Raw genomic sequence first — 54127 nt, 5'->3', positions numbered from 1 at the left:
GCCGACCGGATCGGATCCGCGGTGGTGATCTCCAGCGGTGCCGTGTACGAGGACGACGCGGGACGCAGTTTCGACACCCAGGGTGATCCGGACGGCTTCCCCCGGTACCCGGTGCCGATCCCGGAGGAACAGCCGACGGTTGCCCCGGGGCCCGCGACATACGGCACCCGCAAGATCGAGCTGGAGCACGGACTGCTGTCCGCGGCTGCGACGCTCCCGGTGACCCTGGTACGCGCAGGCGCGGTTCATGGTCCGCACTGCCGCACACCGCGCGAACTGTTCTTCGTCAAGCGGGCGCTCGACCGGCGGCCGGTCCGGGTTCTGGCGCACGGCGGCAGGAGCCGCTTCCATCCGGCCCATGTCTCCAATCTCGCGGAGATGATCCGGCTGGCCGCGCGCCGGCCCGGGTCACGCGTCCTCAACGGGGCGGATCCCCAGGCACCCACCGTCGCCGAGATCAGCGCGGCCATCGACGAGGCCATGGGCGTCCGGAGCGAACTCGTGCTGATCGAGGGCCCCGCGCCCGTCGGGAACACACCCTGGGGTGTCGACCACCCCGTGGTGTACGACATGTCGGCCGCCGAACGTGAGCTGGGCTACCGTCCGGTGACGGGCTACGCCGAATCACTCCCCGAGACCGTGGAGTGGCTCACCGCCCAACTGCACGGCCGGGACTGGCGGCAGGCATTCCCGGCGATGGCGAAGACCTACGACCCGCATCTCGACCTCTTCGACTACGCGGCCGAGGACGCATGGCTCAAGGGCGCGGGCCGGTCCGGCTCCAGGTGACCCGGCGGCGGGCGCAGCTGTCCGTGGACCGTCTGCTGCCCTGTCCCCGGCCCGCCCGGGCGGACCGCACCTCCCGGGTGGGGCTGCCGGATTTCCCGGCAGCCCCACCCGGGCTATGGCTTCACGGCTGCGGCGTCGCGTGCGGTGTGCATGTCACGTCGCTGCGGTCCGTGCCGCCGGTCAGCAGATAGGTGTCGACCCGGCTGTTGACGCATGGGTTGACCAGTCCGGTCACACCGTGCGAACCCGCGTCCTTCTCGATGATCAGACGCGAGCCCTTGAAGCGCTTGTGCAGTTCGACGGCGCCCTCGAACGGTGTGGCGGCGTCACGCTTCGACTGCACGATCAGTACCGGCGGCAGCCCCTTGCCCGTGTGGACGTCCACCGGGGTGTGCTGCTTCGCGGGCCAGGTGGCGCAGGGCAGGTTCATCCAGGCGTTGGACCACGTGAGGAACGGGTAGTCCTTGTTGAGCCGGGTGTTGTCCCGGTCCCATGTGCGCCAGCTGGTCGGCCACTTGGCGTCCGCGCACTCCACGGCCGTGTAGACCGCGGTGCTGTTCTCCGCGGAGATGTTGCCCGCGGTGTCGGACATGTCCGGCCCTGCTGCGTCCACCAGCGCCTTGGTGTCGCCCGCGAGATAGGCGCTCCAGGTCTTGGCGACTGGAACCCACGAGGAGTCGTAGTACGGGGCACTCTGGAAGAGACCGAGGAGCTCGGCGGGTCCGACGACCCCGCCGATCGGGCTCTTCTTCGCCGTTGCCCGCAGCTCGAGCCACCGCTTTTCGACCTTGGCGGGGGTGTCGCCGATGTGGAAGGTGGCGTCGTTCTTCGCGACCCACGCCTCCCAGTCGTTCCAGCGTCCCTGGAAGGCGACGTCCTGGCCGAGGTTGGCCTCGTACCAGATGTTCGACTGCGCGGGATTGACCACGCTGTCGACGACCATGCGGCGGACATGGCCCGGGAAGAGGGTCCCGTAGACCGCACCGAGGTAGGTGCCGTAGGAGACACCCAGGTAGTTCAGCTTCTTCTCACCGAGTGCCGCCCTGATGACATCCAGGTCTCGCGCGGTGTTCGGTGTGGTCATGTACGGCAGCATCGCGCCGCTGCGCGCCTGGCAGCCGTCCGCGTACTCCGCGGCGAGTTTGCGCTGGGCGCGCTTGTCCGCCTCACTGTCCGGCACCGGGTCGGCCTTCGGAGCCTTGACGGACTCCTGCGGGTCGATGCAGGAGATCGGGGCCGAGTGGCCCACCCCGCGCGGGTCGAAGCCCACGAAGTCGTACGCCTTCGCGGTGTTGACCCACACAGCGCTCTTACTGGTGGAGCGTACCGGGAAACGCATCCCGGAACCTCCGGGGCCGCCCGGGTTGTAGACCAGGGAGCCCTGTCGCTCGGATGCGCTCCCGGTGCTCACCGCACGGTCCACGGCCAGCTTGATATGCCGTCCGTCCGGCCGCGCGTAGTCGACGGGGACGCTGACCCAGCCGCACTGCACCGGTGTGGCGAGTGCCCAGTCCGCCGGACAGTCCCGCCAGTCGATGCCCTGCTTCGCCGCCCGTGCCGCGGCGATCGCGGCGCCGTACGCCTCGGAACTGCCGTGGTGGCCGTGGTGACGGTCACCGGCGACGGCCGATGGAGCGGCCATGGCGCCCGCTATGAGAGTCGCCGCGGCCAGAGCGCCGGCCGAGCCGAGCACTGCGGTACGTCTCACGTGGTACCTCCCCCTGTGTGAAGCGCCGCGCGCGGCGGCGCTGTCCAGTACGTACGGGGATCCTCGCTGCTGAACCATCCCTGACAACAGGCCGCATGGGCGTTTCTTTACCAACCCGAAATGCGGACGGCTGAGTACCGCTGAGCGGTACTCCGGCTGTGCGGGTGCTGTGCGGCTCACCAGCCCTCGCTGTTCACCGCCTCGTCCAGCAGGGCGCGCAACCCCATCGCATCGGCAGCGAGCGCCGTGACCAGCACTGCCGGACCGGCGAGCGGGGTCAGTGCCGCTGTCTCTCCGAGCAACCGCGGAAGTGGCTTCTTCTCCACGAAACCCGGCTCGGCGACCAGGAGTTGGCCAACCGCCCGGTATCCAGCAAGCACGGCTCCGCCGTCCCACCCGCCGGCGGCGCGGGGGCCGAATCCGAGTTCCTGGTCGAGCAGAGGGCGTCCGCCGTGGCGCACGGTGAGCCGTGTTCCGAGCGTGCCAGGAGCCTCGCCGTGGCGGCCCAGGACCTGTTCCTCGCGGAAGACCAGCCGGGCGCCCTCCGCCAGATCGATGCGGGTGGTCATCCGCAGACGGCTGCCTCTGACGCAGATCAACTGCTCAGGAAGCCAGCACAGTTCGGCATCCTCGCCGACGGTGATCCGGATGTCGTACCGGGCCGGTTCGTCGCCGTGTCCTGGAAGGGCGATCGTCGCGGCCGCCGAGCCGAGCCGGAGCCGTGCGCCGGGGCGCACCTCGGCCTCGACGGCGAGCCGGTCCCCGTTGAGCGGTGCGCTCATCGCGCCGACAACGGTGACACCGGCCGCAGTTCCGGAGCCGCGGGTACGCCTCAGCGCCAGCGGCCCGTCACTCTCGAGAACGGGCAGCGCCGTGCCGCCCCGGCCGTCGGGGGCCGCAACGACACGGGCAGTGGCTCTGATGCTCATGCGGTCCAGCCGGCGAGCTGTGCGCGTACCCAGTCGGCCACCGGGCGTACACCGTCCTCACCCTTCAACGAAGTGAGGACGAAGGGGCGTTCGGCGCGCTGGGCGGCCGCGTCGCGGGCCATCCGGTCGAGATCCGACCCCACATGGGGTGCGAGGTCGGTCTTGTTGATGACGAGCAGATCGGCCGTGGTGATTCCGGGGCCGCCCTTGCGCGGGATGTCGTCCCCTCCCGCCACATCGATGACGAAGATCTGCGCGTCGACAAGGCCTCTGGAGAAGGTCGCCGTGAGGTTGTCGCCGCCCGACTCGAGCAGAATCAGGTCGAGCGGTCCCACCGCGTCCTCCAAATCCTCCACCGCTTCGAGGTTGGCGGAGATGTCGTCGCGGATCGCGGTGTGCGGGCAGGCCCCCGTTTCCACGGCCCTGATCCGCTCGGGTGGCAGAACGGCGTTGCGCAGCAGGAACGCGGCGTCCTCACGGGTGTAGATGTCGTTGGTGACCACCGCGATGGAGAGTTCGGTGCGCAGGGAGCGGCAGAGCGCGGCGACCGTCGCGGTCTTGCCGGATCCGACGGGGCCTCCCAGGCCCACGCGCAGGGCCCGCTTCGTTCCGTCGGGGCGGGTGGCGTCGGCGCTGACCGCCATGGCGGGGCGGAGGTGGTCGAGATGCATACGGCGGCTCCAGTGGTGTGACAGGTGCTACGAGGCGAAGAGGCGTACGGGGCGGACGGCGTGCGCCTCCGCCGTGATGTCGAGCATCGGCGCGGATGCCGCGGGGAGTCCCTGGAGACCGTCGCGCAGGGCGTCCAGAGCGGCCACAGCCGCCCGGGCGGCGACCCGGTCGAGTTCGGGCGTCAGACGGGCCAGTACGGCGGAGGCCTCGAACGGGTCGAGGCTCAGCAGCCGGACGGCCGCCGTGGCCGGTCCGCTCACCGCCTCGTACAGCACGCAGTGCGCGGCGTCCAGCGGTCCGAGGCCGGCCGCTCTCGCGGTGACCCCGAGGACCACGGGCTGGTGCGCACCGCGGGGGCGGACCGCGGCCAGCGCGTCGAGTTCGGGGCACGGCCAGGTGGCGCGGGCCGCGCGCATCAGCTGCCGTCCGAGCCGGCGGGCAGCGGAGCGCAGCGCGGGTGACGGCGTCCGGGCGTCGGCGGCCTCGTCGACCTCAGCGGGATCGGCTCCGAGGGCGGCGGTGGCGGCGAGCGCCGCCGATGTGAGGCCGGTGGTGTTCAGCCGCCCGAGGCAGAAGCCCGCCAGGTCCTGTGCGTCGCGGATCCGTCCTGCGGTGACCGCCTGTTCCACCCCGCCGGAGTGGGCGTGGCCGCCTGCGGGGAACCGGCCGTCGGCGAGTACCAGGAGGGCCGACCGGCTCGGCGACAGCTGGTCCGGGGAATCGGCCATCAGAAGAGGAAGTACCGCTGGGCCATGGGAAGTTCGGCGGCGGGTGCGGGTTCGACCCGCTCGCCGTCGATCGCCACGGTGAAGGTGTCGGCATCGACCTCGACGTGCGGCATGGCGTCGTTCTGTCGCATGTCCGCCTTGCCGACGGAGCGGGTGTTACGGATCGCCACGAAATCCTTGCCGAGGGCAAGGCGTTCGGTCAGACCGTCGTCGAGCGCCGACTGTGTGACGAAGTTGACCGAATTGGCCGACGGCGCTCGCCCCTTGGCGCCGAACATGGGCCTGGGAAGCACCGGTTGGGGGGTGGGGATGGACGCGTTGGCGTCTCCCATCTGCGCGTATGCGATCTGGCCGCCTTTGAGCACCAGGTGTGGTTTGACACCGAAGAACGCCGGCTCCCAGAGCACCAGATCGGCCAGCTTCCCGCTTTCCACGGATCCGATCTCGCCGTCGAGTCCCTGCGCCACCGCCGGGTTGATGGTGTATTTGGCGACATAGCGACGTGCCCGGTGGTTGTCCGCCCTGCCGTCGCCGGGCAAGGCGCCCCTGCGCAGCTTCATGACGTGCGCGGTCTGCCAGGTACGCAGCGCGACCTCCCCGATGCGGCCCATCGCCTGGGAGTCGGATGAGACGATCGAGATGGCGCCGAGGTCGTGCAGAACATCCTCGGCCGCGATGGTGGACGGCCGGATCCTGGATTCGGCGAAGGCCAGGTCCTCCGGAACCGCCGGGTTGAGGTGGTGGCAGACCATCAGCATGTCGAGGTGTTCCTCGATGGTGTTGACGGTGTGCGGCCGGGTCGGATTGGTGGAGCTGGGCAGTACGTTCGGTTCGGATACGACCGTGATGATGTCCGGAGCGTGGCCGCCTCCCGCGCCCTCGGTGTGGTAGGCGTGAATGGAGCGTCCGGCGATGGCTGCCAGGGTGTCACCGACGAACCCTGCTTCGTTCAGCGTGTCGGTATGAATGGCGAGCTGGGCCCCTGTCTCCTCACAGACACCCAGACATGCGTCGATGACGGCCGGTGTCGCCCCCCAGTCCTCATGGATCTTGAATCCCAGTGCGCCCGCGCGCAGTTGGGAGTGCATGGCCTCGCGGGACATCGTGTTGCCCTTGCCGAGCAGCCCGACGTTCACCGGGTATCCCTCCAGAGCCTCGAACATCCGGGCAAGGTGCCAGGGCCCGGGCGTCACGGTGGTCGCCTTGGTGCCCTCCGCGGGGCCGGTGCCACCGCCGACGAGCGTCGTGATCCCGGAGGACAGCGCCTGGTCGACCAGGGTTGGTGAGATGAAGTGCACATGCGCGTCGATGGCGCCGGCCGTGAGGATCCTGCCGTTGCCGGCGATGACTTCGGTCTCCGGGCCGATGACCAGATCGGCATGGACGCCGTCCATGGTGTCCGGGTTCCCCGCCTTGCCGATCCCGCTGATACGTCCGTCCCGGATGCCGATGTCCGCCTTGACGACGCCCCAGTGGTCGAGGATCACGGCGCCGGTGATAACGGTGTCGGGGGCGCCCTCCGCGCGGGTGACCCGCGACTGGCCCATCGACTCACGGATCACCTTGCCGCCGCCGAACACCGCTTCGTCACCGGCCCGCCCGGGGCCTCCGCAGCGGTCCTCCTCGATCTCGATCAGGAGAGCGGTGTCGGCGAGGCGGATGCGGTCCCCCGTGGTGGGGCCGAAGAGGTCGGCGTACACGGCACGCGTGATGTCAGCCATCGAGAGCTCCCGCGGTCTCTCCCCGCAGGCCCGCGACGATGCGCAGCCCCGCGATGGGAACGAGTTCGACGGCGACCGGGACCCCGGGCTCGAAACGCACCGCGGTCCCGGCGGCGATGTTCAGCCGCTGCCCGTGCGCCGCGTCGCGGTCGAACCGCAGAGCCGGGTTCGCTTCCGCGAAATGGTAGTGGGAGCCGATCTGGACGGGCCGGTCCGCGGCGTTGAGCACGGTGAGGCGGGTGATCCGACGGCCCTCGTTGAGGGGCAGCGGGTCGTTCGCGTAAAGGATCTCTCCCGGAATCATCGGCTTCGCTCCCCGGTCAGACGATCGGCTCATGAACGGTGACGAGCTTGGTGCCGTCCGGAAAGGTCGCTTCGACCTGGACATCGTGGATCATCTCCGCGATGCCTTCCATGACGTCCTCCCGGCTGAGCACCCGGCGTCCGGACGCCATCAGATCGGCCACGGTCCGGCCGTCCCTCGCGCCCTCGAGGATGTGCGAGGTGATCAGGGCGACCGCCTCGGGGTGATTGAGCCGCAGACCTCGCGACCGGCGCTTCTCGGCCACGTCGGCCGCCACGTGAATGAGCAGGCGCTCCTGCTCATGGGGTGTCAGTTGCACACTTCCGCCTCACCGTCTTCTGCCCCGGGCCCCGGCCGGGCACCGCGGGAACCACTCGACATCAACACTTTGTTGATGCAGGGCGAAAGGGCCGGCCGCCAGGCATTGCACATTAGGGCGGAAGTTTTTCCGGCACGTTAACCGGTCGTTTGCCGGTTCATGATCAACGTTCGCGGTGCTCGGCGACGCCACCGAAACGCCCGTGTTCACCGGGGGCTGAAGTCATGCGGACCGAGGAGAGAGAACCGGTCGCCCGCTCCTCGCCCGCAGCCTCGGCCTTCTCGAGTCGTTCCAGGTCGGCAGCGGAGACGAGGGCGGCCAGTGGCTTGCCGTGACGGGTCACGACCACTCGTTCCCCGCCGTATACGACACGGTTGATCAGATCGGCGAGCTCTGCTCGGGCTTGCGTCACCGGAATCTCGTAGACCATGTTTCCCATCATAACCGTCTGTACGTCCTGTACATTTTTTACAGAGGCGCCGTCCGAGGGCAGAGGCGCCGTCCGAGGAGAGGTACGCCATGAACCGACCTTCCGCCCGCGCGGCGGTCCTGGCGGCGGGCACGCCCGGAAAGCGGATGGCGCTTCCGGGCGCGCGCATCGTGATACAGCACCCCGCCATCGAAGAGCCGGTGCGGGACCGGCCCCGTGACCTGGACGTCCATGCCGAGGAGTTGCGGCAGTTGCCGCAAAGGCGCAGCGTGATGGTGCGGCCGATCGCCCGCCATACCGGGCGGGACGCCGGGCGGATCACGGGCGGCATGGAGCGGTGCACGGTGTTCGACGCCCCGGCGGCCCGGACCCGTCGCCCGGTGGACTTGGTGCTGGACAGCAGCGAGCCCTTCCCGAGTACACCGGCAGGGTGAACGCACCGTGCTGCCACCGGAGTTGCCGCCACTGCCCGCACTGACCCGGGCCGAGTGCGAGTTCATCGACAGCTATCTCGAAGTGATCGACCAGTTGGGTCGTATCAACCCGGCACACGGAGGCGACACTTACGGCGCGCTGAGAGCCGCGCAGGCCCTGGTCAGCAGAGCTGCCGCAGTGAGGGACGCACTGGATCTGATGCACCGGCGCGGCGAGAACGGGCTGCACGCCGAGACCCTGGCGCGTGCGCTGCGGGTGCTCGACGGTGAGCGCAGAACAGCGCGGGTTTCGCTGCCTCCCACTGCTGGCGGCTGAGCCCGTAGCCATCCTTTCGGCCGCCGCCAACACCCCGATGGGCGACGCCCGGAAGACGGAGACATCCGTGGGCCGACCGGCTGGTACGAGTTGCGCGGAGCAGCCGGTCGTACGCCCCGGAGCGCCGCTGCGCACCTGGTAGCGGGCCTGGAACCGACGGACGATCGCCATCGAAACCCCGTTGCCCACTCGAACAGGCCATTGGCGCGCAGCGTGCCGACCGGCGCTGTCAGACGGAAATCCGGCGCGTTGTGAGTCAAGATCCCTGGGACGACAAGCCCCCGCCACCACGGCGGGGCGGTCCGGGCGGACGCCGAGTCCTGCCGCCGTACCCGGATGTCTGGTCGACACGAGTGGATCGGCAGGAGTGGAGGACCCAAGCAGTCCGGGGCGACAGACATGTCGCCCCTTGGGGTGAAGCCGTCCAGTGGGACAACCGACTCGATCAGTCGGCCACCCGTTGGGCGACCGGGCAACTTCGCCGGCCCGAACCCGACAGGTCAACCTTCACAGGCGGTTTGACGAAGGGTTGCGCATGTCTGCGCAGATTCACATCCCGTCTCTGCTCACCCGGGCCGGAACCGCCTCGGCCCTCACGTTCGTCGCAGTCGCGGGAACCTCACTGGCACCCGGTGCCACACCAGAGGCCCAGGCCGCCACTCATGCCGCCAGAGCACTGCAGATCGCGGCATCCAAACGGGGCTCGCCCTATCAGTGGGGAGCCGCGGGGCCATCGCGTTTCGACTGCTCGGGGCTGACCTTCTACTCGTTCAAGAAGGCAGGGAAGCGACTCCCCCGCACCGCGCAGGCGCAGTACAACACCGTGCGCCACATCCCGCCCTCCAGCCGGAAGCGAGGTGATCTGGTGTTCTTCCACTACGGACGGAACGTCTTCCACGTCGGCCTGTACGCGGGACACGGGAAGATCTGGCACTCACCGAGGACCGGCTCGGTGGTCAGGCTGGAGCGGATCTGGTCCAGGAGCGTCTGGTACGGGCGCGTGCGCTGAGTCGGCGGTTCAGGGCTGGACGGGGGCCGTCCAGGGCAGCGCGATCCACACCGTCTTGCCGCCCTCCGGGGTCGGGGTGACCGACAGCCGGCCGCCGTTCTCGGCGGCCAGCCAGCGGATGATGACCATGCCCCGGCCGTTGTCCTGCTGTACTGCCGCGGGGAGCCGCTGCGGCCAGCGCGGATGACTGTCCGTCACACCGATGCGCAGTTGCTCGTCCCTTTCCAGCACGAGCCGCACGGTGAAGGCGGGCGACTGACCGAAGGTGTGCTGAACGGCGTTGGTCGCCAGCTCCGAGACCATCAGCCGGATCGCTTCCGCGGCATCCCCGTCGCCCGGCAGCCCCCATTCGGTGAGCACCCGGGCGACATACGTCCGCGCCGCCGGGACCGAGGCGGGCTCGCTCGGGAGCACGACATGTGATTCCTGGTGGTCTGCCATGACGGCCTGTCCCTTTCCCACCGGTGCCGGCTCCGACTCCGCGCGGATGCGCTTCGAGGGCGGCCTCGGACTGCGCTTCGTGCCAGCGTGACACTCATGGTGACCGGAGCGTCGGCAATCCACGAAGATGGGCCCGTTTCAGTCGCTCAAAGTGATGAACTCTGCGACGGGAGAACGTATTTGGACAGGCGTGATCCGGCAGCCGTCACCCGGCGGGCGCGGTCCGCACGATGGTTGCCACCGCGGCTTCCATCTGCCCGTCCGTCAGATCCGCGCGGGCGGTGAGCCTCAGCCGGGAGATCCCGTCCGGAACCGATGGCGGGCGGAAACAGCCGACCAGCAGTCCCGCTTCACGGCAGTCAGCCGCCCAGCGCACCGCCTGGGCCGCCGATGGGGCCCGCACGGAGACAACGGCGGCCTGCGGGGGTACGGCCACCAGGCTCGCGTCGGTGAGGCGGCGATGCAGTTCGCGCGCCACGGTACGGGCGCGCCCCGCCAGTCCGGGATCCCCGCGCAGCACCCGCAGAGCGGCCAGTGCGGCGCCCGCGGCAGCCGGCGCCAGGCCGGTGTCGAAGATGAACGTCCTGGCCGCGTTGACCAGGTGTTCGATGACTCTGGCGGGTCCGAGTACCGCACCGCCCTGACTGCCCAGGGCTTTCGACAGGGTGACCGTGGCGACCACATCCTCCGCACCGGCCAGTCCCGCGCCGTGCAGCGCTCCCCGCCCCCCGCCACCGAGCACACCGAGCCCGTGTGCGTCGTCCACGAGCAGCGCGGCGCCGTACCGGCGGCAGGCGGCTGCCAGCCGGGCCAGTGGCGCCGCGTCACCGTCGACGGAGAAGACCGAGTCGGTGACCACGACGGCGCGTCCGCCGTGGGCGCCGAGCGCTTTGGCCACCGCCTCCGGGTCGCTGTGCGGGACGACTTCCGTCTGTGCCCGGGACAGCCTGCAGCCGTCGACGATCGAGGCGTGGTTGCCCGCGTCCGAGACGATGAGCGAGTCGCGGTCGGTCAGGGCCGTGACGGCCGCCAGATTGGCGGCGTACCCGGAGGAGAAGACCAGCGCCGCCTCAAAGCCACAGAAATCGGCGAGTTCGCTCTCGAGTTCCGCGTGAAGCTCCGTGGAGCCGGTCACCAGTCTCGACCCTGTCGCACCCGCGCCCCAGCGGCGGGCCGCCCCGGCCGCCGCGCCGGTGATCTCCGGACTGCGGGTGAGCCCGAGGTAGTCGTTGCCTGCCAGATCCAGGAGTTCCGAATGGGCCGGGCGGGGGCGGAGTGTCCGGACAAGTCCGGCACGGGAGCGCAGACCTGCCGCGGTATCGATCCACTCGAACGGGGATGGAGGCGTCGCACCAGGCATGATCGGTCCCTTTTTGTAGGCAGTTCACAGACCTTAGCGAGGGTCAAGCGGGGTCATGGTGTGGCAATGCACACACCCCAGGACGGTGGTGTTGTTCAGATCCTCCTTGGCCTGACGTGGTGCCGTAGGCCAGGATCACCCCTATGGACCTGCTGAACACGCTGGTGGACAAGGGGCTGCGGCGCGAACTGCCGAGCCGTGAAGAGGCGCTCGCCGTACTGGCGACGTCGGACGACGAACTGCTCGATGTGGTGACCGCAGCCGGAAAGGTACGCCGTCAGTGGTTCGGGCGGCGGGTGAAGCTCAACTATCTCGTCAATCTGAAGTCCGGGCTGTGCCCGGAGGACTGCTCCTACTGCTCGCAGCGGCTGGGCTCCAAGGCGGAGATTCTCAAGTACACCTGGCTGAAGCCGGACGAGGCCTCTCAGGTGGCGGCAGCCGGTGTGGCCGGCGGCGCGAAGCGGGTCTGCCTGGTGGCCAGCGGGCGGGGGCCCACCGACCGCGACGTCGACCGTGTCTCGGAGACGATCGAGGCGATCAAGGAACAGAACGAGGGCGTGGAGGTGTGTGCCTGCCTCGGGCTGCTCTCCGGCGGACAGGCGGAACGGCTGCGCGCCGCGGGCGCCGACGCCTACAACCACAACCTCAACACCTCCGAAGCGACCTACGCCGACATCTGCACCACCCACGACTTCTCCGACCGGGTGGAGACCGTCCAGCAGGCCCAGGCCGCTGGGCTCTCGGCCTGTTCCGGGCTGATCGCCGGAATGGGCGAGAGCGATGAGGATCTGGTCGATGTGGCCTTCGCGCTGCGTGACCTCGACCCCGACTCGGTGCCGGTCAACTTCCTCATTCCCATGGAGGGGACCCCGCTCGCCGAGCAGTGGAACCTCACGCCGCAGCGCTGTCTGCGCATCCTGGCGATGGTGCGGTTCATCTGCCCCGACGCCGAGGTGAGGCTGGCGGGCGGCCGCGAGGTGCACCTGCGCTCGCTGCAGCCGCTCGCTCTGCACCTGGTCAACTCGATCTTCCTCGGCGACTACCTGACCAGTGAGGGACAGGCAGGACAGGCCGACCTCGACATGATCGCGGACGCCGGTTTCGTCGTGGAGGGCGCGGACACCACGACGCTGCCCGACCACCGTACGGACCTGGTGTCGGTCCGCAGGCGCGGGGCCGGGACGGATTTCGCTCCCAATGCCTGACACGGCCGAACTGCTCGATCTCGACCGGCGGCATGTCTGGCATCCGTACGGGCCGATGCCCGGGCGCCAGGATCCGCTGCTGGTCGAGTCCGCTTCCGGAGTGCGGCTGCGGGTCGCGGGCACGGGCGAGCTGATCGACGGCATGTCGTCCTGGTGGTCGGCGATCCACGGCTACAACCACCCGGTGCTCAACGAGGCCGCACGGGGCCAGCTGGACCGGATGAGTCATGTGATGTTCGGCGGGCTCACCCATGAGCCCGCCGTGCGGCTCGCGGCGAAGCTGGTGGAGATCACCCCGGAACCGCTCCAGCATGTGTTCCTCGCCGACTCGGGTTCCGTGTCGGTCGAGGTCGCGGTGAAGATGTGTCTGCAGTACTGGCGCTCGGTCGGCCGCCCCGCCAAGCAGCGGCTGCTGACCTGGCGCGGCGGATACCACGGCGACACCTGGCAGCCCATGTCGGTCTGTGACCCCGAGGGCGGGATGCACGACCTGTGGTCCGGGGTGCTGCCGCGTCAGATCTTCGCGGACGCGCCGCCCGCCGAATACGAGCAGGCGTACGCGGACCACCTCGACGAGCTCATCGGCCGTCACGCGGACGAGCTCGCCGCCGTGATCGTGGAGCCGGTGGTGCAGGGAGCCGGTGGTATGCGCTTCCACTCCCCCGCGTATCTGCGGGTGCTGCGCGAAGCGTGCGACACCCACGGTGTGCTGCTGGTGTTCGACGAGATCGCCACCGGCTTCGGCCGGACGGGGAAACTCTTCGCCGCGGAGCATGCCGGGGTGGCACCGGACGTGATGTGCGTGGGCAAGGCTCTGACCGGCGGCTACCTCACGATGGCGGCGACCCTCTGCACGCCTCGGGTGGCCGCCGGCATCGCGCAGGGCGATGTGCCGGTGCTGGCTCACGGGCCGACGTTCATGGGCAATCCGCTGGCCGCCGCGGTGGCCTGCGCCTCGGTGGAGCTGCTGCTCGGCCAGGACTGGGCACAGCAGGTCCGGCGGCTGGAGGCCGGCCTGCAGGACGGCCTCGCCGAAGCAGGGGATCTGCCTCGGGCACGGGAGGTCCGGGTGCTCGGCGCGATCGGGGTCGTACAGCTCGATCACCAGGTGGACATGGCCGCGGCCACCCGTGTGGCGGTGCGCGAAGGCGTCTGGCTCCGGCCCTTCCGCGATCTCGTCTACACCATGCCGCCGTACATCACCGGTGACCGGGATCTGGCCCACATCTGCCGTGCGGTGTGCGCGGTCGCCCGGGAGGCCTGAGATGACGGTTCTGGTGATCACAGGCACCGGCACGGAGATCGGCAAGACGATTGTCACCGCCGCTGTGGCCGCCACCGCGCGGGGCCGTTCGGTCGCGGTGCTCAAACCCGCACAGACCGGTGTGGCCCCAGGTGAGCACGGCGACGCCGACGAGGTCGCCCGGCTGGCCGGGGTGGTGACAGCGGTGGAACTGGCCAGGTTCCCGGAACCGCTCGCACCGGCGACGGCCGCGCGGCGCGCTGGAATGACTCCGGTGCGGCCGCGGGACGTGGCGGAAGCGGCGGAGAAGCTGGCCGCCGAGCACGACCTCGTACTGATCGAGGGGGCCGGCGGCCTGCTCGTACGGTTCGACGACGACGGCGGCACGCTGGCCGACGCCGCCCGGCTCATCGGGGCACCGGTTCTGGTCGTCGCGCCGGCCGGACTCGGCACCCTCAACGCGACCGCGCTCACCACGGAGGCCCTTCGCGCACGGGGGCTGGAGTGCGCCGGTGTGGTGGTCGGCAGCTGGCCCGCCGAAGCCGGACTCGCCGCGCGGTGCAATCTCACCGATCTCCCGGAGTCCGCCGGGGCCCCGCTGCTTGGAGCGGTTCCGGAGGGTGCGGGCTCGATGGAGCCGGCCGACTTCCGCAGGCTGGCGCCGAGCTGGCTGGCACCGGTCCTGGGCGGCAGCTGGACCGGATGAGCGACGGCGACGGCGGCTTCCGGGCGCTGCCGTGGTGCTGCTGCCGGACGCTGCCAGGCCAGGACGGAAGTCAGCGCCGCCCGGCTGCGGCGGCGACCTGGCGAGGGTGCGTTGGGACAAGCACCGTGTCCGCGGCGGCCGTTCGGCGGACTGGGTGCCCGATGCCCTTGCCCAGCGGTGGGATTCCCACCGCGACCCTGCGCGCTGTCCGCTGCGGCGCGTACTGCGGCCCGGTGGCGAACTGCCCTCCCCGGGCACGGCACCGGGCCGGCCCGGGTGATGGCAACTGCCCGGCGCGCCATGGACCGTACGGTCCGTACGGCGCTCTCCGGCGACGGTCACACCGCGCGGAACAATCTGGCGGCGATCGAGGGCTCCGGCGGACACCGCCGTCCGAACGTGCCGGAAATGGAGCCTGAGCTCTATCCGGCCCCGTGTGTACCGGGGACGGCACGCCGGCCCGCCGGGGCCGGGCCGGGCTGAGTCACAGGCACCACTGACGCAACTCATCAGCGATGGACCGCACATCGGCCTTGTCCAGTTTGACCAGACGGGCAAGATCTCTGACCTGCTCCGGGGAGGTGACGACCTTCAGACCGCAGGCAACCAGGTAGCCGTAGGCGACGGCGGACGCGAACATCGCGTTGGAGTGCTCAAGCGCCGGCACATGCAGCAGCAGTTGCAGCAACGCCGCGGCACGGGTGTGCGGGTCGCTGTAGACCTGGATGCCGAAGATCTCCGCCTCGTGCCGGCCGACCGCGGCCACCAGCGCGCCCCAGTCGGTGACCTGCGGATCGCCAGGGGTCTTGTGCTCGGCGACCATGAGCAGCCAGGGAAGGTCGATGCGCAGACTCAACGGCTGCCTTCGCCGCGCCGGTCAGCGGTGAACTCCTCGGCGAACTCCTCCGCGAAGACCGACTCGTACTGCTTCATGAAATCGGCCGCCGCTTCGACGAAGGTGTGTCCGACTTCACCCGCGTCCTGTCTGACCAGCTCCTCGATATAGCGGTTCACGCTCATCCCCCGCTGGAGCGCGCGCTGCCGGGCAGCTTCCGCGGTCACCTCGTCCACGCGTACGTTCAGCTGAGTCTTGGCCACCTGACAAAGCTAGCGCCCATGTGCTAGCAGCGGCAAGGGCGGAAACCGGCCGCACGGTGAAACCGGCTCGCTCCTACGGCCCGGACAGTGATGGGATCCGGCCATGGAAGATCTTCGAATCCGGGCCGCCGGGCCCGATGACCTCGATGAGGTGCTCGCCTTCTGGAAGACGGCCGCGGAAGGTGTCAGCATCAGCGACGACAGGGACGGCATCGAGCGGCTGGTCGAACGCGACTCCGCAGCCCTGATGGTCGCCGAGCGGGGCGGGGTGCTGGTGGGCACGGTGATCGCGGGCTTCGATGGCTGGCGCTGTCATCTCTACCGGCTCGCCGTCCATCCGGAGCAGCAGCGGCGGGGGATCGGCAGCGCACTCCTCGCCGCGGCGCACGAGCGCTTCAGTGAGCTCGGCGGGCGACGCGCCGACGCCATGGTGCTCGACCGCAATGACCGCGCGCACCATGCCTGGCGGTCCGCCGGGTACCTGCCGGAGCCCCAGTGGAGCCGATGGGTCAAGCCGCTTCGGAAGCCCTGACCTTTGCTCATCCTTTACCATGGCGGGAATCCGTTTCTCAGCTACCGGAAGGTGTGAGTCTCCGCCCATGGGCGAGCCTCCGAGCAGCCGACATCGCGCATTCACCGAGCCTGTGTCCGACCATGGGACAGAGGTGAAGCGATGACCGAAGTGCTCCTGCTCGTCGTGGCGCTGCTGCTCTCGCTGGCCTGCTCGGCATTCGTCGCCGCCGAGTTCTCGCTTACCACGGTCGAGCGCAGCGAGCTGGAGCAGGCCGCCGAACGGGGCGAGCGCGGTGCGGCGAGCGCCCTGCGGGCCGTGCGCAGCCTCACTTTCCAGCTCTCCGGGGCCCAGCTGGGCATCACCGTCACCAATCTGGTGATCGGCATGCTCGCGGAGCCGTCCATCGGCAAGCTGATCCGCGGCCCGCTCGAAGCCATCGGGGTCTCCGCCGGTGCGGCCACCTCCATGGGACTGGTGATCGGCACGGCCCTCTCCACCGTCTTCCTGATGGTGGTGGGCGAGCTGGTGCCGAAGAACTGGGCGATCTCATCGCCGCTTGCCGTGGCCAAGGTGGTGGCCACTCCGCAGCGCTACTTCAGCGGCGCTTTCCGCCCTCTGATCAGTCATCTCAACAACACGGCCAACCGGCTGCTGCGCGGACTCGGCATGGAGCCGGCCGAGGAACTGGCTTCCGCCCGCTCCGCGCAGGAACTCGTCGCACTCGCCAGGCACTCGGCGCGAGCGGGCGCACTGGAGGCGGACACCGCGGAGCGGTTCGTCCGCACTCTCAACCTCGCGGACCTGACCGCGGAGAACGTGATGACTCCACGGGTCCAGGTGATCGCCCTGGACATCCAGGCCACCGCGGAGGACGTCGCGAACGCCACCCGCGCCACCGGGCTCTCCCGGTTTCCCGTCTACCGCGGCAGCCTCGACCAGGTCGTCGGTGTCGCCGACATCAAGGACGTACTGGCGCTGCCGGCCGAACGCAGACCGCGCCATCCGGTGTCCGGGCTGGTGCGCCCTCCCCTGCTGGTCCCCGAGACGCTGACCGTGGACCGGCTGCTGGACCGGATGTACGGCAGACGCACCATGGCCGTGGTGATCGACGAGTACGGCGGCACGGCAGGTGTGGTGACGCTGGAGGACATCGTCGAGGAAGTCGTCGGAGAGGTGCGGGACGAACACGATCCGCGGGAGACGCCCGACCTCGCGAGCGCCGGAGTGGACGCCGAGGGCCGCACGGTCCACTCCGTCGACGGCGCGGCACGTACCGACCAGCTGGAAACCATCGGGCTGCGTGTACCGGAGGGCCCCTACGAAACGCTGGCCGGCCTGGTCGCCACCGTGCTCGGGCGCATTCCGGCCGAGGGAGACAGCGTGGAGCTGGCCGGATGGCGGCTGGACGTGGTGGACGCGACCGGGAGACGCGCCGCCCGCTTGCTGCTGCACGCGCCGCAAGCCGGCGATGACGAGGAGGCAGAGCGATGACCGCTCTTCAGCTGTTCATCGGCCTGCTGACACTGGCCGCCAACGCGTTCTTCGTCGGCGGTGAGTTCGCACTGATCTCGGTACGGCGCAGCCAGATCGAACCGGACGCGGAGCGGGGCGACCGCAGAGCGCGCAGCGTGCTGTGGGGCCTTGAACACCTCTCGGCGATGATGGCGGCGGCTCAGCTGGGCATCACGTTGTGCACGCTGGTCCTGGGTGTGGTGGCCGAACCGGCGATCGCACATCTTCTGGAACCCGTCTTCCACGCAGTCGGCCTTCCCACGGGGCTGACCCATCCGATCTCCTTCGTCATCGCGCTCACCGCGGCCACCTATCTGCACATGCTCTTCGGCGAGATGGTGCCGAAGAACATCGCGCTGGCCGGGCCGGTGCGGACTGCGCTGCTGTTCGGTCCGCCACTGGTCGCACTGGCGCGTGCGCTGCGCCCGGTGATCTTCACGGTGAACTCGTTCGCCAACGGGCTGCTCAGGCTGTTGGGTGTCGAGGCGAAGAGTGAGGTGGCGGCGACCTTCTCGGACGACGGGCTGGCACGTCTCGTCACCGACGCCTCGGCGGCCGGACTGCTCGACGACCGGGCGAGCGAACGGCTGCACGACGCCCTGGAGCTGGGCCGCCGCCCGGTGCGCGACGTGGTCGTGCCTCTGGAACGGGTCGTGTACGCGCGGCTGGGAACGACGCCGGAGCAGCTGGAACGGCTGTCGGTCGAATCGGGCTTCTCACGGTTCCCCGTGGTGGACGACGACCGCCGGATCCTGGGCTATCTGCATGTGAAGGACGCACTGGACGCCACCCCGCGCGATCTGCCGTTCACGGTGCCGTCGATGCGGAAGATCGCGCGGGTGCGGGCCTCCAGTCCCCTCGACGACGTACTGACGGCGATGCGCCGCAGCCGTACTCATCTGGCCGCGGTGATGGGCGACGACGGCACACTGGCCGGCCTGGTCACCATGGAGGACGTGCTGCGCGAACTGGTCGGGGGTCCGTCGGGGCAGGCCGGGCCCGCCGGCTGAGAGGCACCTCTCGGACGGCGCGGAACCGATCGTCCCCGACGGCGTGGAACTCATCGTCCCCCGCGGCGCGGAATCTGCCTGAACGGCCACGGTACGATCACTGCGAAATGAAACTGAATGCCTCATACACCAGCCTTGTCGCGGTCGGCGACTCGTTCACCGAGGGAATGTCGGACGCGCTGCCGGACGGTTCGTACCGCGGCTGGGCCGATCTGCTCGCCGAGCGTCTCGCCGGACGTGCTCCCGGTTTCCGGTACGCCAACCTCGCGGTGCGCGGCAAGCTCATCGGGCAGATCGTCGACGAGCAGACCAGCGCCGCCGCGGCCCTCCGGGCGGATGTGGTGACACTGGTGGGAGGGCTCAACGACACCCTGCGGCCCGCGTGCGACATGAGCATGGTGCGCGGCCGGCTGGAAGAGGCGGTCGAGCGGCTGGCACCTTCGTGCAAGCAGCTGGTGCTGATGCGCAGCCCGGGCCGCAACGGTCCGGTGATGGAGCGTTTCCGCCCGCGTATGGAGGAGCTGTACACCTTCATAGACGAACTGGCGGACCGGCACGGCGCGCTGGTCGTCGATCTCTACGGTGCCGCGGCTCTCGCCGATCCGCGGATGTGGGACGTCGACCGGCTGCATCTGACGGCCGACGGACACCGGCGGGTGGCGGAGGCCGTGTGGCAGGCACTGGGGATGGACGCCGAAAACGACTGGCAGGCGCTCCTGCCGTCAGTGGCCCCGGTGCGCTGGGCGGCACGGCGCGTCAGTGATGTGCGCTTCGCACGCGAGCATCTGGTGCCGTGGATCGGCAGACGTCTGACGGGCCGCTCGTCCGGGGACGGGCGCTTCGGCGCTCACTACAGCGGCGAGGCGGGAAAGGCTTTCTGGATCACGCCCGTTGACGACGCGAACCCGGGGCCCGTCACCGGCTGGCGCCGCGTGGAGGAGCCGTCACGGCTCAGGTGATTCCTGGCGCCGTCCCACTGAGCCGCCCCGGCACCCAGGGCTGCGCCTGTGGTCCTGCTCTCACAGTGCTTCCGGAGCGAGGGCGCGGACCGTGGAGACGGTATCGGCGTCGGCGGCGCTCTTGTCCTCGCGGTAGCGCAGTACGCGGGCGAAGCGCAGGGCAAGACCGGCCGGGTAGCGAGAGCTGCGCTGCAGTCCGTCGAAGGCGACCTCCACCACGAGTTCCGGGCGGACCCGCACGACGTAGCCGTCCCGGCTCTCCTCCCGTTCGAGGAGTTCCCGGGTCTGCCAGACGAGGAGTTCGTCGGTGAGCCCCTTGAAGGTCTTGCCGAGCATCACCCAGGGCGCGGGATCCGATTCCTCGCCGCGCGCGGCGAGGTGCAGATTGCTGAGCCACCCCTGCCGCCGGCCGTGGCCCCATTCGGCAGCCGTGACCACCAGGTCGAGCGTATGCCGGGGCTTGACCTTGATCCATCCGGCTCCGCGCCGGCCCGCCGCGTAGGGAGCGGCGGGGTCCTTGACCACCACGCCCTCCTGGCCGTGGTCCAGCGCGTCGTCGAAGAAGCGCGTGGCCCGGTCGGGGTCCGTGGTGACGGTTCTGGGTACCCGCAACTCCTCGGGTACCACAGAGTCCAGTGCCGACCAGCGTTCCTGGGCGGGCCGGTCCAGGAGGTCACAACCGTCGCGGTGCAGCAGATCGAAGAAGTAGACGCGCAGCGGCACCTCGGCCCGCATGCGGTCCGGATCCTGCCGGGACGCGGTACGGGCCGCGGTGACCTGGAAGGGCAGGGGGCGTCCCTCCGCTCCGACCGCGATGGCCTCACCGTCCAGGACGGCCGAGCGCACCGGCAGGGCTCTCACGGCTTCCACCACCTCCGGCACCCGGGAGGTGATGTCGTCCAGGCTGCGGGTGAAGACGGTGATGAGGTCACCGTCCCGGTGGGCCTGCACACGGATGCCATCCAGCTTCCATTCCAGCGCGGCAGGCGTGACCCGCTCCAGTGCGGCAGCGACATCGGGCGCCGCTGCGGCGAGCATCGGCCGGACCGGCCGTCCGATCTCGAGGCCGAACGCGCGCAGCGCTTCCCTCCCTCCCGCCATCGCGGCGGCCGCCACCGCACGGGCCGAGCCGCGGAACATCAGCGCCCGCCGCACCTCCGCCGGCGGTACACCCGCCGCCCTGGCGACCGCGTCCGCCACCACGGCGTCGAGCGCCCCCTGCCGCAACTCCCCTACCAGGACCGCGCTCAGAAAGGACTGCTCCTGAGCGGTGGCAGCCGCGAACAGCGCCTCGAGCAGCCTCCGCCGCTCTCCCTGGGATCCCGGTCCGTGCACCGCGGCCAGCGCGGTCAGCGCGTCCTGCGTCTCGCCGACTCCGAGCACCGGCTGCCCGGCGGGCCGCGGCAGATCGCGCAGTGCGGCCGGGCCCACCCCGATCCGCATCCGCCGGGACTCGCCGGAGAGCAGGGCCACGGCCGCCGGCAGTTCGCCGGGCCCCAGACCCCGCAGATAATCCGCGAGCAGCGCGATCTTCGTGTTCCTGGCCGGCTCGGCGCCGACGGCGTGAGAGGTGGCAGCCAGATCGTGCAGCAGCATGGCGGATCTCCCGGCCGTGGACGACAGTGGGCGGCGGTTGGTGATCCGTACCCCTTTTTTCCGGTGATTCTCCGCAGCCCGGCTCAGCGCACGCCGCGCGGACGGAATTGCACGCTGATGCGCGGCCCCACCGGTCTCGCCGTCTTCAGGATCGCGTGCTCCCAGGTCCGCTGGCAGCTGCCTCCCATCACGATGAGATCGCCGTGGCCGAGCGGCCTGCGCACCGGAGGCGCACCGCCTTCCCGTGGGCGGAGAACGAGGTGCCGGGGTGCGCCGAGGGAGAGGATGGCGACCATCGTGTCCTCCTTGCTGCCCCGGCCGATGGTGTCGCCGTGCCAGGCGACGCCGTCCTTCCCGTCGCGGTAGAAGCACAGCCCGGCCGTGGTGAACGGCTCCCCGAGCTCCTGCGCGAAGTGTGCGCTGAGCGCCGTGCGAGCCTCGTCGAGAACCGGGTGCGGCAGCGGATCGTCCGCGCCGAAGAACGACAGCAGCCGTGGCACCTCCACCACCCGCTCGTACATCACACGCTGCTCGGCGCGCCACGGCACCTCGCGGGCCAGTACGTCGAAGAGGCTGTCCGCACCGGTGAGCCACTGCGGAAGCACATCCAGCCAGGCCCCCTGGCCCAGCTGGGTACGCGTCAGCTCGTCCAGGGGGCGCAGTCCGGTCAGGTCCCCCTGGTCGAAGAGGGAGTTCTGCAGGTGTACAGCCATGAGCCGAGTCTATACGAACATGTGTTCCCATGGCATTCCGGGCATCTGGGCTCGTAGCAATCCACGAAGAACACCGGGGCGCCGACCTGCAGGAACCGCCAGTAGAATCACGTCACGTGACTGCAAAGCCTCGTATCCCCAATGTCCTGGCCGGCCGCTACGCCTCCACGGAACTCGCCGTCCTCTGGTCCCCCGAGCAGAAGGTGAAGCTGGAGCGTCAGCTGTGGCTCGCCGTACTGCGCGCCCAGAAGGACCTCGGGATCGAGGTGCCCGACGGGGCACTCGCCGACTACGAGCGGGTGCTCGACCAGGTCGACCTGGCCTCGATCGCCGAACGGGAGAAGGTCACCCGCCATGACGTGAAGGCGCGGATCGAGGAGTTCAACGCTCTCGCCGGCCATGAGCAGGTCCACAAGGGCATGACCTCGAGGGACCTCACCGAGAACGTCGAGCAGCTCCAGATCCGGCTCTCTCTGGAGCTGGTGCGCGACCGTACGGTTGCGGTACTCGCGCGCCTGGGCAGGCTGGCCGCCGAACACGCCGAGCTGGTGATGGCCGGGCGCTCACACAACGTGGCAGCGCAGGCCACGACCCTGGGCAAGCGGTTCGCCACGACGGCCGACGAACTCCTGGTGGCCTACGGGCGGCTGGACGACCTGCTGGGCCGCTACCCGTTGCGCGGGATCAAGGGCCCGGTCGGCACCGCCCAGGACATGCTGGACCTGCTGGGCGGGGACGAGACGAAGCTCGCCGACCTGGAACATCGGATCGCCGGTCATCTCGGTTTCTCCCAGGCCTTCACATCGGTGGGCCAGGTCTACCCGCGCTCGCTCGACTACGACGTGGTCACTGCCCTGGTGCAGCTGGCCGGAGCCCCTTCCTCGCTGGCGAAGACGATCCGGCTGATGGCCGGGCACGAACTGGTCACCGAAGGCTTCAAGCCGGGCCAGGTCGGCTCGTCCGCGATGCCGCACAAGATGAACACCCGTTCCTGCGAGCGCGTCAACGGCCTGATGGTCATCCTGCGCGGGTACGCGTCGATGACGGGTGAGCTGACGGGCGACCAGTGGAACGAGGGCGATGTCTCGTGCTCGGTGGTGCGCCGGGTCGCGCTGCCCGATGCCTTCTTCGCCTTCGACGGCCTGCTGGAGACCTTCCTGACGGTGCTCGACGAGTTCGGTGCGTTCCCCGCGGTCGTCGCGCGTGAGCTGGACCGCTACCTGCCCTTCCTCGCCACGACCAAGGTGCTGATGGGCGCGGTCCGTGCCGGGGTGGGCCGGGAAGCGGCACACGAGGTGATCAAGGAACACGCGGTCGCGTCCGCGCTCGCGATGCGAGAACAGGGCGCCGAGCGCAATGAGCTGCTGGACAAGCTCGCGGCCGACGAGCGGATGCCGCTCGGCCGTGGACAGCTGGACGAGCTGATGGCGGACAAGCTGTCCTTCACCGGCGCCGCCGGCGCGCAGATCACCGCGGTGATCGCGCGGATCGCGGAGATCACCAAGCAGCACCCGGACGCCGCCGTCTACGCCCCCGGCTCCATCCTCTGAACCGGCGCCGCACCACCCTCCCCGGCAGAAACGCCGCATGAAACCCGGAGAACTCGAAGCCGTCCGCGACCGCCTCGTTCCCGATGTGGTCGCGGACGGCTTGCGTGTGCGGTTCCGCGGGATCAACCCCGGTCTGACGACCGCCGCGACGGGCCATCACTTCGCCCGCCCCGGCAGATCGCTTCCGTCCGGTGCCGCTTCTCTGCACTTCACTCGAAAGGGTGGCGAGGGGCATAGGGCTCAGGGCAGTGCTCCTTCGTTGAGGCGACAGTTCACTGGCTGCTGATACTTGGGACGATGGACGAACCGGAAGGACGCGGCGTTTCCAGCCGGGAGAACGCCCTGTCCGGCCAGCGCAGATCGCCGGCTGTCCCAGCTTCCTGGGAAGTCATTGACGGCGACTTCGGGAGTCGCGTTGGGGTGCGTGGCATGATCAACAGCGGTCGGTGTGATGTCGGTGCGGCGCCGCCGATGGATGAGACGGAGCCACTACCCGCCGCTCGTGTGTCCGCTTATGCGGCCGTAGGAGCACAGCTCTCGCTGCTCAGCGACCGAAGGCTCGGCGATATGGTTGCTGCCACGCCGACACTCGGCTCGGGCATCGGTGGCAGACGGGGCGAGATGGAGGTCGCGGGGATACCCGTCTTCGTCAAGCGGATCCCGCTGACGGACATCGAGTTGCGGCCGGACCATGTGCGCTCGACCGCCAACCTGTTCGAGCTCCCTCTCTTCTATCAGTACGGAGTGGGGTCGGCGGGGTTCGGGGCCTGGCGTGAACTGGCCGCGCACGTCATGACCACCGCTTGGGTTCTGAGGAACGAGTTCGCGGGTTTCCCGCTCATGTATCACTGGCGGGTCGTGCCGGATCGTCCCCCTGTCGACTTCACCGATGAGTTCGGAGGCCTCGAGGGAGCCGTCGCGCATTGGGAGGGTTCGTCTGCCGTGCGCGAGCGGTTGGAGGCCATCGGCAGGGCCTCCTTCAGCCTGGTGCTCTTCCTGGAGCACGTGCCTCGGACACTCGCGGCTTGGCTCAGCGATACCCGTGATGCGGCCTGGACACAGCCGGGAGGCGACTCCCCTTACCGGTGGGTGGAAGACGAGCTGGTGCGGGGGACGGAGTTCATGAGCTCACGTGGGTTGGTCCACTTCGACACGCACTTCGCCAACCTGCTCACCGACGGTCAACGGGTGTACTTCGCGGACTTCGGGCTCGCTCTCAGCCGCGACTTCGAGCTCTCGGCGCAGGAAGCCGCCTTCCTCGCCGATCACCTTGTGTATGACCGCTGCTATGCACCGTGGCACCTGATGCGCCACCACCTGCCCAAGGCCGTGCGCGGTGGCGCGGAACACGGGACCTTCCTGCGCGAATGGCTCGCAGGCCGCCGCCCCGACGGCCTTCCCCCCGAGATCGGGGCGATCATTAATCGCCATGCCCCGCACGCCGTCGTCATGGACGACTTCGCCCATCAGCTTGTCACGGAGAGCAAGCGCACTCCATTCCCCGCAGCCAAGGTGCGGCAGGCCCTGGTCAGCGTGTCAGCGTCGGAGTGAAGTGTGGCCACTACGCGTACCGGTCGAAGAGGGCCTGGAGGTAGTCCTCCAGCCTGGTCGTCAGCACGGTGGGGGTCAGATCAGTACGGCCCAGTTCACGCCAGGGACCGGCAACCTTCTGGGCGTCCGGGGCAAACGCCAGAGCGTCCAGCAAGCGCCAGTAGAGGTGCGAGGCTCGATCGTCGGACACGGTACCGCCGCCCGCGATGTACCGGTCGGCGAGGCCCATGCCGGCCGGGACGCCGTGCAGCAGAGCGAGGGCGGTCGAGCAGTGGGCGACGTCCAGGTCGGCCGGACCCCAGGAGGTTTCGACCCAGTCGAATCGGTGGCGACGACCGCCTGCAGGTAATACATCCGCTCATTCTCGCCTGGCCGCTGATCGCGGTGCGATAACGGGTATGCCGAGGTTGACCGGTGCTGCGGTCCTGGCGAGCCGACGTGTCTGGGCCCGCTTCTGGCGCAGGAAAGGACAGTGGTCCCCACGCGCACTGGGCGGTCGGATCATGGCCGAGGGGTACGGCAGGTTGCGGTCGGCGGTCGAGGGCGACGAGGCACTCCTGCCGGGGTCGCAGGCGGAAAACGGATCACCCCGGGTACGCGGGGGCAGCCACCGGCTCAACCGCCCCACCGCCCGGGGGGGCCTGCCCGCCCTCATGGAGGGTCGGCATCGGTGATCGCCGCTATGAGCCGCCACTGCGGCCCCCCGTCCCACCGCGAGACACCGAGAGCGATCCAGCGGGCCTCCACCCTCCACAGGTGGACGTACGGCGTGGTGCTGCAGAGCGCGCTCCACGGCTCGGCCACCTCCTCCCCCTCCGTGAGACGGACCAGTAAGCTCCACAGCCCGAAGGTCTGGGGCGGGCCCCAGCGGGCCTCGAGCACGGAGGCCAGGCCCTCGCACTCCGCAACGGTCTGCCCCTCCGGCTCGGACTCCGCATCCGCGCCGGGCGGGCGGCTCCCGTCGCCGTGGCCGGAACCCTCATCGCCCTTCAGGACCACGAGGTGGTATCCGGAGCCGTCCGCGGCCGCACCGCGACCCAGGTCATCACCGTCGCGCCGGGCGGGAAACGCACGAGTCCTCAACAGGTCGATGGTGGCCAGGTTCTGAGCGGTGGTCATGACATCAGTAAACCCGCTGCCACTGACAGCCGGACGTCCGCCGCCGTTGGCCGGCCGACCGGAAGCGCGGCAGCAGTACGCGGCGCTCCGGGCCGCCGGCCGAGCCGGTCACCTCCCGTCTCAGGGCGGGCGGTCCCGCTCGGGCAGACGGCCCGCGGAATTGCGGCCACGAGCGACGTCCTGGTCCGTCGGGCCGAGCTCGTCGGCCTGATCCGGAACGGACCTCCACAGCCACTCGCCCACCGCCCGGCCACCCGGTACCATCCGGCAGACACGCGCACGAGCTGAGCTGGGAGGACACACGTTGGGGCGGCTGACCGGCGGGGACCCCTCCCTTCTGCGGCGGATCAACTCCGCAGTGGTGCTCCACGCGCTGCGGGGCGCGGAGTTTCCGACCCTCACCGATCTCACCCGGATCACCGGTCTCTCCCGGCCGACGGTCGAGGGAGTGATCGACGGGCTCATGGTGGCGGGCCTCGTGGTGGAGGACGCCCCGGAGGAGAGCGAGGCACGCCGGCAGGGGCGTCCGGCGCGCAGATTCCGCTTCCGGGCGGAGGCCGGGCACCTCCTGGGCATCGAGATCGGGCCGCACCGGGTCGCTGCCCTGCTCTCCGGGCTCGACGGACGCATCATCTGCGCCGGGTCCCGTGAGGTGGCGGAGACCGCGTCGGCGGACGAACGGCTCGAACGGGTGCGGATCACAGTGGCCGATGTGCTGCGCCGGGCCGGGGTCGCGCGGAGCAGCCTGCGTGCGGTCGGTGTGGGCAGCCCCGGGATCGTGGAGGCGGACGGAACCGTACGCCTGGGGACGGCGCTTCCCGAGTGGACGGGGCTGGCACTCGGCGAGCGGCTCCGGCGCTCCTTCCGCTGTCCGGTACTGGTGGAGAACGACGCCAACGCCGCCGCGGTGGCGGAGCACTGGAAGGGCGCGGCAGCCGATTCCGACGACATCGTCTTCGTGCTCGCCGGACTCAGCCCCGGCGCGGGCTCATTGATCGGCGGACGGCTGCACCGCGGTTTCGGCGGCGCGGCCGGCGAGATCGGCGCGCTGCATCTGCTGGGCCGCGGGGTGACCCCGGAGAAACTGCTGTCGACCACGGACGAGCCGCTGCACCCTCTGGACGAGGCCGCGGTGGCCGAGGTCTTCGCGCATGCCAAACGAGGTGACCCGCGGGCCCAGGCTGCGGTGGAGCGTTTCATCCAGCGACTGGTGCACGATGTGGCGGCGCTGGTCCTGGCACTCGACCCGGAGCTGGTCGTGGTCGGCGGCTGGGCGGCCGGGCTCGACGGTGTGCTCGAGCCGTTGCGCGGCGAGCTGGCCCGCTATTGCCTGCGGCCGCCGCGGGTGACGCTCTCGCTGCTCGGCGACTCCGCCATCGCCACCGGCGCGCTGCGCCTGGCTCTCGACCATGTCGAGGAGCAGCTCTTCGCGGTGGAGGGAACGGCCACGGCCCGCCGCTGAAGACGGCGGGCCGTGGCGTCCGGATCGGGGACCGCCCGGTGGAGAGCACACAGCTCCCGGCGGGTCAGGACGCCTTCTTGCTCTCCGGTGTGTGGTCGCTGATCTCCAGGTCGCCCGAGTCGCCGAAGGTGAGCCGGCAGGTGTCGGCCCGGTAGGTGGCCATCGACAGGGCTACGGTCCTGCCCTCGGCCAGATACCTGGTGGTCACGACGAGGACCGGCGCGCCGGGCAGCCGGTCGAGTTCCTTGGCGTCATCGGCACGCGCGGAGCCGAGTTCGACCGCGCGGTCCTGGCCCTCCAGGCTGAGGTGCTGCAGCTCACGCATGACGCTTCGCGCCCGTGCGGGTCCCGAGGGGGCGTCTATGGCGGAGAGTTCGGGAACCGATGCCTTCGGTACGTACAGCAGTTCCGCGGCGACGGACTGGCCGTGCGTCATCCGGATCCTGCGTACGGTGTACACCTCTTCGCCGCCGTCCACGCCCAGCGTCCTGGCCACCGCGGCCGGCGGGACGGCGGTCGCGCATTCGATGGGCTGCCACGCGTCGTCAGAGGCTCCCGGCCAGGTCTGCTGCGTGGTCGACACATCGACACCCACCCGCGGCGGGGCGACCGTGGTGCCGACTCCGCGGCGGCGCTGCAGTCTGCCTTCGAGCTCCAGCTGTTCCAGTGCCTGGCGCAGGGTGGCCCGGGCTACGCCGAACCGGGCGGCCAGCTCACGCTCGTTGGGCAGGATCTCGCCGACGGCGAAGTCCGAGTCCAGCGCCTCACTGAGGAGGGTCTTGAGATGCCAGTACTTCGGCTCCGGCACCGATTCCAGCTGCGTGGTCCCCACCCTGATCCTCCGCAATCGCCGTGTCCCCGGCGGCTTTTCCATGCCCTTGTTTATTAAAGGTTCTTGCACTATCTCTGCGAGGGTAGGGCGCCGCACCCCCTTGGTCAAGACCAATCCTTCCTCGATTACGCGGCGAAGTCGCGCTCTGCCACGGACCGTTCACAGTACGTTCTCGTGGATGCATGAAGAGGACAGCAGGAAGCCCCGCGTCCGGAAACGAACACGGGGCGGCGGCCGGCGGTCCCGGCCGCTGGGACAACCGGAGCGTCCTCCCTCTCGGCTCTACTTCACAGGGAGGAGCGCGAGCTTGTCCGGATTGCGCACGATGTATATGCAGGCGATCCGGCCGTCGACGACCTCCGCCTGGAGCATGCTGTCCACCCGGCCACCGGACAGCAGCAGCAGCGACGGAGCCCCATTGAGCTCGACAAACCTGAACTCCGGATCGTCGACGCCCTTCTCCGCGACACCGATGACGAACCGGCCGACCTTGTCCGCGCTCTCGATGATCCGCAGGGGCGCCCTGGATTTGCCCCCACTGTCCCCGATGAGCCGTACACCGGGCGCGAGCAGTGCGAGCAGACCCCCGAGGTCGCCTCCGGCGGCCGCGGCCAGAAACCGCTCCGTCAGATCACGGCGTTCGGCCGGGTCGACGTCGTAGCGCGGCTTGCGTTCCTCCACATGGCGGCGAGCCCGCGCGGCGAGCTGGCGCACGGCCGCTTCCTCACGGTCGAGGACGGCAGCGATCTCCACATAGGGGAACCCGAAGGCCTCCCGCAGCACGAACACCGCACGCTCGAGCGGGGAGAGCGATTCCAGCACCACCAGCACGGCGAAGGAGACGGACTCCGCGAGGACGGTGCGCTCCGCGGTGTCGGGGACGGCACCCCCGAAGTCGGTGACGAGCGGCTCGGGCAGCCAGGGCCCCACGTACGCCTCGCGCCGCGACTGTGCACGGCGCAACCGGTCGATGGCGAGCCGGGTCGCGATCCGCACCAGATACGCCCTCGGCTCGCGTACGTCCTCTCGGCTGTCCGCCGACCAGCGCAGCCAGGTCTCCTGCACCACGTCCTCGGCGTCGGCCACCCGCCCGAGCATGCGGTAGGCCACGCCGGTCAGTACGGAGCGGTGTTCTTCGAAAGCATCGGTCTCGGTGTCGGTCGCCACCGCTCCATCCCAGCCCACCGATCACCGGGTGTCCAGAAGGAATCGCCGGAACCCTGCCGGCTCCCCCTGTCGGGCGGGGGTCTTGAAGTACAAGCTACTGAGGAGTATTTCTTGCTGACGCGGTGTCTCATCGCCGTGCCGGACCCTCAGGAATCCCGACCGCAGGGAGCAGCATGACCACCCAGGTCTCATTCAGCATCGACACCCCCCGCGGACGGCGGCCGCTCTCCGTTGCCTACCGGCGCTCCGGAACCGGCGCACCCCTGCTGCTGCTGCACGGCATAGGCCACCACCGCCAGGCCTGGGATCCGGTGGTGCACATTCTCGCCGCCGAGCGCGATGTGATCGCCGTCGATCTCCCGGGCTTCGGCGAATCGCCCGCACTGCCCGAAGCCGTACCGTACGGCCTGAGCTCCGTGGTGCCGGTGCTCAGTGCGATGTGCGAGGCCCTTGGGGTCGATCGGCCTCATGTCGCGGGGAACTCCCTGGGCGGGCTGATCGCGCTCGAGCTGGGTCACCGCAAGCTCGCGCGTTCCGTCACCGCTCTGTCGCCGGCCGGTTTCTGGTCACAGGGCGAACGGCGCTACGCCTTCTCGGCCCTGAGCGCGATGCGGTACGGCGCGAAGGCGCTGCCGCTCCCGATCATCGAGCGGCTGTCCCGGTCGGCGGCCGGCCGAGCGGCACTGACCGGCACCATCTACGCCAGGCCCGGCCGCCGTTCACCCGAGGCCGTCGTCTCCGAGACCCTGGCGCTGCGCACCGCGACCGGCTTCGACGAAACGCTCGCCGCCGGCCGGGACGTGTTCTTCACCGGTGAGGTGAGCGAGGTTCCGGTGACCGTGGCCTGGGGGGACAAGGACCGGCTGCTGCTGCGCCGGCAGGGGATCAGGGCGAAGCACACCATCCCCGGGGCCCGGCTCGTCCGGCTGCCCGGTTGCGGCCATGTCCCGATGAACGATGATCCCGCCCTGGTGGCCCGGGTCATCCTGGACACCAGCAGCTGAGCGACCCAGGAGCACACCGGAGCCCGCGCCCGGACGGCTCACATCGAGTGTGAGCGCATGCTGTCACCACCCCGGCGCACCAGTCTCGGGCACAGCCTGCTCCGCCTGCCGTCGCTCCGAACCGGGGCGACAGGAGCCGGCGTGACGGTGTGTGCGCTGTCCAGCCCCGGGAACCGAGCGTCCCCGGGGCTGCGTCGTACACCTCGTACTCGGCTACGCGCATCCGGCGCCTTCGGCGGTCGCTCTCGGCATCCGACTGCCGGCAGGAACCAAATGACGTCGCCGGCGGTTCACTTGGGGTGAGGAGGTACGTTCAATGGCAGTCTCATCACCATGGGACAGGGAACCTCGCACCCCACGTCATTCACGGGAGGTAAAGGTTACCAATCAACCAAAAGCACACTTAACCCATCAGTCACAGACTGTTCGCGATCAGGCAACACCGTCGCGCAACAGTGAGGGCATGACTGATGTGACTTCCGCGAAGAGTGCCCGCCGCCCGCACCACTGGCGCCGGGATCTCATCGAGCTCGCCGCCCTGTTCAGCGCCGTCGCCCTCGCCGACGTCATCGCCAATCTCGTGGTGCACGCGCCCGACGGCCCAGTGCTTCTGGTCACCGCGGCCGTGGCACTTGGCTGCACCGCCGCGTTCCACATCTGGTGGTCCCAGCGGCACAGCCACGCCCCGCCGGGGGAACCCTCCGGCGCCGCATCGCAGAGCGAGCAGGAGATTCCAGAACCCGAGACCGCGTTGTGGCGGATGCGCACGACGGTGCGGGACGAGCCCGGCAGTCTCGCTGCCCTCTGCACAGCGCTGGCCCGCAGCCGGGTGGACATCCTGACCCTGCAGACCCATCCGCTCGCGGACGGCACGGTCGACGAGTTCCTGCTGCGCGCTCCCGCGGCCTTCCAGGCCCAGCAGCTCGGTCACGAAGTAGCCGCCGCCGGCGGACACGACACCTGGATCGAGCGCGCCGACGCGCATGACCTGGTCGACACGCCGACCCGCGTACTCGCCCTCGCCACTCGAACCGCACTGGACGCCGCGGAGCTGCCGCTCGCGCTGCGCCAGTTGCTCGGCCGCTGCACGATCCACTCGCTTCCCGCCACTTCCGTACATGCCTCCCCAGCGGGAGAGCAGACACCCGTGGAGGGTGTCCTGGAGGAGACCGTCATGCGACTGCGTGACCCCTCCGGCGGTGCCATCACCGTCGAGCGGCCCTATCTCCCCTTCACCCCCACCGAGTTCGCCCGTGCCCGTGCCCTGGTCGAACTGGATGCCCGCCTCGGCCCCCGGATGCCGCACAGCCAGGATGTGTGCACTCTCCCCGAGGGCAACGAGATCACCGTGCGCAGGGCGGGGCCGGACGACGCGAAGGCCGCCCGCGCCATGCACGACCGTTGCTCCGAGCGGACGCTGAGCCTTCGATACCACGGCCCGGTGGGAGACGCGGACCGCTATCTGTCCCATCTGCTGAGCCCCCGCTTCGGCCGCACCCTTGCCGTACAGACGGCGTCGGGCCGCATAGTGGCTCTCGGCCATCTGCTCTGGGACGGCGACGAGACGGAGGTCGCCCTGCTCATCGAGGACGACTGGCAGCGACGCGGTATCGGCTCCGAGCTGCTCGGCCGGCTCGTCTCGCTGGCCGTCGAGGCCGGCTGCGACAGTGTGTACGCCGTGACGCAGGCCTCCAACACCGCGATGGTCGCGGCCATGCGCGGTCTCGGCCTGCCGCTCGACTACCAGGTCGAGGAGGGCACCCTGGTGATCACCGCACGGCTGGCGGCGACACCAACACGTTCCCGCCTTCCGTACGAGCAGCCGTACGACCTGCGGAAGGAACTCCCGTACGAACAGAGTGAGCAGACGGGCCACTGAGTGCCTCGTCCAGGTCGTGCCAGAGGTCGTCGACGTCCTCGAGACCGACCGACATCCGGAGCAGTTGCTCGCTCACTCCGGCGGACGTCCGGTCTCCCTCGGCCACGATGCGGTGGCTGATGGAGGCCGGGTGCTGGATGAGACTGTCCACGCTGCCCAGACTGACCGCAGGGGTGATGAGCCGGACACCGGCGATGACCTGGTGCGGATCACCGCAGACCTCGAAGGACACCATCGCGCCGCCCACCTTCGGGTAGTGGACACGGGCGATGCGCGGGTCGGCTGCCAGCCGGGCGGCCAGTTCCGCGGCGGTCGCCGCCGCCGCCCGCACCCGCACCGGCAGCGTCGAGAGGCCGCGCAGCAGGAGGTACCCGGCCATCGGGTGGAGCACTCCGCCGGTCGCGAACCGCACCTGCCGCAGGGTCCGTGCGAACTCCTCGTCGCAGGCCACCACGCCGCCCATCACATCCCCGTGCCCGCCCAGGTACTTGGTGGCACTGTGCAGGACGATCCGGGCTCCTTCCTCCAGGGGCCGCTGGAGAACGGGTGTGGCGAAGGTGTTGTCGACCAGGAGCGGCACCGAGCCGCAGGAGTGTGCGAGCGCACTGATATCGATCTCGGCGAGAGTCGGATTGGCCGGTGTCTCCACCATCACCAGACCGGTGTCGGGACGTATCGCGTCGGCGACACCCGCCGGGTCGGTCCAGGTCACCTCCGTACCGAGAAGTCCCGCGGTGAGCAGATGGTCGCTGCAGCCGTAGAGCGGCCTGACGGCCACCACATGGCGCATCCCTCCGCCGGCCCTCGCCAGGAGGACCGCGGTGAGAGCCGCCATGCCACTGGCGAAGGCCACCGCGCTCTCGGCACTCTCCAGCCGCGCGAGCGCCGTCTCGAACCTGCCGGTGGTCGGATTGTCGAGCCGGGCGTAGACCGGCGGCCCATCGGGGCGGGCCCCGGTGGCGGCGAACTCGTCGATCCTGGCCGCCTCACCTCTGCTGTCGAACGACGGGTAGGTGGTCGACAGATCGATCGGGACGGCATGCAGGCCGAGATCCGCGAGGTCTTCGCGCCCGGCATGCACCGCTTCGGTGGCCAGCGCTCTGGAGGTGGTCGAAAGGCCCGTTTCGGCGTCTGCTCTCATGGCTGCACTCTGAACACCTGCCGGACCCTGTGGCGGATTCTCCGTGTTACGTTCGCCGAATGACCGAATCTGTCGTACTGGACCCGGTCGATCTGCAGTTGCTCGGCCTTCTGCAGAACGATGCCCGGAGCACCTACCGTGAACTCGCGGCCGAAACGGGGCTCGCCGCGTCGACCTGCCTCGACCGGGTCGCCCGGCTGCGGCGTTCCGGAGTGATCCTGGGGCATCAGCTGAGACTCGATCCGGCGAAGCTCGGCAGAGGACTCGAAGCCCTGCTCTCGGTACAGGTGCGGCCGCACCGCAGAGAGCTGGTGGGCCCCTTCGTCGAACGTATCCGGGCGCTGCCCGAATCCCGGGCGCTGTTCCATCTGACCGGCCCCGACGACTATCTGGTGCATGTGGCGGTGGCGGACACCGCCGATCTGCAGCGCCTCGTGATCGACGAGTTCACCGCACGGCGTGAGGTCGCCCGGGTCGAGACCCGGCTGATCTTCCAGCAGTGGGACTGCGGCCCGCTGCTGCCGCCGGGATGAGGTAAGGAGTCCGGCGCCGGAAGGTGCTGGCGCGGACCTCCCCGACGTACGAGGATGTCCGCATGTCACCAACTTCCAGCAGCCCCCTTCCCCGACAGGTAGCAGACGAGTACGTCGACGCCCTGATCGAACTGGACCCGATCACCGGCACGTTCCTCGGAGTCAAGGACAGCTCCAGCCGTCTTCCGGACTTCTCGCCGGCAGGGCAGGCCGCCCTCGCCGGGCTGGCGCGCAGCACGCTGGCCGCACTCGGCGAAGCGGAGCGCCGGCCGGGAGGGGCCAGCGATGTCGAACGGCGCTGCGGCAGGCTGCTGCGGGAGCGGCTGAACGCCGAACTCGCCGTGCACGATGCCGACGAGGCGCTGCGGGCCATCAGCAACATCCACTCCCCCGCGCACGCCGTGCGGGAGGTCTTCAGCGTGACCCCCACGGAGACAGAGGACGACTGGCGGGCCGTGGTCAAGAGGCTGGACGCGGTTCCGGCCGCATTCCAGGGTTATCAGGAATCTCTGGCGCTCGGCCTCGAGCGAGGGCTGCTCGGCCCGCCGCGGCCGACCGAGACCTTCGTCGGGCAGCTCACCGAGTGGGCGGGTTCCGGCGCCGGCAGCAAGGGCTGGTTCGAGGAGTTCGCGGCCGCCGGGCCGGATTCGCTGCGCGGGGAGCTCGACACCGCGGCCCGCGGAGCGACCGAGGCGATCGTGGTTCTCCGTGACTGGGTGCGCGATGTGTACGCCCCCGCGGTCGAGGACGCGCCGGACACCGTGGGCCGCGAGCGATATGCCCGCTGGTCGCGCTACTTCAACGGCACCGACCTGGACCTGGACGAGGCCTACGCCTACGGCTGGTCCGAATACCACCGGCTGCTGGCCGAGATGCGAACCGAGGCGGAGAAGATCCTGCCTGGCGCCGGCCCCTGGGAGGCGCTCGCCCACCTCGATGAGCACGGCACGCACATCGAGGGTGTCGATGAGGTCCAGAAGTGGCTTCAGGGCCTGATGACGGACGCCATGGAAGCCCTGGACGGAACCCACTTCGAACTCGCCGACCGGGTGCGGAAGGTGGAGTCCCGGATCGCGCCGCCGGGAGGCGCCGCGGCGCCGTACTACACGCCTCCTTCGGAGGACTTCTCCCGCCCGGGACGCACCTGGCTGCCGACCATGGGCGAGACCCGCTTCCCGGTGTACGACCTCGTCTCCACCTGGTACCACGAGGGCGTGCCGGGCCACCATCTGCAGCTGGCGCAGTGGGTGCATGTGGCGGACCAGCTCTCCCGCTACCAGGCGAGTGTCGGCATGGTCAGCGCCAATGCCGAGGGCTGGGCGCTGTATGCGGAGCGGCTGATGGACGAGCTGGGTTTCCTGCCCGACGCGGAGCGCAGACTCGGCTATCTCGACGCGCAGATGATGCGCGCCTGCCGGGTCATCGTGGACATCGGTATGCACCTGGAGCTGGAGATCCCGGCGGATTCGCCGTTCCATCCGGGCGAGCGCTGGACACCCGGACTGGCACAGGAGTTCTTCGGCAACCACAGCGGCCGCCCCGCCGACTTCGTGGAGAGCGAGCTCATCCGCTATCTGTCGATGCCCGGCCAGGCCATCGGCTACAAGCTGGGCGAGCGTGCCTGGATGCTGGGCAGGGAGAACGCGCGCAAGGCGCACGGCGACTCCTTCGACGCGAAGGCCTGGCACATGGCCGCGCTGTCCCAGGGCTCGCTCGGCCTGGACGATCTCGTCGATGAGCTGTCCAAGCTGTAGGACACCACCTCCGGCGGTTGCCGGGGCCTGCGCAACGCGCGGGCCCCGGCAGCCACCGGTCGCAGGCCGGTCAACAGCCGCAGTCCCCGGCCCCGGCCGGTGCGGTCAGCGGGTCGGCGTCGCGCTTCGCGGCGCCTTCCCGGGTCTCGTAGCCGAAACCCTCACGTACCCAGTACTCGAAGCCTCCCAGCATCTCCTTCACCCGGTAGCCGAGTTCGGCGAGGGCGAGCGCGGCGCGGGACGCACCGTTGCAGCCGGGACCCCAGCAGTAGGTGAGGCCGGCTACACGGAGCTCGCCCGGGCTGTCGCCATGTCGGCAAGCGCGGTGACCGAGCGGGTGCGACGGCTGGAGGAGACCGGGGTCATCTCCGGTTACACAGCGGTCGTCGAGCAGGAACAGCTGGGGATGCCCATCCTGGCCTTCGTCCGGCTGCGGTATCCGAACGGCAACTACAAGCCGTTTCACGATCTGCTGGAGACGACGACCGAGATCCTCGAGGCACACCATGTCACCGGCGACGACTGCTTCATGCTGAAGGTCGCCGCCCGCTCGATGACGCACCTGGAGGAAGTCTCCGGCCGCGTCGGATCGCTCGGCTCGGTGACCACCAGCGTTGTCTGCTCCTCCCCGCTTCCGCGTCGCCCTCTCAGCCCGTGACGGCTGCTCCGCGGTGCCGCACCGCCGAACCGTGCCGCTCCTTGACGATCTCCAGCTGAGCGGGGATCCGACGGCGCAGATCGGCGACATGGCTGACGATTCCGACGCTGCGGTCCCTTTCGCGCAGCGAGTCCAGCACGTCCAGCACCTCGTCGAGCGTCTGCTCGTCCAGGCTCCCGAAACCCTCGTCGATGAAGAGCGTGTCGAGCCGCACACCGCCCGCCTCGTCGGTGACGACGTCGGCCAGGCCGAGTGCCAGGGCCAGTGAGGCGAAGAAGGTCTCCCCGCCGGAGAGCGTCGCGGTGTCCCGCTCCTGCCCGGTCCAGGCGTCCACGACATGCAGCCCGAGCCCGGACCTGGTGCGCCCGCCTTCCCTGGCGTCGGAGTGCACCAGGGTGTAGCGGCCCGACGACATCCGGCGCAGCCGGGCGGTGGCGGCGGCCGCGACCTGCTCAAGCCGGGCCGCCAGCACGTACGACTCGAGGCGCATCCGGCGTTCGTTGTCCGCGGAGGTGCCCGCGGTGAGCGTGGCCATGCGCGCCACCCTGTCGTACTCGGCGCGAAGAGGCCCCAGGCGGCGCAGCTCTTCGGTGAACTGCTGGGCCAGTCGGGCCAGCGCGGCGCATCGTTCACCGGCGGCGTCGAGAGCCGAAGCGGTGTCCCTGACGGCGCGCTCTGCGGCGTCCAGAGTCTGCCGGGCCGCTTGTGGCGCGGCCGGGGGCAGTTCGGCGGCGGCCGAGGCGTCCTGTTCGGCGAGCCGTTCGGCCACAGCGGCCTCCTCGGCCTGCCAGGCGTCCAGCGCGCGCTGCATCGCGCTGTGCTCCGCGTCTCCGGCCAGCGCTTCCGATGCCGCCAGGGGGGTGTCGAACCCCGCCCGGAAAGCGGCGTCGGCCAGCCGGTCGTCGGCCTCCTTGAGCCGCCGGGCGGTGGTGCCGACGGCGCGGACCGCCTCTGCGGCCTCGCCGAGGAGGAGCACCCGTCGCTGGAGCTGTGAGGCGTGTTCGGCGACGCTGCGGGACTCGCCCCGCGCCCGGGTCAACTCCTCCTCCAGTGCGCCCTGTTCGCGCTCCAGGGCCTCCCGGTGCGATGTTCTGGCGGCGGATCTCCGCTCGGCCTGCTGCTGCGTGGCGACCCGCTCGGTGTGTTCACGTGCGGCACGGTCCTGCGCCTCCCGCGCGGCGTGCATGTCCGCCGCCAGACCGTGCGCCCCGGCATGCTGCTGCTGCAACTCGCCCACCAGCCGCTCGACTTCACCGGCAGTCGCGTCGCCCGCCCCGGCACGTGCCTCGGCCACCGATTCCCGCAGGGCGCCGAGTGCGCGCTCCGCCTGCGCCCGGTCCCGCTCGGCCCGGGTGTGTTCCTCGTACGCCGCTTCCTCCGCCGCGCGGTCCACCTGGCCGGCCGCGGCCCGGGCCGGCTCCGGGTGCTCCGTCGCACCGCAGACCGCGCAGGCCTGCCCCGGCGTCAGACCGGCCGCCAACTCGGCTGCGATACCGCGGAGTCGGCGCTCCCTGAGGTCGAGCCAGGTCTCGCGCGCGGAGTTCGCCCGTTCACGGGCGGCGCGCAGCAGATCGCCGGCATCGGCTGCTTCGGCCTCGCGCCGGTCGCGAAGCCGCGCCGCTTGCAGCCTCAGCCGGGCCGGTTCCAGCTGCCCGGCCAGCTGCTCCGCGCGGGTGGCCGCGTCCTGCGCCGCGTCGATCCGGTCCTGGCAGCGGCGGCTTTCGGCTTCCCAGTCCGCGAGCCGGCCCTCGGTTTCCCGGATCAGTTCGTCGTCCGCAGCGGCCTGCCGGTCAAGTCGCGCTCGCTCCTCGGAGATCGCGGCGCTGCGCCGCTCGGCCCTCCGGGCCGCTTCGAGAGCGCCCAATTCCTGCTGGGCTCCCGCCTCCAGGGCGGAGAGCTGTTCGGCCCCGGCGTCGGCCTCCCCTGCGGGGAGCCGCCCCCTGATGTTCTCCCACGCAACGACAGCCCTGCGGTGTTCGTGTCCCGCGCGCTCGCGCTGCGACAGCGGATCGGCGATCCGCTCGGCCCTGCGCGCCCTTTCCAGCCGCTCGCGCAGCCGGTCGCCCTCCGGGGCGCGGGCGATGAGCCCCTCGGCCCGCCTGCGCGTCTCGTCGAACCGCTGCTGAAGTCGGGCGAGTTCCCGCTCGTTCTCCAGCGCGTGCCGCGCGACGGCCTGCCTGCTCTCGGCCGCGGACACCGCGCACTGCGCGATGTCCAGCCGCTCGCGCGCCCCGCTGCGGGCGACCGCCGCCCATTCCAGCACGGCTCCGGCGAGCCCGGGGTCGCCCGGCCGGTGCTGCGGCAGGGGCCATCCGCCCGCGGAGTCGCCTGCCGCCTCCGCCATCCGGTGCGCGAGAGTGAGCAGCCGGGTGTCGCCCGCGAGCACTCCGGCCTCCGCCGCCCGGCGCAGTTCCGCGAGACGTTCCTCCACGGCGGCAAAACGGCGGGTGTCGAAGAGCCGGCCGAGCAGCTTGCCCCGCGCCTCCGCGTCGGCCCGCAGAAACCGCGCGAAGTCTCCCTGGGGCAACAGCACCACCTGGCAGAACTGCTCACGGCTCATGCCGAGGAGCTGAGTGATCTCCTCGCCGATCTCCTGGTGCGACCGGCTCAGCGGCTGCCAGCCCCCGCCCTGCGGATCGTATTCACGCAGCCGGCTCTGCGCCTTCTCCGTGACGAATCCGGCGCCGCGCTTCTTGGGGCGCGGCTGGGCCGGGCTGCGGGTGATCTCGAGCCGGCGTCCGCCGGCCGTGAGATCGAGGCAGACCTCGGTGAGGTCTGCCACCGGGGCGTGGTCACTGCGAAGCGATGCCCCCGGCCCCTGTCTGGCGCCGGGCACCGCCCCGTACAGGGCATAGCAGACCGCGTCGAGCACCGAGGTCTTGCCGGCGCCGGTCGGGCCGTGGAGCAGAAAGAGTCCGGCTGCGGACAGCGCGTCGAAGTCGACTTCCTGAGTGCCGCCGAAAGGTCCGAAAGCGGTGATCCGCAGGGTGTGGAGTCTCATCGGGCCACCTCGCGCAGCCCGTCGTCCACCCGTACGTGGTCGATGGCACCGGACAGGACTCCGCGTTCCGCTTCGTCGGGCCCCGTTCCGCCGCGCACATGTGCCACGAAGTCCTCAGCGATCTGCTGGTCGGTGCGGCCCTTGAGCCGTTGTGCGTATGTGGCGGAGGAGCCCTGCTCCGTGTGGTCGGGCTCGAAGACCAGGCTGAGCGTGTGCGGGAAGCGCCGGGTCAGTCCGGCCATGGGTTCCGGGGGCCGAACGGGGTCGGTGAGCGTCGCCTCCACCCAGGATTCCTCGTGCTGTTCCAGCGACGGGTCGTCCAGCAGCTCCGCCAGTCTGCCGCGGATGCGGGCGAGCCGTCTGGGGACGGGACAGTCGATCCGCTCCGCGGTGATCTCCCCGGCGGGCCCGAGGTCGATCAGCCACATGGTCTTGCGGTGAGCGGCCTCGGAGAAGGAGTAGGCGAGCGGAGAGCCCGAGTAACGCACCCGGTCCGAAAGGGTCTGGCTGCCGTGCAGATGCCCCAGCGCGACATAGTCGACGCCGTCGAACACACCGGCGGGCACGGCCGCCACGCCGCCGACGGTGATGTCCCGTTCACTCTCGCTGGGCTCACCGCCGGCCACGAAGGCGTGGGCCAGGACCACGGACCGGGTGCCCGCTGCGCGCTGCGCGAGATCGTCCCGCACCCCGGCCATCGCGGCTGCGATCACCGCTTCGTGACCAGCCTTCGCCGCCCCCAGCTGGTCGCGCACCAGAGCAGGTTCGAGATACGGCAGTCCGTAGAGTGCGACGGCGCCATGAGCGTCGGAGAGCAGCACCGGGGTGGCGCAGCCGGCCGGATCGGTCCGCAGATGTATACCGGCCCGCTGGATGAGGCCCGCGCCGACCCCCAGTCTGCGCGCCGAGTCGTGGTTTCCCGAGATCATGACCGTCGGTACGCCGGCCCCGGCGAGGCGGTGCAGTGCCCGGTCGAACAGCTCGACGGCGGCGAGCGGCGGTACGGCACGGTCGTAGACATCCCCGGCGACCAGGACCGCGTCCACATCACGCTCACGCACCGTGGCCACCAGATGGTCCAGGTACGCGGCCTGGGCATCGAGAAGCCCGACCCGGTGGAAGGACCGTCCCAGGTGCCAGTCCGACGTGTGCAGCAACCTCATGATCCCTGAGGTTAACCGGGAGGTCCGACAGCACGGGCGGCTACTCCCGTATCCGGACGGTCAGGCATCTCCGTACGCCTCGGAACCAAGCTCCAGCACCGCGTCCCCCGCGGTGGTGTCCGCGAGCCACCCGCGGAAGGTCTCCACGTCCGCGTCCGGCAGTGCGACCTCGATCGCCACGGCGTCCGTGTACCGCACCTCGCGCACCGCGCGGCCGGACGCGCGCAGCTCGTTCTCCAGCTTCCCCGCGCGCTGGTGGTCGACAGTCACCGTGACCAGCCTGTATCGCTGTCTCACCACGGTGCCCAGCTCGTCCAGGGCCTCGCCGACGGCTCCCCCGTACGCCCTGATCAGACCCCCGGCGCCCAGCTTCACCCCGCCGTAGTAACGGGTGACGACAGCCACGGCGTACCGCACCTCGCGTCTCAGCAGCATCTGCAGCATCGGCACCCCTGCTGTTCCGCCGGGTTCTCCGTCGTCGCTCGCCTTCTGCACGCCGGCGTCGGCGCCGACGACGTAGGCGAAACAGTTGTGCGTCGCGGCCGGGTGCTGCCTGCGGATACGCGCGACGAACGACTGCGCCTCCTGCTCGCTCGCGGCCGGCGCCAGCGAGCAGATGAAGCGCGATCTGCTGATCTCGGTCTCATGGACGCCCTCGCGGGCGACCGTCCGGTACTGCTCCTGCATCGGCCCAGCCTATGCGCCGGTGCGGGAATGCTCTCCGCGAGCACTCCGTTGACCGGACATGCGAGCAGACACCGAGAAGGACGCGGCCCCGGAGACGATCCGCAGGATTCTCACCTCCACCGGTGACACCTGGGCGGTGGTCGGGCTCTCGAACAACACGCAGCGGGCCGCTTACGGTGTCGCCCGGGTACTCCAGCGCTTCGGCAAGCGGATCGTGCCGGTGCATCCGGCGGCGGAAACCGTCCACGGCGAGCCGGGCTACGCCTCGCTCGCCGACATTCCGTTCCCGGTCGACGTCGTCGACGTCTTCGTCAACAGCGCCCTCGCGGGACCGGTCGCCGACGAGGCGGTGGCCATCGGAGCGAGCGCCGTCTGGTTCCAGCTCGGGGTGGTCGACCGCGAGGCGTACGAACGGACGCGGACGGCCGGCCTCGACATGGTGATGGACCGGTGCCCCGCCATCGAGATCCCCTCCCTGCCCTGACACCGCCCCTACCCTCCGACTGGGGGTAACCCCCAGCAAATTCGGGGGCCGGCCCGATCGTTGGGATGATGCGCCTTCCCTAGGTTGAGGAGTGGAATCAAGGCAACGGTTCAACCCCTTTCCCGGAGGCCCCTCGTGACCACGCAAGCACTGCGGCAGAAGCGCCAGGCACACCCGCTCGTCGGGGCCTTCGTGCGCTTCGTCGTATGCGGCGGCGGGGTCGGACTCGCTTCCAGCGGCGTGCTGTTGCTCCTCGACGGCCGGTTGCCGCTGGTGATCGCCAACGCTCTGGTCACGGTCGTCTCCACGGTGATCGCGACGGAACTGCACGCACGGATATCGTTCCGCGACGAGGGCGCGGTGCGGGGTACGAAGCGGGGCTTGAGCGGCTGGGGGGTCCATCTGCGGTCCGGGCTGACCGTGGCCGTGAGCTATGGCTTCACCACGGCGGCGCTGCTGGTCCTGGAGGCGGTACGGCCCGGGCCGTCCGCGATGACCGAGCAGGCCGTGTACCTCTCGGCATCCGCCCTGGCCGGTGTCGGACGGTTCGCGGTGCTGCGGGCGGTCGTCGTCGCCGGACGCGGGCCCCGCACGACCGAGCCCGTGTCCGGTCCGGCAACCGCGGGGACGCTGGTGATGGCGGCCTGATGGGAGCTGCGGAAGCGGCCGACGGGGAACAGCCGGCCTTCAGCCTCCGAGGCCCTCGACGACCACCGCGCCCGGCAGCGATGCGAACGTCTTTCCGGGCACGATCAGCTTGCCCCGGCGACTCCCGCTGCCGACCAGCACCCACTCCAGGTCGACCACGGCCGAGTCCACGAACAGGGGCCAGTCACGGGGCAGCCCGATCGGGGTGATCCCGCCGTACTCCATACCGGTCTCACCGACCGCTGTTTCCATCGGGGCGAAGGACGCCTTGCGAGAGCCGAGTTGCCGGCGGACAGCGCCGTTCACGTCGAGGCGATGACGGGAGAGCACCACACAGGCGGCGAGCGAGACCTCGCCACCGCGCTTTCCCGCCACGACCACACAGTTCGCCGACATGTCGAGCAGTTCGGGCCCGAAGTGCTCCACGAACGCCGCGGTGTCGGCGATCGCCGGGTCACTGTCGACGAAGATCAGATCCTCCGCCGGAACCCCGCCCCGCCAGTTCCGCACCGCGTCCGCGACCGGAGCCGTGAGCTGCTCCAGGCATTCGGGGGCCGGGCGGGCATCGTCGAACGTACCGATGGGAGCGCGCATACGGCCCACGCTAACAGCCTCCGCCCGGCGCCCGGCCGACGGTCTCAGCCGACGGGCGGGATGGAGACGGCCATGGTCATCTCGACCGTCTCCGTGCCCTCGTTGCGGTACGCGTGCGCGACATTGGCCTCGAAGGTGGCGGAGGTTCCGGCAGGTACCGCGTGCGTCACCCCGTCGACGACCAGCGTCAGTTCTCCTGTCCTGACATGCAGCAGCTCGACGGTGCCAACAGGGTGGGCGTCGGACGCGCTGCCGTCGCCGGGCATCAGCCGCCAGGACCACAGTTCCAGGGGTCCGGGCGTCTCGGTGCCGACGAGCAGCGTGGTGTGGCTGCCCGCCTCCGTCCACCACATCCGGACCGCCTGGCCCTCCGGGACAACCCTGACCTGAGGGCCGCGCTCATAGTCGAGAAGAGTGGTCACGCTGACCCCGAGGGCGTCGGCAAGCTTCACGGTGGTGCCCACGCTCGGATTCGTGCGGGCCTGCTCGATCTGGATGATCATGCCCCGGCTGACCCCGGCACGAGCCGCGAGGCTGTCGAGGGTGAAGCCGCGCTCCCCTCGCCAGTGTTTGAGGTTCCGGGCGAGCGACTGCGTGAGCTGGTCGAGGTCCAACACGGTCCGTCCATTATTTTGAATGACAGAGTTCAATATATTGCACTACGGTGTGGTGCACCCGCTGGTTCACCGCACTGTACTTGGAGCCCCCGATGACGGCACTGTTCGCCCTTGCCACCAGCCTGCTCTGGGGGCTGGCCGACTTCGGCGGCGGGCTGCTCACCCGGCGGCTCCCCGCGCTGACCGTGGTGGTCGTGTCGCAGTCGGTCGCCGTGCTGGTCCTCGGATCGATGGTGGCGGCCACCGGAGGCTGGAGCGAATTCGGGCCGCAGCTGTGGTTCGCGCTGGCCGCCGGAGTCGTGGGCCCGGTGGCGATGCTGAGCTTCTACAAGGCGCTGGCACTGGGGCCGATGGGGGTGGTCTCACCGCTCGGCTCGCTGGGGGTCGCCGTGCCGGTCGGGGTCGGACTCGTGCTCGGCGAACGCCCCGGTGTACTCCAGTTCGCGGGGATCGCCGTGGCGGTGGCCGGTGTGGTGATGGCCGGCGGACCCGAACTGCGCGGAGCCTCGGTCCAGCGGCAGGCGGTCGCGCTCACCCTGGTCGCCGCCATCGGTTTCGGAGCGGTCATGGCCCTGATCTCCGAGGCATCGTCGAACCTCACCGGCCTCTTTCTCGCCCTGTTCGTCCAGCGGGTGGCGAATGTGGCGGTGGGCGGCACCGCGCTCTTCGTATCCGTCAGGCACGGCGCCCGGGCACTGCCCGAAGGCAGCGGGGCGAGGCTGATCGGACGCGCGCTGCCCGCGCTCGCCTTCGTCGGCCTGGCGGATGTCGCCGCTAACGGCACCTACTCGGTCGCCGCGCACGCGGGTCCGGTCACCGTGGCAGCGGTGCTCGCTTCGCTCTACCCGGTGATCACCGCGCTCGCCGCACGCGGCATCCTCAAGGAGCGCCTGCGTGCGGTGCAGGCTGCGGGCGCCGGGCTTGCCGTGCTGGGCACCGTCCTGCTCGCCACCGGCTGACCGGGATCCGGCCGCGCCGGCCGGCGCGCCGTGGCAGGCAGTGTTCGTCCGACGCGACGCCTGCAACGGCGCTCAGGGCTGTCCCGTTGTCCCTGGCGGGTGCGCGACGCCCGCCACGACACCTCGCCCTGTTCTCGGATCGCCGGAATACGCCCGACCATGAGAACGCTCCCGCGCCGTGCGACGCACCGCATCCGGCGCCGCCCCGCCGATCCACCACGGATCAGGGAACGGCGCTCAGGATGTTTCCGGCTCCAGGTCGGCGAGCGCGAGCAGCTGTTCCGGGGTCACACCCTCCGGGATCGGCACGGGCGCCGGCGTACGCAACGGTGGCTGCCAGCCCTTCTCCGGGTCCCAGCTCCGTACGATGCGCGCCGGCGCGCCTGCCACCACCGCATGGTCGGGCACCTCGCCCCGTACGACGGCGCCGGCCGCCACCACCACATTGCGGCCGAGCCGCGCCCCCGGCAGGATCACCGCACCGGTCCCGAGCCAGCAACCGGGCCCGATCACCACCTTCTCCATACGGGGCCACTGCTTCCCGACCGGCTCCTGCGGGTCGTCGTAGCTGTGATTCGTCGACGTGATGTACACATACGGGCCGCAGTAGGTGTCCGCGCCGATGGTGACAGTCGTATCGGCGATGACATGACTGCCCCGCCCGAGCACCACTCCGTCGCCCAGGGTGAGGACCGGCTCGGGTCCGAGATCCAGGTCGGGCATCATTCCCGCGGTCAGTGTGACCTGTTCGCCGATGATGCAGTGATCGCCCAGCTCGATCCAGGGCTCGCCGAACACGGTCCCCTGCGGGAAGGCGAGCCGGGTACCGGTCCCGATGCGCCTGAAGCGCAGCCGGCCCGGACGCTCGGCGGTCACCGCGCCCGCCCGCTGCACCCACCGCCAGCCCGTGTGCAGCACGCGGGAGGTCAGCGACGAGAACGTGTTTCTGCTCCTGAGCACCTGCCCACCGTACTCAGCCCGTCCGGCGGTGATCAGCAGGGCAGGCTGTGATCTTCAACCCAGCGTCGCTTACGGTGCCGTGGGTGCGCGAAGGGCGCGGAGCCCCGGAACGCGAAGCCCGGAACAAGGAGACAGCAATGGCGGATAAGGCACTGATCAGCGGCGTCGGCGGCAAGAAGCCGAACCTCGACCCGGAGTCGTTCACGGCGCCGACGTCCGTGGTGATCGGCGATGCGACCCTGGCGGCCGGTGCCAGTGTCTGGTACCACACGGTGGTGCGCGCCGACTGCGGTCCGGTCGTGATCGGCGCCGACAGCAACATCCAGGACAACTCCACGGTGCACGTCGACCCCGGCTTCCCGGTGACCATCGGTGAGCGCGTTTCGGTCGGTCACAACGCGGTACTGCACGGCTGCACCGTCGAGGACGACGTTCTCGTCGGGATGGGCGCCACCGTGCTCAACGGCGCGCACATCGGGGCGGGCTCCCTGGTCGCCGCCCAGGCACTGGTCCCGCAGGGAATGCGGGTGCCGCCGGGTTCGCTGGTGGCCGGCGTACCCGCGAAGGTCAGGCGCGAGCTGACCGATGAGGAGCGCGAGGGCATCAAGCTCAACGCGGCGGTCTATCTGGATCTGGTGAAGGCCCACCGCGAGGCGGACGGGACCTGACCGGACATCAGGCCATCCGGACCGCCGGCACCGTCGCGGAGTGCGGCCGTGTGACCTGCCGGGTGGATTGGCGGTGATCCGCGGCGGGCGGCTAACCTTGACCGTGCAGCTGTTCTGCCCGGCTGTACGGCGGTGGGGCCCGCCGTCCTGAACCGCTGCGAGCATGCCGCCAACGGTCCCTACTTGCGATGGAGTGCGCCCGCGCGCGGGAGCCCGGTGAGTAGGAGACGTATATCCATGGGAGTACAGCGGCCGTCCGCGGTGGGTGAGCCCTCGGACCCCGATGTCGATCTCGGCGTACCCGCCCAGCGACGCGAGCTCGCCCGGGGCGCCTGGCCGGTTCTGGCGGTGGTCTCGCTCGGCGGCGCCATCGGGGCATCGGCCCGCTACGGCGCCGCGCTGCTCTGGCCCACCGCTCCGGCCGGGTTCCCGTGGACCACCCTGCTGGTGAACGTGGCCGGCTGCGCCACGATCGGTGTCTTCATGGTGATGATCAGCGACCTGTGGGCGGCGCACCGGCTGGTGCGGCCGTTCTTCGGTACGGGAGTGCTCGGCGGGTTCACCACCTTCTCCACCTACGCGGTGGACATCCAGCGGCTGGTGGACGCCGGCCGCGCTCCGCTGGGCATGGCCTATCTGGCACTGACGCTGCTCTCGGCTCTGGCGGCGGTCCTGAGTTCGGTGTGGCTCACCCGCCGCGCCGTTGCATGGAGGCGATCATGACGAGGCTGACAGGGACCGGGCTGCGGGTGACGGTGTTCATCGGGGAATCCGACCTGTGGCATCACAAACCGGTGTATTCCGAGATCGTGCATCGCGCACACCGGGCGGGACTGGCCGGCGCGAGCGTGTTCCGCGGGATCGAAGGCTTCGGCGCCTCATCGCTGATCCATACCCAGAGGCTGCTGTCGCTGAGTGAGGACCTCCCGGTCGCGGTCGTGATCGTGGACACGGAGGAAAAGATCAGGTCGTTCCTTCCGGAGCTCGACGAACTGGTCACCGAGGGCCTGGTGATCCTCGACGGCTGCGAGGTCGTTCGTCACACCGGCCGCGGGGAGCAGCGTTGAACTGGCTGCTGGTGGTGGCCGGGGCGATGATCGGCGCTCCGCTGCGGTATCTGACCGACCGGGCGGTGCAGACCAGGCACGACAGCGTCTTCCCTTGGGGAACGTTCACCGTCAATGTGGTGGGCTGTCTGGTACTCGGCCTGATGACCGGTGCGGTGACGGCCGGTGCCGCTTCCTCCTCGGTGCAGCTCTTCGTCGGCACCGGACTCTGCGGGGCACTGACGACGTATTCGACCTTCGGCTACGAGTCGCTGCGGCTGGCCGAGGACGGCGCGAAGTTCTACGCGGCCTTCAATGTCGTCGCCAGTGTGGCCGTCGGCCTCGGCGCCGCGTTCGCGGGAGTCGCGCTGGCGGAGGCACTGTGGTCGTGACCGCCTCAGTCGGCGGATACGGATTCCGGTGATTCGGCCGTCACTTCGGCTCGGGCATGGGCCTTCTTCGCACGGTTCTTGAGCACCAGCATCGAGCCGACCCCGATGAGCGCGGCGAGCCCCAGGCCCGCGTACGAGAAGTTCTTGAACCACGACTCCGCGACGACGCCCACGTAATAGACGGCAGCGGTGGTGCCGCCCGCCCACAGGATGCCGCCGAGCATATTGGCGATGAGGAACTTCCAGTAGGGCATGTGGAGCACCCCGGCGAGCGGCCCCGCGAAGATCCGGAGCAGTGCGACGAAGCGGCCGAAGAACACCGCCCACATGCCCCACTTCTCGAACGATCGCTCCGCCATGGCGATGTTCGGCGCGCTGAAGTGGCCAGGGAACCTGCGGCCGAGCCAGGCGATCAGAGGGCGTCCGCCCCTGCGCCCGATGGCATAGCCGATCGAGTCCCCGACGATGGCTCCGGCGGAGGCGCAGGCCCCGAGTACCAGCGGATTGACATGCCCCTGCTGAGAGGCCAGCAGGGCGGCGCTGACCAGCACGATCTCACCAGGCAGCGGGATCCCGAGGCTCTCCACCCCGATGACCACCGCCACCAGGAGGTAGACACTGACCGCCGGAACGGTCTCCAGCCACTCCTGGACGTGCACGGCCGGCCCCTATCCTTCGCAAAACACCCGTTTCCGGCGGGCGCGCCCCCCACGCCGCCTGCCGGGAAGCCTACCCGCTCGCCGGACACCGGGTTCCGGCAGCGGAGTGGCACCCCGGGCACGGGGCGCCTCCGGGCTTCGCCGAGTCCGCCGGGCGGGGGCGCGAGGTCAGGAATTGGGCCGCAGCGTCCAGACGACCGTCATCTCGCCGGTCAGCGCCTCGTCCGCGCGCCGGATGGATATACGCACCGGGAATTCGGGGCGCTCTCCCGCATCGAGCTGCGCCACCACGTCCGCGACAGGGCGGCCGAGCGTCGCGGTCGCGGTCACTTCGCCCATCGCCAGCTTCTTGTAGTCGATCTCGGCCCTGACGGCGAGCGGCACGGCGCGCGACAGCTGATCGCCGAACGCGGCGATCACTATCGCACCGCTCGCGGACTCGGCCAGGGTGAACATCGCGCCGGCGTGCGGTCCGCCGATGTGGTTGTGGTAGTCGGACTGGTCCGGCATGCGCACCACGGCGCGCTCCGCCGTGGTCTCGATGAACTCGAGGCCGAGGGTCTTGACCATGGGGACGGTGGCAGCGAGCAACTCGCCTGCGGACATCTGATCTGCGCTCATGGGAGCCGATGTTACCCATGAGTAGTTAACCTTGGCCATCCCTCCACAGGGGCGGGCGTAGCAACACGAGGGGCTCCCCTCTATCGTTACTCGCCATGTGGCCAGGACAGCAGCCGCCCGGGGGCGAGCAAAACCCGCAGGACCAGAACCCAAATCCCTACCAGCAGCCGGGGTATCAGCAACCGAACCCCTACCAGCAGGGACAACCGCAGGGACAAGCGCAGCAGGGCCCGCCCCAGGCAGGGCCCCCGCAGCAGGGATTCCAGCAGCAGGGATATCAGCAGCCAAACCCGTACCAGCAGCCGACGGTGCCGCAGTACGCGGTCGCTTCGCCGCCCGGGCCGCCGCGGCCGCCGGGTGACGGCAAGAAGCGGACGACGATCATCGCGATCGTCTCCGCGGCAGCGGTTGTCGCCACCGCGGTGATCACCGGGGTGGTCGTGTTCAAGGATGACGGCGGGACCGGCAAGACGGTCCAGGCCGACAACAAGAAGAAGTCACCCGCGGCGACCGGAAAGCCCACCGAAGCGGCGTCCCCCAGCGCCAATCCGCGGGCCGGGGGCGAGGTCAAGCCGCTCATCGCAGGCTGGAAGGTCGTGGTCAACCCGAAGTGGGGAACGGCCTTCGACGTACCTCCGGACTGGGAAGTGGCGTCATCCGGGCTGTCCTCGGGGTTCGAGGACGACAAGGGGAAGCCGCTCATCATGCAGTCGGCGCCCGCGTTCTACAAGTCCAAGTGGTGCACGGACGACTCGGACAAGGACGGGAACACCGAGGACACCGGGCTCGGCGGTGCGGGCACCAAGGGCGCCGACGGCGCCAAGGACACCCAGGAAGTGGCCGAGAACCAGGTGCCGTGGTGGGTCTACGGCGCCTACACCCAGCCGAACAAGAAGCTGGTGAAGACCTCCAAGTCGAAGCCCTACACCACCAAGTCCGGAGTCCAGGGCAGCCTCGCACGGGCCTGGGCCACCGGTGTGCCGAAGAAGAGCAAGTGCACCACCGACGGCCAGGCCATCACCTTCGGGTTCAAGAACTCGAAGGACGACTTCGTCGCCTTCTCGCTGTACAACAGCACGGGCGTCAAGGGAGCGGTCGGCCAGGCGACCATCGACAAGATTCTCAGCACGGTCCGGCTGGCCGGTGACCCCTCGGGCGCGGACGCCGGCTGATCAGGACCTTCGCCGTCCCCGGTCACGGGGGCACCGGCAGCGAGAACCCTCCGGGGGCCTCGGCCGGCGCCCCCGTCGTCGTGTCCGGCCGTTGTATCACCCCTGCCGCGATGTCAGCCGATCCCGAAGGTTCCGGCGGGAGGCTCGGGTGAGGCGACGGCTGCCGCGTCCCGTACCGGCTTCGCGTTCCCGGTGAACCGGATCAGTCCCGCGCCGTGTTCGACCCGGGCGGGAAAGGCGTCCGACGCCGTGCACCGGGCCAGCCGGGCCGTGTCGATCTGCGAGTGCGAGGCCAGCAGCACGGCGTTGCCGAAGCGCCTTCCGCGCAGCACGGACGGCTCGGCGATCAGAGCGGTCTGCTCGAACTCCGCCGCGAAGGTGGCGAGTTGCGAGCGCAGAAAGCCAAACGGCGCACCGTCGGCGAGATTTGCCGCGTACACCCCGCCGGCGCGCAGTACTCGTGCCGCCGTCCGCGCGTACTCGACCGATGTGAGATGAGCGGGCACCCGTGAACCGCCGAAGACATCGGCGATCAGGATGTCCGCGGAGTCCTCGGGCGCGTGCTCGAGCCAGCCGCGGGCGTCAGCGGCGTGCACGGTGATGCCCGTTCCTTCCGGCACCGGCAGGTGTTCGGCGACCAGCCTGAGCAGTCCCCGGTCCGCTTCGACCACGTGCTGCCTCGATCCGGGACGGACCGCCGCCGTGTAGCGGGGCAGGGTGAGCGCGCCCCCGCCGAGATGGATGATGTCGAGCGGCTCGCCCCGGTCCGCGGCGCAGTCCACGACATGGCCCAGTCTGCGGGCGTACTCGAACTCCAGATGGGTCGGATCATCCAGGTCCACGTAGGACTGGGGCGCTCCGTCGACCATGAGGAGCCAGGCCCGCGCCCTGTCCACATCCGGCATGAGCTTGGCGCTTCCGCCGTCCACGTCCCGGATGACCGCTATCGCATCGTTCACCGTTCCATTGTGCCGCCCTCACACCGTGCGGCGGCGCCCGTTGCTCCTCGTCCTTCGGCGTCCCCTGGTGGAAGTACATCCACCGCCCGTTGGATGTTCGGCTCCGGCGCCGGCTCCGTCCGACCCTGCGGCCTTTGTTGTCCGCGAGGCGGGTGAGGTGCCCGCGCTTCGTGCCACCCGGCCGGAGCCGGGTGGCACGAAGCGATTGCGCTAGGACACGGCCGGGTCGACCTCGGTCACCGTGCCGGCGCCGACCGTGCGACCGCCCTCACGGATCGCGAACCCGAGGCCGGGCTCCAGAGGTACGCCGCGGCCGAGTCGGACGGTCATGGTGACGGTGTCGCCCGGCCGCGCCACCGCCGTGTCACCGAGGTCGACATCGCCGACGACGTCCGCGGTACGGATGTAGAACTGCGGCCGGTACCCACTGGTCACCGGGGTGGTGCGACCCCCCTCGCGTGCCGACAGTACGTACACCCGCGCGGTGAAGCGACAGCTCGGCGTCACGCTGCCGGGCTCGGCCACCACATGGCCGCGGCGCACCGCGTCACGCGGTACACCGCGCAGCAGCAGCGCCACGTTGTCGCCGGCCTGGGCCTCCGTCATCGGCTTGCCGAACGTCTCGAGGCCGGTGACGACGGTGGCGGAGCCGTCGAGCCCGGCGCCGAGCACCTGCACCCGATCACCGACACCCACCCTGCCTCGCTCGACGGCGCCGGTGACCACCGTGCCGCGCCCCGTGATCGTGAGCACGTTCTCCACCGGGAGCAGGAACGGCGCGTCGGTGTAGCGGACCGGCATCGGCACATAGGTGTCGACCGCGTCGAGCAACGCCTCGATCGAAGCCGTCCAGCGCGGGTCTCCTTCCAGCGCCCGAAGGCCCGATACCCGCACGACCGGGGCCGCGTCCCCGCCGTACCCGTGTGCGGAGAGCAGCTCACGGACCTCCAGCTCGACCAGGTCGGTCAACTCCTCGTCCCCGGCGTCCGCCTTGTTCAGCGCGACCACGACGTGGTCGACGCCGACCTGACGGGCAAGCAGGACGTGCTCGGTGGTCTGCGGCATGATGCCGTCCAGCGCGGAGACGACGAGGATCGCCCCGTCGAGCTGCGCCGCCCCCGTGACCATGTTCTTGATGTAGTCCGCGTGGCCCGGCATGTCGACGTGCGCGTAGTGACGGGTGTCGGTCTCGTACTCCACATGCGCGATGTTGATGGTGATGCCGCGCTGCGACTCCTCGGGGGCCCGGTCGATCCGGTCGAACGAGACGAACGAGGTGCTGCTGCCGGCCCGCTCGCTGAGGACCTTGGTGATGGCGGCGGTCAGGGTCGTCTTGCCGTGGTCGACATGGCCCATCGTGCCGATGTTGAGATGTGGCTTGGTGCGCACGTATGCGGTCTTGGACATGGTCTTCTTCCTCGGAATGCAGAAGCGTGACGGGACCCCCCGGCCTGGCCGACCCTCCCCCTGTGGGGTCCGCCGGACGATCCGGGAAGGGTCAGCTTCGGGCGCCGCCGATGGGCGCTGCGGCCGCAGCCGCTGTCTCCGCGGCCGCTGTCACCGCGAGAACCGGGAAGCCGGCAGCCTTCGGCGCGTCCGCGACTGCGGACGGCGCTGCGAGGAAGACATACCGGAACATGCCGCTGATCATGCCCGTACGGGCACGGACACGTCGACTGGTTTTCCCGCACCCAGCGGGTGAACGGGCCCACGCCGTCGGGGGCTTCGCCGGACCGCGGCCGGTGCACGGCGGCATGGGCCTGCCGCGAGGCTCGTGCGCCGCCCATTACGGCGATCACACACGCGTGTCGGTTAGTCTCCCCGGATGCCGGAGTCCACTGCCCGATCGCCCGACCACCTTGCCGCACGCTGCCTCAGGGTCCTTGTCTCCCCATGGTCCCGGCTCTCGCTGCTGGTGATGGTGCTGCTCGCGGCCGCGACCGCGATGCTCCTGCTGCAGCCGCAACGGCTTCTCGCGGCCGGCTGGCCTCCCCACCTCAGTGGCATCTCGGCGGTGGTGCTGTTCGCCGTCGCGTACGGCGCGTGCACGGCGGCCTTCGTGCCAAGACCGCTGCTCAACCTCGCGGCAGGCGCGCTCTTCGGCAGCCAGATCGGCCTGGGCGCCGCCATCGCGGGGACGGTGCTCGGCGCGGGGATCTCCTTCGGGCTCGGCCGGGGGCTTGGCCAGAGCGCGCTGCGTCCCCTGCTGCGCGGACGCTGGCTTAAGGCGGCCGACGGGCAGTTGAGCCGGCACGGCTTCCGTTCGATGCTCGCCATCCGGCTCTTTCCCGGTGTGCCGTTCGCGGCCGCCAACTACTGTGCCGCGATCTCGCGGATGGGCTGGCTTCCGTTCCTGGTGGCCACGGGTCTCGGATCGGTGCCGAACACGGCGGCGTATGTGGTTGCCGGCAGCAGGGCGTCGTCACCGACCTCACCCGTCTTTCTCATCGCGATGGGGTTCATCGCGGTGTCGGGCCTGGGGGCCGCCGGGGTCGCCTGGCGCAAGCGCCACCGGCTGCGCGAGCGCTGAGTCCGCGGGGCCGCACCGGGCGTGGGCCGTTGGCCTGCCGTAACGGTGGAAGTCACTGTCCGTACATCTTGGGCCGTTACATTCCCCTGGCACGCCAGCCCCTTGATCCCTTGGACGGCCCATACCCATGTCTTGGTTCGAATCGTTCGTCCTCGGATTCGTGCAGGGGCTGACCGAGTTTCTGCCTGTGTCCTCCAGTGCCCATCTGCGGCTCACGTCGGCCTTCGCCGGTTGGCCCGATGCCGGAGCGGCCTTCACCGCGATCACACAGATCGGTACCGAGACAGCCGTCGTCATCTACTTCCGCAAGGACATCGCCCGGATCGTCTCGGCCTGGTTCCGGTCCCTGACCGACCGTTCGCTGCGCGGTGATCACGACGCACAGATGGGATGGCTGGTTATCGTCGGATCGATCCCGATCGGCGTTCTGGGACTCGTGCTCAAGGACCAGATCGACACCACCTTCCGGGATCTGCGTGTCATCGCCTTCACTCTGATCGCGATGGGTCTGGTGCTCGGCGTGGCCGACCGGCTGGCCGCCCGCGACGAGACGGGCGCCAGACACCGGGCGGCGAAGCAGCGCAAGTCGCTTCAGGACCTG

The 54127-nt window shown here is 70.1% G+C and carries 57 protein-coding genes and 4 pseudogenes (2 of these 61 running past the window's edge); 30 read left to right on the top strand and 31 right to left on the bottom strand.

The window, feature by feature from the left end; translation table 11 throughout:
• Positions 1-789, top strand: partial view of an NAD-dependent epimerase/dehydratase family protein gene (locus tag OHS16_RS28025; RefSeq protein WP_328540020.1) — the 3' portion only. It extends 264 nt beyond the left edge of the window; only the last 789 of its 1053 coding nucleotides appear in the window; its start codon lies beyond the left edge, outside the window; its stop codon occupies positions 787-789.
• 121 nt (positions 790-910) lie between these two features.
• Here OHS16_RS28025 and OHS16_RS28020 read toward each other — a convergent pair whose 3' ends face one another.
• The 8 genes from OHS16_RS28020 to OHS16_RS27985 form a co-directional block, all read right to left on the bottom strand.
• Positions 911-2497 (bottom strand): alpha/beta hydrolase, encoded by a 1587-nt coding sequence (locus OHS16_RS28020; RefSeq protein ID WP_328540019.1) that lies wholly within the window; start codon positions 2495-2497, stop codon positions 911-913.
• 176 nt (positions 2498-2673) lie between these two features.
• Positions 2674-3426, bottom strand: a complete 753-nt coding sequence (locus OHS16_RS28015; RefSeq protein WP_328540018.1) for an urease accessory protein UreD — start codon at positions 3424-3426, stop codon at positions 2674-2676.
• Positions 3423-4097, bottom strand: coding sequence for an urease accessory protein UreG (gene ureG, locus OHS16_RS28010; RefSeq protein ID WP_328540017.1), 675 nt, complete (start codon positions 4095-4097; stop codon positions 3423-3425). The genes OHS16_RS28015 and ureG overlap by 4 nt, the downstream gene beginning before the upstream one ends.
• Before the next feature lie 27 nt (positions 4098-4124).
• Positions 4125-4826 (bottom strand): urease accessory protein UreF, encoded by a 702-nt coding sequence (locus tag OHS16_RS28005; RefSeq protein WP_328540016.1) that lies wholly within the window; start codon positions 4824-4826, stop codon positions 4125-4127.
• Entirely contained in the window at positions 4826-6547 is a 1722-nt protein-coding gene (locus OHS16_RS28000; protein WP_328540015.1) for an urease subunit alpha, read from the bottom strand. The genes OHS16_RS28005 and OHS16_RS28000 overlap by 1 nt, the downstream gene beginning before the upstream one ends.
• Positions 6540-6851, bottom strand: a complete 312-nt coding sequence (locus tag OHS16_RS27995; RefSeq protein ID WP_328540014.1) for an urease subunit beta — start codon at positions 6849-6851, stop codon at positions 6540-6542. Before OHS16_RS27995 ends, OHS16_RS28000 begins: the two co-directional genes overlap by 8 nt.
• A gap of 16 nt (positions 6852-6867) precedes the next feature.
• Entirely contained in the window at positions 6868-7170 is a 303-nt protein-coding gene (locus OHS16_RS27990) for an urease subunit gamma (RefSeq protein ID WP_328540013.1), read from the bottom strand.
• A 163-nt stretch (positions 7171-7333) separates the two neighbouring features.
• Positions 7334-7600 (bottom strand): type II toxin-antitoxin system Phd/YefM family antitoxin, encoded by a 267-nt coding sequence (locus OHS16_RS27985; RefSeq protein ID WP_328540012.1) that lies wholly within the window; start codon positions 7598-7600, stop codon positions 7334-7336.
• Positions 7601-7689: 89 nt separating this feature from the next.
• On the opposite strand from OHS16_RS27985, the gene OHS16_RS27980 reads away from it, so the two are divergent.
• The 3 genes from OHS16_RS27980 (at position 7690) to OHS16_RS27970 (ending at position 9359) form a co-directional block, all read left to right on the top strand.
• Entirely contained in the window at positions 7690-8034 is a 345-nt protein-coding gene (locus tag OHS16_RS27980) for an ATP-dependent Clp protease proteolytic subunit (RefSeq protein WP_328540011.1), read from the top strand.
• A 7-nt stretch (positions 8035-8041) separates the two neighbouring features.
• Entirely contained in the window at positions 8042-8350 is a 309-nt protein-coding gene (locus tag OHS16_RS27975; RefSeq protein WP_328540010.1) for a hypothetical protein, read from the top strand.
• Positions 8351-8885: 535 nt separating this feature from the next.
• A complete protein-coding gene (locus OHS16_RS27970; protein WP_328540009.1) occupies positions 8886-9359 on the top strand; it encodes a C40 family peptidase in 474 nt (157 codons plus the stop codon).
• A 9-nt stretch (positions 9360-9368) separates the two neighbouring features.
• On the opposite strand, the gene OHS16_RS27965 is transcribed toward OHS16_RS27970, so the two are convergent.
• Positions 9369-9800 carry an ATP-binding protein gene (locus tag OHS16_RS27965; protein WP_328540008.1) on the bottom strand — a complete coding sequence of 144 codons (432 nt, stop codon included), beginning with the start codon at positions 9798-9800 and terminating at the stop codon, positions 9369-9371.
• 205 nt (positions 9801-10005) lie between these two features.
• Positions 10006-11160: an 8-amino-7-oxononanoate synthase gene (locus OHS16_RS27960; RefSeq protein WP_328540007.1), complete on the bottom strand. Its 1155-nt coding sequence runs from the start codon at positions 11158-11160 to the stop codon at positions 10006-10008.
• Between the two features lie 143 nt (positions 11161-11303).
• Here OHS16_RS27960 and bioB point away from each other — a divergent pair, with 143 nt between their 5' ends.
• The 3 genes from bioB to bioD are packed head-to-tail and all read left to right on the top strand — an operon-like array spanning position 11304 to position 14314.
• Entirely contained in the window at positions 11304-12365 is a 1062-nt protein-coding gene (bioB, locus tag OHS16_RS27955) for a biotin synthase BioB (RefSeq protein ID WP_328540006.1), read from the top strand.
• Positions 12358-13629, top strand: coding sequence for an adenosylmethionine--8-amino-7-oxononanoate transaminase (locus OHS16_RS27950; protein ID WP_328540005.1), 1272 nt, complete (start codon positions 12358-12360; stop codon positions 13627-13629). The genes bioB and OHS16_RS27950 overlap by 8 nt, the downstream gene beginning before the upstream one ends.
• A 1-nt stretch (position 13630) precedes the next feature.
• Complete coding sequence (gene bioD / locus OHS16_RS27945; RefSeq protein ID WP_328540004.1) at positions 13631-14314, top strand: dethiobiotin synthase; 684 nt, start codon at positions 13631-13633, stop codon at positions 14312-14314.
• 484 nt (positions 14315-14798) lie between these two features.
• On the opposite strand, the gene OHS16_RS27940 is transcribed toward bioD, so the two are convergent.
• Positions 14799-15170 (bottom strand): fic family toxin-antitoxin system, toxin component, encoded by a 372-nt coding sequence (locus tag OHS16_RS27940; protein ID WP_328540003.1) that lies wholly within the window; start codon positions 15168-15170, stop codon positions 14799-14801.
• Positions 15167-15412, bottom strand: a complete 246-nt coding sequence (locus OHS16_RS27935; RefSeq protein ID WP_328540002.1) for an antitoxin — start codon at positions 15410-15412, stop codon at positions 15167-15169. The genes OHS16_RS27940 and OHS16_RS27935 overlap by 4 nt, the downstream gene beginning before the upstream one ends.
• A 103-nt stretch (positions 15413-15515) precedes the next feature.
• Between OHS16_RS27935 and OHS16_RS27930 the strand changes: the two genes are divergently transcribed.
• From OHS16_RS27930 to OHS16_RS27915, 4 genes are all read left to right on the top strand, one after another.
• Positions 15516-15944, top strand: coding sequence for a GNAT family N-acetyltransferase (locus OHS16_RS27930; RefSeq protein ID WP_328540001.1), 429 nt, complete (start codon positions 15516-15518; stop codon positions 15942-15944).
• 141 nt (positions 15945-16085) lie between these two features.
• The gene (locus OHS16_RS27925; protein WP_328540000.1) at positions 16086-17417 is read left to right on the top strand and encodes a hemolysin family protein; all 1332 of its coding nucleotides are present in this window, start codon (positions 16086-16088) and stop codon (positions 17415-17417) included.
• On the top strand, positions 17414-18448 hold the full coding sequence (locus OHS16_RS27920) for a hemolysin family protein (RefSeq protein WP_328539999.1): 1035 nt from the start codon (positions 17414-17416) through the stop codon (positions 18446-18448). Before OHS16_RS27925 ends, OHS16_RS27920 begins: the two co-directional genes overlap by 4 nt.
• A gap of 107 nt (positions 18449-18555) precedes the next feature.
• A complete protein-coding gene (locus OHS16_RS27915; RefSeq protein ID WP_328539998.1) occupies positions 18556-19407 on the top strand; it encodes an SGNH/GDSL hydrolase family protein in 852 nt (283 codons plus the stop codon).
• 60 nt (positions 19408-19467) lie between these two features.
• On the opposite strand, the gene OHS16_RS27910 is transcribed toward OHS16_RS27915, so the two are convergent.
• Positions 19468-21003: an ATP-dependent DNA ligase gene (locus tag OHS16_RS27910; protein ID WP_328539997.1), complete on the bottom strand. Its 1536-nt coding sequence runs from the start codon at positions 21001-21003 to the stop codon at positions 19468-19470.
• Between the two features lie 83 nt (positions 21004-21086).
• Positions 21087-21716: an alpha-ketoglutarate-dependent dioxygenase AlkB gene (locus OHS16_RS27905; RefSeq protein WP_328539996.1), complete on the bottom strand. Its 630-nt coding sequence runs from the start codon at positions 21714-21716 to the stop codon at positions 21087-21089.
• Positions 21717-21832: 116 nt separating this feature from the next.
• On the opposite strand from OHS16_RS27905, the gene purB reads away from it, so the two are divergent.
• The 3 genes and pseudogenes from purB (at position 21833) to OHS16_RS27890 (ending at position 24817) form a co-directional block, all read left to right on the top strand.
• Complete coding sequence (gene purB, locus OHS16_RS27900; protein WP_328539995.1) at positions 21833-23266, top strand: adenylosuccinate lyase; 1434 nt, start codon at positions 21833-21835, stop codon at positions 23264-23266.
• Between the two features lie 37 nt (positions 23267-23303).
• Positions 23304-23441: pseudogene (locus OHS16_RS27895) on the top strand (mismatch-specific DNA-glycosylase); the annotation flags it as partial.
• A gap of 296 nt (positions 23442-23737) precedes the next feature.
• Positions 23738-24817, top strand: coding sequence for a protein kinase family protein (locus tag OHS16_RS27890; RefSeq protein ID WP_328541016.1), 1080 nt, complete (start codon positions 23738-23740; stop codon positions 24815-24817).
• A gap of 10 nt (positions 24818-24827) precedes the next feature.
• Here OHS16_RS27890 and OHS16_RS27885 read toward each other — a convergent pair.
• Together OHS16_RS27885 and OHS16_RS27880 are read right to left on the bottom strand one after the other, a co-directional pair.
• Positions 24828-25136, bottom strand: a pseudogene (locus OHS16_RS27885) (aminoglycoside phosphotransferase family protein); the annotation flags it as partial.
• Between the two features lie 332 nt (positions 25137-25468).
• Complete coding sequence (locus OHS16_RS27880) at positions 25469-25936, bottom strand: hypothetical protein (RefSeq protein ID WP_328539994.1); 468 nt, start codon at positions 25934-25936, stop codon at positions 25469-25471.
• A gap of 304 nt (positions 25937-26240) precedes the next feature.
• Between OHS16_RS27880 and OHS16_RS27875 the strand changes: the two genes are divergently transcribed.
• Complete coding sequence (locus tag OHS16_RS27875; RefSeq protein WP_328539993.1) at positions 26241-27398, top strand: ROK family protein; 1158 nt, start codon at positions 26241-26243, stop codon at positions 27396-27398.
• 64 nt (positions 27399-27462) lie between these two features.
• Here OHS16_RS27875 and OHS16_RS27870 read toward each other — a convergent pair whose 3' ends face one another.
• Both OHS16_RS27870 and sigJ read right to left on the bottom strand, forming a co-directional pair.
• Positions 27463-28230, bottom strand: coding sequence for a GntR family transcriptional regulator (locus tag OHS16_RS27870; RefSeq protein ID WP_328539992.1), 768 nt, complete (start codon positions 28228-28230; stop codon positions 27463-27465).
• Positions 28231-28512: 282 nt separating this feature from the next.
• Positions 28513-29397 carry an RNA polymerase sigma factor SigJ gene (gene sigJ / locus OHS16_RS27865; protein ID WP_328539991.1) on the bottom strand — a complete coding sequence of 295 codons (885 nt, stop codon included), beginning with the start codon at positions 29395-29397 and terminating at the stop codon, positions 28513-28515.
• 173 nt (positions 29398-29570) lie between these two features.
• Here sigJ and OHS16_RS27860 point away from each other — a divergent pair, with 173 nt between their 5' ends.
• Positions 29571-30401: an alpha/beta fold hydrolase gene (locus OHS16_RS27860; RefSeq protein WP_328539990.1), complete on the top strand. Its 831-nt coding sequence runs from the start codon at positions 29571-29573 to the stop codon at positions 30399-30401.
• Positions 30402-30864: 463 nt separating this feature from the next.
• The gene (locus tag OHS16_RS27855; protein WP_328539989.1) at positions 30865-32280 is read left to right on the top strand and encodes a GNAT family N-acetyltransferase; all 1416 of its coding nucleotides are present in this window, start codon (positions 30865-30867) and stop codon (positions 32278-32280) included.
• On the opposite strand, the gene OHS16_RS27850 is transcribed toward OHS16_RS27855, so the two are convergent.
• The gene (locus OHS16_RS27850; protein ID WP_328539988.1) at positions 32171-33421 is read right to left on the bottom strand and encodes a trans-sulfuration enzyme family protein; all 1251 of its coding nucleotides are present in this window, start codon (positions 33419-33421) and stop codon (positions 32171-32173) included. The genes OHS16_RS27855 and OHS16_RS27850 overlap by 110 nt on opposite strands.
• Positions 33422-33480: 59 nt before the next feature.
• Between OHS16_RS27850 and OHS16_RS27845 the strand changes: the two genes are divergently transcribed.
• Both OHS16_RS27845 and OHS16_RS27840 read left to right on the top strand, forming a co-directional pair.
• Positions 33481-33954 (top strand): Lrp/AsnC family transcriptional regulator, encoded by a 474-nt coding sequence (locus OHS16_RS27845; protein WP_328539987.1) that lies wholly within the window; start codon positions 33481-33483, stop codon positions 33952-33954.
• Positions 33955-34016: 62 nt separating this feature from the next.
• Positions 34017-35708, top strand: coding sequence for a DUF885 domain-containing protein (locus OHS16_RS27840; RefSeq protein WP_328539986.1), 1692 nt, complete (start codon positions 34017-34019; stop codon positions 35706-35708).
• A gap of 70 nt (positions 35709-35778) precedes the next feature.
• On the opposite strand, the pseudogene OHS16_RS27835 reads toward OHS16_RS27840, so the two are convergent.
• Positions 35779-35988, bottom strand: a pseudogene (locus OHS16_RS27835) (rhodanese-like domain-containing protein); the annotation flags it as partial.
• Between OHS16_RS27835 and OHS16_RS27830 the strand changes: the two are divergent.
• Positions 35980-36366: pseudogene (locus OHS16_RS27830) on the top strand (Lrp/AsnC family transcriptional regulator); the annotation flags it as partial. The pseudogenes OHS16_RS27835 and OHS16_RS27830 overlap by 9 nt on opposite strands.
• Here the strand turns inward: OHS16_RS27830 and OHS16_RS27825 are convergent.
• Genes OHS16_RS27825 through OHS16_RS27815 form a run of 3 tightly spaced genes read right to left on the bottom strand, consistent with a single transcriptional unit; the run spans position 36356 to position 41217 of the window.
• Positions 36356-39367 carry an SMC family ATPase gene (locus OHS16_RS27825; protein ID WP_328539985.1) on the bottom strand — a complete coding sequence of 1004 codons (3012 nt, stop codon included), beginning with the start codon at positions 39365-39367 and terminating at the stop codon, positions 36356-36358. The pseudogene OHS16_RS27830 and the gene OHS16_RS27825 overlap by 11 nt on opposite strands.
• On the bottom strand, positions 39364-40530 hold the full coding sequence (locus tag OHS16_RS27820; protein WP_328539984.1) for an exonuclease SbcCD subunit D: 1167 nt from the start codon (positions 40528-40530) through the stop codon (positions 39364-39366). Before OHS16_RS27820 ends, OHS16_RS27825 begins: the two co-directional genes overlap by 4 nt.
• 60 nt (positions 40531-40590) lie before the next feature.
• Entirely contained in the window at positions 40591-41217 is a 627-nt protein-coding gene (locus tag OHS16_RS27815; RefSeq protein WP_328539983.1) for a YigZ family protein, read from the bottom strand.
• Positions 41218-41275: 58 nt separating this feature from the next.
• Here OHS16_RS27815 and OHS16_RS27810 point away from each other — a divergent pair, with 58 nt between their 5' ends.
• Both OHS16_RS27810 and OHS16_RS27805 read left to right on the top strand, forming a co-directional pair.
• Positions 41276-41701 (top strand): CoA-binding protein, encoded by a 426-nt coding sequence (locus OHS16_RS27810; RefSeq protein ID WP_328539982.1) that lies wholly within the window; start codon positions 41276-41278, stop codon positions 41699-41701.
• Positions 41702-41836: 135 nt separating this feature from the next.
• The gene (locus OHS16_RS27805) at positions 41837-42349 is read left to right on the top strand and encodes a hypothetical protein (RefSeq protein WP_328539981.1); all 513 of its coding nucleotides are present in this window, start codon (positions 41837-41839) and stop codon (positions 42347-42349) included.
• A gap of 39 nt (positions 42350-42388) precedes the next feature.
• Here the strand turns inward: OHS16_RS27805 and OHS16_RS27800 are convergent, their stop codons facing one another.
• Together OHS16_RS27800 and OHS16_RS27795 are read right to left on the bottom strand one after the other, a co-directional pair.
• Complete coding sequence (locus OHS16_RS27800) at positions 42389-42943, bottom strand: YbaK/EbsC family protein (protein WP_328539980.1); 555 nt, start codon at positions 42941-42943, stop codon at positions 42389-42391.
• A gap of 44 nt (positions 42944-42987) precedes the next feature.
• The gene (locus OHS16_RS27795) at positions 42988-43560 is read right to left on the bottom strand and encodes a helix-turn-helix domain-containing protein (protein WP_328539979.1); all 573 of its coding nucleotides are present in this window, start codon (positions 43558-43560) and stop codon (positions 42988-42990) included.
• 92 nt (positions 43561-43652) lie between these two features.
• Between OHS16_RS27795 and OHS16_RS27790 the strand changes: the two genes are divergently transcribed.
• Positions 43653-44519 carry a DMT family transporter gene (locus tag OHS16_RS27790; protein ID WP_328539978.1) on the top strand — a complete coding sequence of 289 codons (867 nt, stop codon included), beginning with the start codon at positions 43653-43655 and terminating at the stop codon, positions 44517-44519.
• 237 nt (positions 44520-44756) lie between these two features.
• On the opposite strand, the gene OHS16_RS27785 is transcribed toward OHS16_RS27790, so the two are convergent.
• The gene (locus OHS16_RS27785; RefSeq protein ID WP_328539977.1) at positions 44757-45479 is read right to left on the bottom strand and encodes an acyltransferase; all 723 of its coding nucleotides are present in this window, start codon (positions 45477-45479) and stop codon (positions 44757-44759) included.
• A gap of 137 nt (positions 45480-45616) precedes the next feature.
• On the opposite strand from OHS16_RS27785, the gene OHS16_RS27780 reads away from it, so the two are divergent.
• The 4 genes from OHS16_RS27780 (at position 45617) to crcB (ending at position 47585) form a co-directional block, all read left to right on the top strand.
• The gene (locus OHS16_RS27780; RefSeq protein ID WP_328539976.1) at positions 45617-46147 is read left to right on the top strand and encodes a gamma carbonic anhydrase family protein; all 531 of its coding nucleotides are present in this window, start codon (positions 45617-45619) and stop codon (positions 46145-46147) included.
• Between the two features lie 237 nt (positions 46148-46384).
• The gene (locus OHS16_RS27775; protein WP_328539975.1) at positions 46385-46870 is read left to right on the top strand and encodes a fluoride efflux transporter FluC; all 486 of its coding nucleotides are present in this window, start codon (positions 46385-46387) and stop codon (positions 46868-46870) included.
• Entirely contained in the window at positions 46867-47214 is a 348-nt protein-coding gene (locus OHS16_RS27770) for a DUF190 domain-containing protein (protein ID WP_328539974.1), read from the top strand. Before OHS16_RS27775 ends, OHS16_RS27770 begins: the two co-directional genes overlap by 4 nt.
• The gene (gene crcB / locus OHS16_RS27765) at positions 47211-47585 is read left to right on the top strand and encodes a fluoride efflux transporter CrcB (protein WP_328539973.1); all 375 of its coding nucleotides are present in this window, start codon (positions 47211-47213) and stop codon (positions 47583-47585) included. Before OHS16_RS27770 ends, crcB begins: the two co-directional genes overlap by 4 nt.
• 5 nt (positions 47586-47590) lie before the next feature.
• Here crcB and OHS16_RS27760 read toward each other — a convergent pair whose 3' ends face one another.
• Complete coding sequence (locus OHS16_RS27760; protein WP_328539972.1) at positions 47591-48244, bottom strand: DedA family protein; 654 nt, start codon at positions 48242-48244, stop codon at positions 47591-47593.
• Between the two features lie 168 nt (positions 48245-48412).
• Entirely contained in the window at positions 48413-48850 is a 438-nt protein-coding gene (locus OHS16_RS27755) for a DUF4442 domain-containing protein (RefSeq protein ID WP_328541015.1), read from the bottom strand.
• Positions 48851-48960: 110 nt separating this feature from the next.
• Between OHS16_RS27755 and OHS16_RS27750 the strand changes: the two genes are divergently transcribed.
• Positions 48961-50037: a hypothetical protein gene (locus OHS16_RS27750; RefSeq protein WP_328539971.1), complete on the top strand. Its 1077-nt coding sequence runs from the start codon at positions 48961-48963 to the stop codon at positions 50035-50037.
• 113 nt (positions 50038-50150) lie between these two features.
• On the opposite strand, the gene OHS16_RS27745 is transcribed toward OHS16_RS27750, so the two are convergent.
• From OHS16_RS27745 to OHS16_RS27735, 3 genes are all read right to left on the bottom strand, one after another.
• Positions 50151-50996, bottom strand: coding sequence for a spermidine synthase (locus tag OHS16_RS27745; RefSeq protein WP_328539970.1), 846 nt, complete (start codon positions 50994-50996; stop codon positions 50151-50153).
• A gap of 210 nt (positions 50997-51206) precedes the next feature.
• Positions 51207-52403 carry an elongation factor Tu gene (gene tuf, locus OHS16_RS27740; RefSeq protein WP_328539969.1) on the bottom strand — a complete coding sequence of 399 codons (1197 nt, stop codon included), beginning with the start codon at positions 52401-52403 and terminating at the stop codon, positions 51207-51209.
• A 91-nt stretch (positions 52404-52494) separates the two neighbouring features.
• Positions 52495-52635, bottom strand: a complete 141-nt coding sequence (locus OHS16_RS27735) for a hypothetical protein (RefSeq protein WP_328539968.1) — start codon at positions 52633-52635, stop codon at positions 52495-52497.
• A 186-nt stretch (positions 52636-52821) separates the two neighbouring features.
• Here OHS16_RS27735 and OHS16_RS27730 point away from each other — a divergent pair, with 186 nt between their 5' ends.
• Both OHS16_RS27730 and OHS16_RS27725 read left to right on the top strand, forming a co-directional pair.
• A complete protein-coding gene (locus OHS16_RS27730; protein WP_328539967.1) occupies positions 52822-53526 on the top strand; it encodes a TVP38/TMEM64 family protein in 705 nt (234 codons plus the stop codon).
• Between the two features lie 127 nt (positions 53527-53653).
• Positions 53654-54127 carry the 5' portion of an undecaprenyl-diphosphate phosphatase gene (locus OHS16_RS27725; protein WP_328539966.1) on the top strand. Its footprint extends 402 nt past the window's final position, so the window shows 474 of its 876 coding nt (coding positions 1-474); it begins with the start codon at positions 53654-53656; its stop codon lies off the right edge, out of view.

This window comes from Streptomyces sp. NBC_00344 (assembly GCF_036088315.1).
In the GTDB taxonomy this organism is placed as follows: Bacteria; Actinomycetota; Actinomycetes; order Streptomycetales; family Streptomycetaceae; genus Streptomyces.
Note: the sequence above shows the minus strand (reverse complement) of the source record. Positions and strands in the feature narration are given on the sequence as shown.

Coding starts and splice junctions, on each gene's coding strand:
- OHS16_RS27855 (WP_328539989.1), top strand. CDS start 30,865: ATGACTGATGTGACTTCCGCGAAGAGTGCCCGCCGCCCGCACCACTGG.
- OHS16_RS27850 (WP_328539988.1), bottom strand. CDS start 33,421: ATGAGAGCAGACGCCGAAACGGGCCTTTCGACCACCTCCAGAGCGCTG.
- OHS16_RS27950 (WP_328540005.1), top strand. CDS start 12,358: ATGCCTGACACGGCCGAACTGCTCGATCTCGACCGGCGGCATGTCTGG.
- ureG (WP_328540017.1), bottom strand. CDS start 4,097: ATGCATCTCGACCACCTCCGCCCCGCCATGGCGGTCAGCGCCGACGCC.
- OHS16_RS27960 (WP_328540007.1), bottom strand. CDS start 11,160: ATGCCTGGTGCGACGCCTCCATCCCCGTTCGAGTGGATCGATACCGCG.
- OHS16_RS27860 (WP_328539990.1), top strand. CDS start 29,571: ATGACCACCCAGGTCTCATTCAGCATCGACACCCCCCGCGGACGGCGG.
- OHS16_RS27800 (WP_328539980.1), bottom strand. CDS start 42,943: ATGCGCGCTCCCATCGGTACGTTCGACGATGCCCGCCCGGCCCCCGAA.
- OHS16_RS27730 (WP_328539967.1), top strand. CDS start 52,822: ATGCCGGAGTCCACTGCCCGATCGCCCGACCACCTTGCCGCACGCTGC.
- OHS16_RS27980 (WP_328540011.1), top strand. CDS start 7,690: ATGAACCGACCTTCCGCCCGCGCGGCGGTCCTGGCGGCGGGCACGCCC.
- OHS16_RS27910 (WP_328539997.1), bottom strand. CDS start 21,003: ATGCTGCTGCACGATCTGGCTGCCACCTCTCACGCCGTCGGCGCCGAG.
- OHS16_RS27905 (WP_328539996.1), bottom strand. CDS start 21,716: ATGGCTGTACACCTGCAGAACTCCCTCTTCGACCAGGGGGACCTGACC.
- bioB (WP_328540006.1), top strand. CDS start 11,304: ATGGACCTGCTGAACACGCTGGTGGACAAGGGGCTGCGGCGCGAACTG.
- OHS16_RS27810 (WP_328539982.1), top strand. CDS start 41,276: ATGCGAGCAGACACCGAGAAGGACGCGGCCCCGGAGACGATCCGCAGG.
- OHS16_RS27925 (WP_328540000.1), top strand. CDS start 16,086: ATGACCGAAGTGCTCCTGCTCGTCGTGGCGCTGCTGCTCTCGCTGGCC.
- tuf (WP_328539969.1), bottom strand. CDS start 52,403: ATGTCCAAGACCGCATACGTGCGCACCAAGCCACATCTCAACATCGGC.
- OHS16_RS28000 (WP_328540015.1), bottom strand. CDS start 6,547: ATGGCTGACATCACGCGTGCCGTGTACGCCGACCTCTTCGGCCCCACC.
- bioD (WP_328540004.1), top strand. CDS start 13,631: ATGACGGTTCTGGTGATCACAGGCACCGGCACGGAGATCGGCAAGACG.
- OHS16_RS27755 (WP_328541015.1), bottom strand. CDS start 48,850: ATGTCCGCAGGCGAGTTGCTCGCTGCCACCGTCCCCATGGTCAAGACC.
- OHS16_RS27780 (WP_328539976.1), top strand. CDS start 45,617: ATGGCGGATAAGGCACTGATCAGCGGCGTCGGCGGCAAGAAGCCGAAC.
- OHS16_RS27880 (WP_328539994.1), bottom strand. CDS start 25,936: ATGACCACCGCTCAGAACCTGGCCACCATCGACCTGTTGAGGACTCGT.
- OHS16_RS28015 (WP_328540018.1), bottom strand. CDS start 3,426: ATGAGCATCAGAGCCACTGCCCGTGTCGTTGCGGCCCCCGACGGCCGG.
- OHS16_RS27775 (WP_328539975.1), top strand. CDS start 46,385: ATGGGAGTACAGCGGCCGTCCGCGGTGGGTGAGCCCTCGGACCCCGAT.
- OHS16_RS28005 (WP_328540016.1), bottom strand. CDS start 4,826: ATGGCCGATTCCCCGGACCAGCTGTCGCCGAGCCGGTCGGCCCTCCTG.
- OHS16_RS27930 (WP_328540001.1), top strand. CDS start 15,516: ATGGAAGATCTTCGAATCCGGGCCGCCGGGCCCGATGACCTCGATGAG.
- OHS16_RS27735 (WP_328539968.1), bottom strand. CDS start 52,635: ATGTTCCGGTATGTCTTCCTCGCAGCGCCGTCCGCAGTCGCGGACGCG.
- OHS16_RS27920 (WP_328539999.1), top strand. CDS start 17,414: ATGACCGCTCTTCAGCTGTTCATCGGCCTGCTGACACTGGCCGCCAAC.
- OHS16_RS27815 (WP_328539983.1), bottom strand. CDS start 41,217: ATGCAGGAGCAGTACCGGACGGTCGCCCGCGAGGGCGTCCATGAGACC.
- OHS16_RS27825 (WP_328539985.1), bottom strand. CDS start 39,367: ATGAGACTCCACACCCTGCGGATCACCGCTTTCGGACCTTTCGGCGGC.
- OHS16_RS27840 (WP_328539986.1), top strand. CDS start 34,017: ATGTCACCAACTTCCAGCAGCCCCCTTCCCCGACAGGTAGCAGACGAG.
- OHS16_RS27750 (WP_328539971.1), top strand. CDS start 48,961: ATGTGGCCAGGACAGCAGCCGCCCGGGGGCGAGCAAAACCCGCAGGAC.
- OHS16_RS27965 (WP_328540008.1), bottom strand. CDS start 9,800: ATGGCAGACCACCAGGAATCACATGTCGTGCTCCCGAGCGAGCCCGCC.
- OHS16_RS27995 (WP_328540014.1), bottom strand. CDS start 6,851: ATGATTCCGGGAGAGATCCTTTACGCGAACGACCCGCTGCCCCTCAAC.
- OHS16_RS27985 (WP_328540012.1), bottom strand. CDS start 7,600: ATGGTCTACGAGATTCCGGTGACGCAAGCCCGAGCAGAGCTCGCCGAT.
- OHS16_RS27915 (WP_328539998.1), top strand. CDS start 18,556: ATGAAACTGAATGCCTCATACACCAGCCTTGTCGCGGTCGGCGACTCG.
- OHS16_RS27890 (WP_328541016.1), top strand. CDS start 23,738: ATGGATGAGACGGAGCCACTACCCGCCGCTCGTGTGTCCGCTTATGCG.
- OHS16_RS27770 (WP_328539974.1), top strand. CDS start 46,867: ATGACGAGGCTGACAGGGACCGGGCTGCGGGTGACGGTGTTCATCGGG.
- OHS16_RS27845 (WP_328539987.1), top strand. CDS start 33,481: ATGACCGAATCTGTCGTACTGGACCCGGTCGATCTGCAGTTGCTCGGC.
- OHS16_RS27820 (WP_328539984.1), bottom strand. CDS start 40,530: ATGAGGTTGCTGCACACGTCGGACTGGCACCTGGGACGGTCCTTCCAC.
- OHS16_RS27790 (WP_328539978.1), top strand. CDS start 43,653: ATGACGGCACTGTTCGCCCTTGCCACCAGCCTGCTCTGGGGGCTGGCC.
- OHS16_RS27970 (WP_328540009.1), top strand. CDS start 8,886: ATGTCTGCGCAGATTCACATCCCGTCTCTGCTCACCCGGGCCGGAACC.